Below are 53706 nucleotides of genomic sequence, written 5' to 3' on the forward strand. Positions count from 1 at the left end.
GAAAACGGGTGCTGCAAGAAGAATTCTCCTGCGAAGCAGCAGGGATTGATTGATCATAATTGGACTCTGCGTGAACTACTTACACACCCATATTATATAACATCAACCGGATAAACGGTCACCACCCGATTCTTCTCTTAACCGATGACCAATGGGGGTGGTTTACATTTGGGAGATCTCCCTAAAAACTTATCCCAGCTTCGAGGCGGAAGGCGCACCGGTCCGCCGCCGGAGCGAATGAGGCTTCCTGCTATAAATTGTTAAATATGCCTTTCATCAACTATTACTCACGATGAAGTACACAATCGTCCTCGAACCGCAGGAAGAGGGAGGCTATACCGTCCGGTGCCTCGAACTGCCTGGGGCCATAAGTCAGGGCGAGACGAAGGAGGAGGCCCTGATGAACATCAAGGAGGCGATCGGGCTCGTTCTTGAGGATCTCAGCCAGGAGCTTCTGGTTGAGAACGCCGAGGTCCTGAAAGTGGAGCTGGCGGATCTCTGTTAAGCTCCCGGTGATCTGGGGAGAACGGCTGATAAAGATACTCGTCAGAAAGGGCCTTTTCTACAAAAAGGCAGGTCGCAAGCCACGTTCTCCTCCAAAAGGGAGATCGTCTTTTCGGTCCCTCTTCACGATGAACTTAAGACAGGTACATTGAAAGCGATTTTGAGCCAGTCGGGCCTAGAGGTCGAAGATCTTCTGAAATGATGCCGCAATTCTGAGATCCAAAAGCAGCTTTGCATATGTGAGGTGGAGAGGTCCGATCACAATCTTCTGGATGGAACCCTTAGCCGCAGGTAAAAAGGAGGATGGAGGGGGAGGGGGAGATTTCCCCTCTACACCACCTCCTCGCCGGTCCTCACCCGCACAGACCTCGCCACCGGGATGACGAAGATCCTCCCGTCGCCGGGCCGTCCGGTCCTGGCGGCCGTGGATATCGTCTCGATCAGGCTGTCGACGGCCTCGTCCTTCACGATCAGCTCGATCCTGACCTTTGGGAGGAGGTCGACGTCCATCGTCCTGCCCCTGAACTGAAGCTTTATCCCCTTCTGCTCGCCCCGACCCGTCACCTCGCCGACGGTCATGCCCACAAAGCCCTTCTCCTCCAGAGCCTTTTTGACCTGCTCAAGCCGTTCGGGCCTGATTATGGCTTCAACTTTCATCATCGCCAATCACCACCTTCTGCCACCTATGCGTAAGCCTTCTCTCCGTGCTGGGATATGTCAAGCCCTACGTACTCTTCATCTTCGGTTACCCGTAGACCCATCGTCGCATCGACGACCTTTGCCAGGATGTAGGTAACAACGAAGGCATAGATTACCGCAGCACCGGCTCCGATAACCTGGGCAACGAACTGGTCGACGTTTCCCTGGAGAAGGCCGGAGTAGCCGCCGACAGCCTCGACGGCGAAGATCCCCGTCGCAATGGCACCCCAGAGGCCGCCCATGCCGTGGACAGCCCAAGCGTCCAGGCTCTCGTCAAGCCCCTTGCCGACCCTGAAGAGGAGCGCCATGTAGCAGAGGATCCCGGCGACCGCGCCGATCACCAGGGCCGCCATGGCGTCGACGAACCCCGCCGCCGGGGTTATGGCTACGAGGCCGGCGATCCCGCCGCTCACCATGCCAAGAGCGCTCGGCTTTCCCTTGACCCAGGAGGCGAAGAGCCACGCCAGGGCCCCCGCCGAGGCGGAGACGTTCGTCACCACGAAGGCGTTCGCTGCAAGGCCGTCGGCGGCGAGGGCGGAGCCTGCGTTGAACCCGAACCACCCGAACCAGAGGAGGGCGGCGCCGAGCATCGTCATGGGGATGCTGTGGGGCTCCATGTCGTGGTCACCGAACCCGATCCTCTTGCCGATGACCAAGGCTAGGGCGAGGGCGCCGAAGCCGGAGCTGATGTGGACGACCGTCCCCCCGGCGAAGTCGAGGGCCCCAAGCTCCCCCGCCCAGCCGCCTCCCCAGGCCCAGTGGGCGAGAGGGTCGTAGACGAGGGTCGTCCAGAGGAGGCCGAATACTATGAACGATCCGATCCTCACCCTCTCGGCGACGGCAGAGGTTATTATAGCGAGGGTTATCCCGGCGAAGACGAGCTGGAAGACCATGAAGAGGAGGTCGGGTATCGTTCCGTCGCCGGTGTCCATGCCCACTCCCCGGAGGCCCAGAAAGTCGAGGCCGCCTACGAATCCGCCCACTGAGGTCCCGAAGGAGAGGCTGTAGCCGACCAGCACCCACTGGACGCTGACCAGGGCCAGGGCCAGGAAGGATAGGCCGATCATGGAGACGACGTCCTTCTTTCGGACGAGGCCTCCGTAGAAGAGCCCGACCCCCGGTATCATCAGCATCACCATCGCCGTGGCCACCAGGACCCAGGCCGTATCACCGCTGTCTAAAACCATAATTCACCACCAATTGATCTTCACGGGTTATAGTCCCTTCGAGCCGTCAACGGATGTGGCTCGTCTGAAGGGCGGAATACCGCCGGGGATTTATAAAGAGATTTGATAAGGTTTCATATGGGGTATGAAAAGAGCTTACCCTATATGTTCCGGTCTGATAAAAGAAGGACCAAAACCCCTTGCCGTATCAATCTGGCGATGGCCGATTGAAATCTCGGCCGATCTGAGGAATCGAGCTTTTCAGATCAATCGAGCTTTTTTTGGTATAATAGAGCTGGAGGATAGAGCGCGGAGGGGATGGGTTGGGAGAAGGAGGGCGGGACCGAATCCGACAGCACAAGGAGTGGCGTGAACCGGTGGGGTTTGTATCCGGGATCCCCATCGGTGAGCGGGCGGGGCCTTGGGGCGGTCGCCGGGATGCCAGGTCGAGACCATTTCGCCGCACCTGGCAGGGGTCCTCTCCACCTCTCTCGATGGGATACCTCGCCTTTTGTCATTCATTTCGCAGGCAGGATCTTGACCCTGATCTTCGACAGGCCCTCTCTTATCTCCGCCCGACTTCCCATCCTGGAGAAGATGTCTTCAATTTCAGTCCTGATAAACTTCTTAGGAACGTCGTATCCCAGGATCAGGGTGAAGTCCGTCTCGGAAGTCCTGATTAACTTAAAGAGGTTGCAGGCCTCCAGCCGCCGGAATACGGCCTCAATATCGTGGTTCTTATGGATGAACTCCTCGGCATGGGACTGGGATACTCTCTGATGCATCTCCCAGAACTTCTCTTTATCAGGATGCGACTCGATGAATTTCAAAAATATTATCCAGTGATCGACATCCAGTATGACGTGCTCGCCGTCGGAGAGCATCTGCGTATACGCGTAGATCCGATCACCGTCGAGGGATTCGAAGAGGGCTTTGTGTCTGCTGTAAAACCTCAGCGCCGTTCTCAATAGCTCGCTTTGAGATCCCACCAGATCCTTCTTCAGATCTCTGAATATGCCAGCAGATTCCTCGTCGAAGGAGATGGTGACGACGAATTTATCCGATCCTTTCGCCAGATCGCCCTCCTTTTCGCTCATGATCGCATCCTCCGATCGAGCTCGCCGCCGCGATCGAGGGAGGGGAGAACGACGATCTCCGCGCTCCGGCGAGGTGCATCCTCCCGGATCTTGCTGCCTTGGGCCTGGATCGCCCATGTAGAAATATTCACCTTCCCCCCACCTCGCTGCATTTTTGAACCCCTCCATATATGGAGATATTTGAGATTTTTAAATACAAATTATTACAGATTATGAATCCTCATTATAACATCATAATTTTTGATCAATTTCATTTATGGCCAATAAAATGCATCATATCTTCTCAAATAGCTCCTTATATGCCGGTAGAATAACCAACGTGCTGGAGGTGGTAAATAGGTGCGACAGATAGCAATCTACGGAAAAGGCGGGATCGGCAAGTCTACGACGACTCAGAACCTGACCGCAGCCCTATCAACGATGAATAAGAAGATAATGCAGATCGGATGCGACCCCAAGGCGGACTCCGTCAAGATGCTGATCGGGGGAAGAAGGCAGCCTACGGTTTTGGACACCCTCCGAAAGGAGGGCGAGGTGACCCTGGAAGACGTCATGTTGGATGGATTCGGCGGCATAAAATGCGTCGAGTCCGGAGGTCCGGAGCCTGGAGTCGGCTGTGCGGGCCGGGGCATCATCACTTCCATCGGCCTCTTGGAGAACCTGGGAGCCTATTCCGACGACCTGGACTACGTCTTCTACGACGTCCTGGGAGATGTCGTCTGCGGAGGCTTTGCCATGCCGATCAGAGAGGGGAAGGCTAAGGAGATCTACATCGTGGCCTCGGGGGAGATGATGGCCCTTTACGCTGCGAACAACATCTGCAAGGGAATTAAAAAGTTTGCCGAATCCGGCGGCATCAGGCTCGGCGGCATAATTTGCAACTCCCGAAAGGTCGACCGGGAAGAGGAGCTCGTCTCTGCCTTCGCCGAAAAGCTCGGAAGCCAGATGATCCAGTTCGTGCCGAGGGACAACGTCGTCCACCAGTCGGAGATCCACAAGCAGACGGTGATACAGTACGCGCCGGACTCCGACCAGGCGAGGGCGTACCTGAGCCTCGCCAAGAAGATCGACGAGAACGAGATGTTCGTCATCCCCAAACCGATGGAGTACGAAGAGCTGGAAGAGGTAATGGCAGAATGGGGCGTTGCAGCATGAAGATGATAAGGGCCATCGTAAGGCCCGAGAAGGTAGACAGAGTTGCGGACGCCCTGGAGGAGGCCGGATTTGTGGCCCTGACCAAGCTGGACGTCTTCGGCAGGGGAAAGCAGAAGGGGATCAGGGTGGGCGAGATGGTCTACGACAGCCTCTCAAAGACGATGCTGATGATCGTCGTCGACGACGATAGGCTGCAGGAGGCGGTGAGAGTGATCGAGGAGAGCGCCAGGACCGGAAATATCGGCGACGGCAAGATCTTCGTCACCCCTGTCGAGGAGGCCCACACCATCAGGACCGGTGCCAGGGGGCTATAGATGAAAGAGGTGGTAGCCATCATCCAGATGAAGAAGATGGAGGAGACGAAGAACGCTCTGGACACCGTCGGCTTTCCCGCCTTCACAGCCTACAAGGCCCAGGGGCGGGGCAAGCAACGAGGCCTGGAGATCGTATACCCCTCAGATCTAGAGGAGCTACGAGAGGGGTCGGTGAAGTTTCTGCCCAAGAGGATGATATCCGTGGTGGTGGAAGACGAGTTCGTGCCAGCGGTGGTGGCCGTGATCACCAGGGTCAACAGGACCGGCAACATCGGCGACGGCAGGATCTTCGTCTCTCCGATCGAAGAGTCCGTCAGAATAAGGACGGGCGAGCGTGGCAGTGAGGCCGTCTCATGACCTCGAAAACCGATGAAAAAAGGCCGGTAAGCGTTGCTGAGAGCCAAAGAATAGTAGAAGAGATCTACGAGGACTTCCCGGAGAAGACCGCGAAGGATCGGAGAAAGCACCTCGTCGTCAAGGACTCGTGCAAGGTCGAGCAGAAGATCGAGGCCAACTCCAGGACGGTTCCGGGGATTTTGACCAACAGGGGCTGCGCTTTTGCCGGCGCCAAGGGCGTTGTCTTCGGTCCCATCAAGGACATCCTCCACATAATCCATGGCCCCATAGGCTGTGCCTACTTCACGTGGGGGATGAGAAGGAACCTCGCCAAGGCCGAGGAGGGCCAGGACAACTTCGGGGCCTACTGCTTCAGCACCGACGTCAAGGAGACGGACATAGTCTTCGGCTCTGAAAAGAAGCTGGCCAAGGCGATAAGGGAGGCCTACTCCATCTTCAAGCCCGGATGCATCGCGGTCTTTGCCACCTGCCCCATCGGCCTCATCGGAGACGACATCGAGTCCGTCTGCAGGAAGGCCGAAGAGGACCTCAAGATCAAGGTGATACCGCTCCGGTGCGAGGGGTACAGGGGCGTGAGCCAGTCCGCTGGCCACCACATAGCCTCCAACGCCTTGATGGAGCACCTGGTGGGGACCGAAGATATGGAGGACCCTGGACCCTTCGCTGTCAACGTCTTCGGCGAGTACAACATCGGCGGCGACTACTGGGTGGTCAAAGACCTCCTGGAAAGGATCGGCTACAACCCGATCAGCTCCTTCACCGGAGACGCCTCCTTCCATGAGATAGCAAGAGCCCACCATGCCAAGCTGAACATCCTCCTCTGCCACCGGTCGATCAACTACACCAACCGGATGATGGAAGAGAAGTACGGGACACCCTGGCTGAAGGTCAACTACCTCGGCGTGAAGGATACGATCGACACCCTGAGGGACATGGCAGCCTTCTTCGACGACCCCGGTCTGAAGGCAAAAACCGAGGAGGTGATCGCCGAGGAGATGGCGAAGATCGAGCCGATCATAGAGATGTACAGAAGAAGGCTTGCCGGAAAGAGGGTGATGCTCCTGGTGGGAGGGTCTCGCGCCCACCACATCAGGAACATGTTCGAGACCCTGGGGATGGAGGTGGTGGTCGCAGGCTACGAGTTCGCCCACCGAGACGACTACGAGGGAAGAGGTGCCCTCTCCGACATCGTCCATACCGGCAGGTCGAAGATCCTGGAAGATATCCACTACGAGCGCGACCCGAACGTCGTCTCTCCTTACGACGACGAGATGATCCAGAAGAAAAAGGAGAAGATACCTAGGCTGATGGACTACGAGGGGCTCTTGCCCCATATGAAAGACGGCCAGATAATGATAGACGACTACAGCCACCAGGAGTGCGAAAGGTTGGTCAAAGAGCTGGAGATCGACATCTTCTGCTCTGGTATCAAGGACAAGTACGTCTTTCAGAAGATGCACATCCCCTCGCGCCAGATGCACTCCTACGACTACAGCGGCCCTTACACCGGCTTTGAGGGTTTCGTGAACTTTGCAAGAGATATGGACATGGCCATCAACAGCCCGACCTGGAAGTTCGTAACTCCACCATGGATGGGTGATACCGGTGCTTGATTACACTCCAAAGGATATCGTGGAAAGAGATACTCTGGCGATAAACCCCGCCAAGATCTGCCAGCCCATCGGAGCGGAGCTTGCCTACAAGGGCATCCATAATTGCATGCCTCTCACCCACGGCTCGCAGGGGTGCTCCTCGTACCTTCGGATGCTCCTCTCCCGCCACTACAGGGAGCCTTCGATCGCCGCCACCACCTCCTTCACCGAGGACTCAGTCGTCTTCGGAGGCAGAAACAACCTGAAAGAGGCGGTGGAGAACATCACCAAGCTCTACCGTCCGGAGGTTCTGGCCATCAACACGACCTGCTCATCGGAGACTATAGGCGACGACGTCGTCTCCTTCATGGAGGAGATCAAGTACGAGCCCTTCTTCGATCCCGAGATGAAGGTCGTCATCGCCAGCACTCCAAGCTACGTCGGGTCCCACATAACTGGTTACGACAACGCAGTCAAGGCGATCGCCCTGACCTTCGCCAAAAAGGGGGAGCCGAACGGGAAGTTGAACATAATACCTGGCTTTTTCGAGCCCGGAGACATACGGGAGATCAAGAGGCTCCTCTCGATCATGGGAGTTTCCTTCATAGTATTTCCCGACATCACGGGTGTCTTCGATGCGCCGCTCCTGCCCGAGTCCGGCGACCTCTACCCTCCTGGAGGGACGACGATCCCCGACCTCGAGGACACCGCAAACTCCACGGGAACGATAGCCCTTGGAAGGTGCGCGGGAGCTTCAGGGGCCATGGTCCTGAAGGGCAAGTTCGGGATCCCGGCAGTTGTCGGCCCGATGCCGATCGGGATTAGGAACACCGACACCTTCGTCATGGAGGTCTCAGAGCTGATGGGGGTTCCGATACCTCCCGAGCTTGAAGACGAGAGAGGAAGGCTCGTGGACATGATGACCGACGCCCATCCCCACTTCCACGGCAAAAGGATCGCAGTCTACGGCGACCCCGACACGGTGATCGGCATCGTGGGGATGCTGGCGGACCTGGGGGCAGAGCCGGTCTACGCCCTCACCGGAACTTTCGACAAGCTCTTCGAAAAGGAGATCCAAAGCGTCGCCCCCGCTTGCGAGGCGATCACTGGCGACCTATTCCTTCTCCACCAGAAGATCAAGAACAAGCCAGTGGATATGTTGATCGGAAACTCCTTTGGAAAGTACATCGCCCGGGCTGAAGACATACCTCTCGTGCGGGTCGGCTTTCCGATCATCGACAGGGCCAATTTGCACTACTTCCCGACCCTCGGATACTGGGGTGCTGCAAGGCTCGTCGAGATGATAGGAAACGCCTTCCTGGAGAGGATGGACCGAGACGCTGACGAGGCCCACTTCGAGCTGGTACTCTAGGAGGAATGATCATGGGAATCATCAAGACTTTCGACGAGAGGGCGGATCACATCAAGCAGAAGAGCGGGACCGACCCGGTTCCCCTCGCCTGTAGCAACGAGAGCCTGGCGGGAGCCGTCAGCCAGAGAGCCTGCGTCTACTCCGGCGCCCGCGTGGTCTTAAACCCCATAACCGATGCTCTCCATCTCGTTCACGGACCGATAGGATGCGCCAGCTACACCTGGGACATAAGGGGGAGCAGCACCAGCGGGCCGACCCTGTACAAAAAGAGCTTCTCGACGGATATGAAGGTGGCCGACGTCATCTTCGGCGGGGAGAAGAAGCTGGCGGGAGCGATTAGAGAGCTTGCGGCCCGGTACAGGCCGCCAGCGGCTTTCGTCTACTCGACCTGCATAGTCGGCGTGATCGGAGACGATCTGAAAGCCGTCTGCAAATCCGCATCGTACGACCTGGGCATACCTGTCATACCGGTCATGTCGGAGGGGTTTCGGGGCAACAAGAACGAGGGGTACAAGGCGGCATGCAACGCCCTCTTCGAGCTCTTAGGAACCCGGGATTACGTGCCAAAGAGCCCCTATGCCATAAACCTCCTCGGCGAGTACAACGTCGCAGGCGACCTCTGGAATGTTTTGCCCCTCTTCGAGGAGATGGGGGTCGAGGTAATCGCATCTTTCACCGGCGACTCCAGGGTCGAAGAGATCCAGCGTGCCCACAAAGCGAAGCTGAACCTGGTCCAGTGCAGCGGCTCCATGACGTATCTAGCAAAGAAGATGGAAGAAAAATACGGCATCTCTTACAGGCGTGTGAGCTTCTTTGGGATCGGTGACATCTCCTCGGCCCTCAGGACGACGGCCGAATTCTTCGAAGATCCGGGGATGATGGAGCGGGCCGAGGAGATCATCGCAAGGGAGACGGCGAGGATCGCGCCCGAGATCGAGCGGCACAAGAGCAGGGTTGCCGGAAAGAAGGCCGCCATATACATGGGAGGCGCCGCCAAAGCCGTCTCTTTAGTGAGGGCTTTTGGAGAGATAGGGATGGACGTCGTGATCATAGGAACCCAGACCGGCAGCAGAGACGACTACAAAAAGATCAGCTACATCGTCAAGGAGGGGACGGTCATCATCGACGACGCAAACCCCCTGGAGCTGAAGGAGCTTCTGGTTAAGCAGGGGGCCGACCTCCTGGTCGCGGGGGTGAAGGAGCGGTTTCTCGCCTACAAGCTGGGGGTCGCCTTCTGCGACTTCAACCACGACAGGACCACCACCTTCGAGGGGTTCGACGGCATCGTCAACTTTGCAAGAGAGGTGGACATCACCATCAACAGCCCCGTCTGGAATCTCCCAGTGGAGAGGGTCGGTGGAGCGCTGATGAGAAGTGAGGTTGAAACAGAAATCGGAGTGGATCAGACAGAGATAAGAACGGAGATCGGGACGGAGATGAGACGAGAGGTGAGCGGCGTTATCGATGCAGGAGGCGAGACGGTTGTCTGAGAACTATGCGACTGTCAACCCCTGTTCGATGTGCATGCCGATGGGCAGCGTCATGGCCTTCAAGGGGATCGAGGGCTGCATGCCCATATTCCACGGGTCCCAGGGGTGCAGCACCTACATGCGCCTCCACCTAGCCCACCACTTCAGAGAGCCGGTGGACATAGCCTCGTCGGCTTTGAGCGAGAAGGGCGCCGTCTACGGCGGAGCCGCTAACCTCAAAAAGGGGCTCTTGAACGTGATCCAGGGCTACAGTCCCAGGGTCATAGGCATCGCCACCACCTGTCTAGCAGAGACGATCGGAGACGACGTCGTCCAGATCGCAAAGGAGTTTCAGCGAGAAGAGCCTCATGCAAGGGACGTCGCCATAATCCCGGCATCGACCTCCAGCTACTCGGGATCTCACGAGGAGGGCTACAACGAGGCCCTGAAGGCGATCGTCAAGACCCTGGCGAAGAGGAGTCGGTCGAACGCCAGGTTTAACCTGGTGATCGGGTCGATCATCTCCCCGGCGGAGGTCAGATACATAAAGTCGATGCTGGAGGACTGGGGATGCGGCTTTGACTACACCCTCCTTCCTGACATCTCTGAGACCTTCGATGCTCCTCTCGCCGCCACCTATCTCAAGATCCCCGAGGGCGGTACGCCCCTGGCCGAGATAAATGAGATGGCAAACTCCAGAGAGACCCTGACCGTCGGGGGATCGGTCTGGGGCGGAGGCGCTGGAGATTACCTCGAAAAGGAGTTCGGCGTGCATCACACCGTACTGCCTCTGCCCATCGGGGTCGAGCAGACGGACAGGTTCGTCGGAAAGCTCGAAGAGATCACGGATCTGGGCCTTCCCGAGAAGTACGAGAGGGACCGGGGCCGTCTCCTGGACGCCATCGTCGACTGCCACAAGCTGGTCGCAGGGGTCAGAACCGCGGTTTTTGGAGACACCGAGATGGCGCTGGGAGTGGCAAAGCTCCTCTGCGAGATGGGGATGGACCCGAGGGTGATCGCCACCGGGTCGAAGAACGCGGAGTTCGTCAGGAGGGGCGAGGGTCTGACCCCCGGATCTGAGGTTCTGAGCGGGGTGGACTTTTCCGAGATTCACGAGGCGGTGGCAAGAAACGATATCGAGCTATTGATCGGCCCCTTCACCGGCAGGCAGATCTCGAAGGCCGAGAATATACCCCTGCTGAGGGTGGGTCTTCCCAATCATGATCGGTTCGGAGCGTCCCGTCAGATGGTCCTCGGGTACGAGGGGACGACGGGACTTGTGGACGAAATAGCCAACACCATCGTGGAGATGAACGAGAGGGATCGTTGACAAGGTAACCAGAAGGCTGAGATGAACAATCTAGCTTTCTGACGGTTGCAGGTCCCGACAACTTCATATACTTCATGCCATAGTTGGACTCAACCGGCCTAGGTAAACATATATGTTTACCTTCCTGGAGTTATGTTTATTATTATGTTTACAACAAGGTGTCCCAATGAAATACAGCGCTTTATCAATCATGATCGGACTGATCCTCGCTGCAAACCTCGCAGTCGCGGGGCTTGCTGCCGAGGATTCCCTCCTCGTTTATTGTGGCGCAGGATTGAAAGAGCCGATGGAGGAGATCGCCGCCCTCTTCGAGGAGCAGGAGGGGATAAAGATTGAGTACACCTTCGGCGGAGCAGCCCAGCTCCTCATCCAGATCGAGCTCTACCAGACCGGGGACCTCTACATGCCCGGGGCTCGATCTTACATCGACTCGACGATCGAGAAGGGGTTCGTCGACGAGACTGCAAACGTCGTCTATCACGTCCCCTGCATCATCGTCCCGAAGGGAAACCCTGCAGGGGTACAGTCTCTTGAAGACCTGGCAGAGCCCGGCGTTAGGGTCGCCCTCGGCGATCCCCAGGGTCCTCCCATCGGAAAGGTCTCAAAGAAGATGCTGGAGGATCTTGGGATCTGGGAAGAGGTCGAAGAGAACGTCGTCACCTTTTCAGTAACTGTAACCGAGCTTTTGGTCTACATATCGATGGAAGAGGCCGATGCTGCCATCGTCTGGAAAGACCTCTATGATCCCGAGACGATGGAGAAGGTCGAGATAACCCAGGAGATGAACGGGATCAAGGTCGTTCCCATCGGAACTCTCGTCTTCTCCGAAAAGAAGGAGATGGCTGAGAAGTTCATGAACTTCGTCGCCTCGGAAGAAGGAAAAGCGGTCTTTGCCGATCACGGGTTCGCCACCTATCCGGACCCGAAGTATGAGGTGTGAGGATCCTACTATTCAAATTGTCCGTTTAACGGGTTCGGGTTGGGATATACTTGATTAAGAAATTAGTTGCACCGATCTTGGCGATCTTCGTGATCGCATCTCTCGCCGGAGGGAGCAGCTCAGAGGAGCTCGTCGTCTTCTGTGCGGCCTCCCTCACCGGGGCTTTCGGCGAGATGGGCCAGATCTACGAGGATGAGAACGGCGTTGACGTGATGCTGAACTTCGACGGGACTCAGGCGATACGAACCCAGGTAGAACAGGGAGCCATCGCCGACGTCTTCATCTCCGCCAACAAAAAGCACATGGACGCCCTGATGGCGGAGGGGTTCATGGACAACGATACCGTCTCCATCTTCACCGAGAACAGGATGGTGGTGATAGTTCCGGCAGATAACCCCGCCGATATCCAGAGCTTCTCGGATCTCGCAGAGCCTGGGGTGATGATCATCACAGGGGTCAAGGATGCGCCTTTTGGTAGCTACACCCTTCAGGTATTGGATAAACTCGCAAACGATTCAACCTACGGTCCGAAGTATCGAGAGGCCGTCATGAGTAACGTCATCAGTCAGGAGACGTCGGTAAGCCACCTGGTATCAAAAATCGCCCTGGGAGAAGCGGATGCGGGATTTGCCTACCAGTCCGACATATCACCCGAGCTATCCGAGCAGGTCTCAAAGGTGGAGATCCCAGACCAGTACAGCGTGGTGGCCGAGTACCCCCTCGGAAGGCTGAAGGAGTCGGAAAACCCCGACCAGGCCGCAAGATTCATCGAGTTCGTAAGGTCGACAGAGGGCAGGGCGGTCCTGGAGAAGTATGGTTTCCAGCCAGTTTGAGCGGCGCTTTGGTTGGCGCAGGATCAAAGAAGAGGGGATCTCAGGGGTCAGGAGAAGGGCCCTCAAGGTCGGGCTTGCCCTCCTCCTGGTCCTGGCAGCCGCCTTCATAGCCCTCCCGGTGGCTTCCCTCTTCATCAAAAGCGCTTCGGGGATGGCGTTCCAGTCTCTTCGGGACCCGGTGGTGACGGACGCTCTGACCTTGAGCCTCTTCACCGCCACCATCACGGTGGTAATAGTGATCATTCTGGGAACGCCTCTCTCCTACCTGAACGCCCGGTTCGATTACCCTGGAAAGGAGATCGCAGACTCCCTGATCGAACTTCCGGTGATCATGCCGCCGATGGTGGGTGGGATCGCCCTGCTCATGGCCTTCGGCAGGATGGGGGTTCTTGGCCAGCATCTGCACGCCGGGGGCGTGAACATCGCCTTCACCACGGTGGCGGTGGTGGTGGCCCAGGTATTCGTCTCGATGCCCTTCTACCTGCGCCAGGCGAGGATCAGCTTCGAGGACGTGGACCTGGTATTCGAGAACGCCGCCCGGACTCTCGGAGCCAGCCGGACCCGCGTCTTCTTCACCGTGACGCTTCCCATAGCCACAAACGGCCTGATCTCAGGGGCGATCATGGCCTTCGCCCGGGCTCTTGGCGAGTTCGGGGCGACGATAATGTTCGCCGGAAACTTCCAGGGCAGGACCCAGACGATGCCTCTTGCGATCTACACGGCGATGCAGGGCGATCTTAAGATCTCTTTATGTCTCGCACTGATACTGGTGGCCTTCTCCTTTGCAATCATAGCCCTTGTCAAGATATTGACCCGCAGGATGTACAAGAACGATGTTAGAAATTGATGTTAAAAAGAAGCTGAGGGACTTCGACCTGGACGTCTCCTTGAACGTTCCAGAGGGCGAGATCCTGATGCTGGTGGGAGAGAACGGCTGCGGCAAGAGTACCCTTCTCAACATGGTGGCGGGGCTCCTCTCTCCGGACTCAGGCGAGATCACCCTTGCGGGCGAGCCCCTCTTCGACTCCAGCCTCCGCATAAACCTCTCCCCGGAAATGAGGAACATCGGGTACGTCTTCCAGAACTACGCCCTCTTCCCTCACCTGAGCGTCTACGAGAACGTGGCCTTTGGCCTGCGCACCCGTCGCCTCTCCAGGCAAAAGATTGAGGTGAAGGTGAAAGAACAGCTGGAGGTCTTCGACCTGTGGGGGATGAGAGACGCAAAGGCCGTGAACATCTCTGGAGGGCAGAAGCAGCGTACGGCTCTTGCAAGGGCTCTTGCGATCGAGCCTCGCCTTCTTTTGCTGGACGAGCCGTTGTCAGCTCTCGACATAAGGAGGCAGGCGGAGATGAGAAAGGAGCTGAGGATTCTGATCAGAAACTTCGGCGTTCCGAGCATAGTCGTCACCCACGACCTCCGAGATGTGGTCAGCATCGGCGACAGAGTGTTCCTCCTGGAGGAGGGAAAGGTGATCCACTCGGGTCCCGCAGAGAAGGTCTTCAATGCGAAACCCCTCACCGGTGCGGTGATGCCCACACGAACTCGTACTACTCGTCTCGCTCGTCCAGCAACGCCGAGAAGTTCATGAATCATGCATGAAGAGTGGACAATATGACAAAGGAAACGGGAAAAATGGAAACAAGGACGATGGATATCCGATATCGACCCATCGGAATCATCCATTCTGAGTATACGAATCATGAGGAGACCCCCATCCAGGGGATTTTCAACAGTTCCTCCAAAGGCGAGGTGGAGCTTTTTCCCGAGTACGTCCCAGGGCTGAACGACCTGGAGTCCTTCTCCCACATCATCCTCCTCTATCACTTCCATCGGGCGACGGGCTGCACCCTCCTCCAGAAGCCCTTTCTTGATGGGGAGAAGGAGCGCGGGATCTTCGCCATACGCCACTTCAACCGACCAAATCCCATAGGAATCTCCATTGTGGGGCTGTTGGCGGTCAGGGGCAACGTTCTGGAGGTCTCCGGAATAGACGTCCTGGACGGAACGCCCCTCCTAGACATCAAGCCCTACGTGCGCCAGTTCGACCATCGAGAAGAGGCGAAGAGCGGGTGGGTGGACGAGCAGCACATCCAGGATATCGGGGCCTGGAACAGCACACCAAAGGAGCTGAGGAAAAGGGAGAGGACGAACGTCTGAGCGATTTTTGGTGGATCATTTAGCAGAAGATAGACCGTCTTCATCCAATCGAATCGACTAGAAATGAACATATAGCGTGCGGGTCCATAACTTTTATCAGTCCATGAACGAGCCCGAAAAAACGTACAATTCAAACGCGATCCTTCACGAAATCTCAGGATCGATGGGAAATTTCGCAACGGTCCTTCCGATCGTCCTCGGTGCAGCCCTCGTATCGGAGGTGGACCTGGGGCCCGCCCTCCTCTTTTTCGGCGTCTGGTACATCGTTATGGGAATTCATTACGGGATTCCGATGTCTGTTGAGCCGATGAAGGCGATCGGCGCCATCGCCATCGCCGAAGAGCTGACATCTGGAGAGATCGCGGCCTCGGGGATGATCCTGGGGGCGGCGCTTTTAGCCCTGGGGCTTTTCCGGGGATTTAGGCGGCTGCAGGGTCTGATTCCGGAGAGCGTCGTTCGCGGGGTTCAGCTGGGGCTCGGCCTCATTCTCCTCAGGACGTCATTGGGTTTCATCAGTCAGGACTTATTCTTCTCATCGGTCTCTATCGGCATCGTCCTTCTCTTCCTCGTCGCCAAAAGTCGCTGGAACCTTCCCGACCTCTCCATCTTGGTCGTCTTCGCAATCGGCATCGGATACGGCATCTTCACAAAAGGAGCCCCCGAGATTCAGATGATCTCGATCGATCTTCTGCCCGTTCCCGGTTTTGTCGACTTTTTGTGGTCAGGGTGGCATCTCGTCCTGCCCCAGATCCCTCTCGCCCTAACCAACGCCACGGTGGCGGCTGCCCTCACCGCCCAGGACCTCTTCAAGAAACGAATCAAGCCCGACCAGCTCTGCGTCAGCATGGGCGTCATGAACCTCATCTCGGTCCCCTTCGGGGGCTTTCCGATGTGCCACGGGGCCGGCGGCCTTGCAGCCCACCGCCGTTTCGGAGCAAAGACGGGCCTTGCCACCGTCATCGGCGGGGTCATCCTCCTCGTTGTGGCATTCTTTTTTGCCGGTCCCGAGGCTCTCGCCCTTCTTCCGATTGGCTTATTCGGGGCGCTCCTCCTCTTCGTCGCCCTGGAGCTGGGAAGGTGCGGCCTGAGGACGGATGCGCCCCTCCTCACCGGCAGCATGGCTCTTCTGGCCTTGTTCACCAACGTCGGTGTGGCCTTCATCTTCGGGATCGTTCTCGCCGAGGTTATGAAGCGCTAGATCCGGGTTCCGTAAAACAAGCTCTTGTTTGGGAGATGGCGCCCTCATTCGCGGTACAACCTCACCGCCTCGTCCAGAAATCGTTCCATGAGCCCGTTCATCTCCGAGATGGCGTCAAAGCCGGCGAGGATCTCCACCGCGTCCTGGACGAACCTCCCGCCGCCTGCGAGCTCTTCAGAGCAGTTTCTGATGAGGTTCTCGATACCTTCCGCCGTCGCCTCCAGGTGGAACTGCAGCCCTATCGCCCTTCCGAGCTGGAATGCCTGATTTTCGCACGCTTCGCTCTTCGCCGTATGGATCGCGCCGGGCGGGATCTCGAAGGTGTCGCCGTGCCAGTGGAGAGCGACGAACTTCTCGGGAAGGACGCCGAATGTCTCAGATCTTTTTGCCTCCGGCGTCAGGCTGACGGGATGCCAGCCTATCTCTCGTTCTTTGTTTTTTAGCACCTTTCCGCCCAGGACGTCGGCGATGAGCTGGGCCCCCAGGCATATCCCCAGGACCACCTTCCCCTCATCGATCGCCCTTCGGATGAGGTCCTTCTCCTGGGCGAGCCAGGGGTACCTCTCCTCCTCGTAGACGTTCATGGGGCCGCCCATGACGACGAGCCAGTTGAACTCCGCAGGATCCGGGAGGGGTTCTCCCCGGAAGAGGAGGGTCCTGGAGATGGTGTAGCCCCTCGATATCGCCCAATCCTCGATCGTCGCGAGCCCCTCGAAGGGGACGTGCTGGAGGCTGTGGATCCTCATATAGACTGTTCAGATGGCATCGGCGGATTTATAGGCTGCTCACCGGTGTCGTCTGCGGACCCGGCGGCGATCCGGGGACGCTATCGGGTCCATCAGGGACGAGGAGACGCCCCCAGAGCTGGGGGGGTGTTTGCGACCTACCACCGGTTCGGGGCCAGGACCAGGCTATCGATGGCCGTAGGAGGGTCGAACCTCATCTTCATCGCCCTCCTCTATATCGCCTCTCCCGCTTCGATCCCCTCCCAGCCGCCGGGAGGCGCGTCGATGAGAACCTCCCCGTAGCTCCAGAGGTCGGATTGAGGGAGAGATCGGGTGCCTATCAGGGCGACGGCGTCGATCTCGTTCCAGCCGGAGACCCTCCTCGTATCCAGGATGATCCTGATCCGGTCTGAGGGGAAGTCGGCGTCGATATCGATGGTGGAGATCCGGGCCTTCGTCGCCGGTTCCATCCTGCCCTCCCAAGCGAGGTGGAGCTCGCCGTCCTGGTCGTAAATCTCGATTCCAGCGATCGCCCCGGGGTTATAGGTCTCGTAGATCTCAACCCTGGTTATCCAGACGGGGACCTCATACTCCAGGTCGAGCCACTGGATGCCCTCGTCTTCTTCCAGCGAAGCCCAGGCGGTCGTTATATCCCCGTGGTCGGGATAGGTGTCCGGCTCTCCCGTCGCCTGAAAGGCGGACCACCCGGTGGACGAATACTCGCTGCTGGCGGTGGCGGCTACCGCCCACTGGACGAATTCTTGGGCCTCGGCCCCAGTCGCTCCGTCCCCGTCCTCCGGATCTCTGGTGGAAGGCTCGATGGCGGGTTCATCCAGGGCGCTTGGATCTTCCGCCACGTAAACCCCCCGAACGACGCTGATCCCTCTGCCCTCCGACGCCAGGTTCTGCGACCAGGTCTCCGGATCGCTGTCGATGATCGTATAGCTCCCCGGCTTGATGAAGGCGTACGGCCAGACTTCCCAGTAAGCGTTATTCACGCCCCCCTGGCCCTCTCTACCGACCGCATCCCAGGGACCGTAGACGGTCCCATCGTCATGGCGCAGCGCTATCGTCCCCGGAGGTTTACCCTGGTTTTGATAGTGATAGTCCATAACGAAGGTCACCAAGAGAGGCGAGTCTATCGAGAAGGTGGCGAGCGCCGTGGGGTTGCTGGAGACGGCGTAGATGTTGCTGCTGCTGAAGATCTCCTCGTCTTCGATATCGATTTCATACTCTGGAGGAGCGACTATCTCGGGCTTGGAGTCTAGCCAGGACCGGTCTATCGTCTCGATCTCTTCCGGATTGATCGATCCGCTGCTGGAGGAGTAGAGGATGCCTCCCCTATAATCGGGCAGAGCCGCAAATATCTCGCCCGAAGAGACGTCCATCTGGTACCTGTAAACGGATCGAGCCTCCGAGACGCCCATCCCGTAGACCATGAAGATGTCGGCTTTCCCCTCATCGGTGCCTTCCGCCATCAGATAATAAGATCTGTTCTGAGGGCATTCCAGCTCCGTCCAGTACGTCCCGTCGCCAAGTGGGAACCTTCTCATGGAGATCTCTTCTATCTCCGCTGTGGGAACGCCTCCGGGAAATCCGGTGATCTTCCCGTCTTCGTCCTCCAGATAGAGGTTCACCGGAGAGAAGCCTACTGCTCTCCCATTCTTGTTCTCTTCTGCCATCTTCGTCTTGATCCAGACCCGTCTCTGGTGTTCTGTCAGCCGATTCAACTTATCTTTCGTCTCCTCTGGAAGATTCCTACCATAATTCATCTCGGCTTTGGTGAGCTTCTTATCCTTCGGATCGACGTAGTCACCGCCGACGGTTGGATATTCAGGAGTGCCTTCGTAAACGCTGCTACCTCCGATCCCGTAGAATGAACCCGCTTCCAAAGGACCCGATATAGGTCCCCCTGCATAACCACTTATTGAAGTGCCCACATTTTCCGGGCTGAAGATCCCCGACCATTGGTGTATACCATACGTTTTTGGCTCCTGATCTATCCATGGGTCGAGGACTATCCCCGAATCGGTCCAGTCGGTGCCCTTTGGATAGATCACCACAGCCTGGTGACCTCCCCAGAGGGCTTCTATGGGCCCATAATCCCACTCGTCGAGGAGAGCCCTCTCCTCGGGATCATCGCTGAACCTCAACGAATCCAATAAGTGGAGGACCTTGCCCTGGTATCCGCCGCATTTGAATTCGTCGTACTCATCTCCGTAATATGGCAAAACGGAAAGGAGGTTGTTCTTATTGCCCGAACTCGTTATCCCCTTCGGTATCCTCTGCTCATAGAGCTGGAGTATTTTGTAGAGCTTCAGTTCTTTTGAGGGCCTGGGCTTGAACCTCGGATCTGGGATCCCAGCCTCGACGGCCTCATATCCGTCTTGAGGGTCTGATTGCGGGGCCGATCTATCAAGAGTCCCCTCGACGACCACGCCCCGGTGACCGGCGTTGAAGCTTCCCGCCAATCTGATGGAGAAGCTGGCCGACTCGGCATCAGCGGGGATGGGAACCGTCACGGTGAAGGGCTGGCTCATGGGATCAGCGACTTTGCCACGAGGCAATAAACCCCCCTCGGGGAACTTCTCTTCGTGAAACGTCTCCGCCTCCTTTCCGTCGACCATGACGCTGACGTCAATCGTCGCGCCCCAGCCGTACATCGCCGTCGCCACCCCTGAGATCGTCAGCTCACTACCTGTGAGAGTGCCACCGACCGATCGTGATAGGGTGAAGCCCTCCGAATCTTCGGGAGTGGTCAGAGTTGCTCCCGAGACGGAGTAGCTCACCTGGAGTCCGTTGAAGGGAGCTGCGGGAAAGACGTCGGCGATAGCCACCGGGGCGCTCAGCGTCAATAGCACCATGGAGAACGCTGCAATCCATGCAGAATGGATCGAAATTTTTTTGATTCTCATATTAGCTGCCTCATATCCTTCTAAATTTTGATCTCTTGCCAATCTCCGACAGCATTCTAATCCCCCAATATTCATCCTGGAATCTTTCGGTTTTCCATCTCAGAAAGCCTCGGCAAATCCTCGGCAAATATTGGATAGGCCGAGATCCTGTAAAGGTGGCGTATATCTCGATCGCAGAGATCCGAGAGAGTCTCATATCTCCATCTCCCCGAACCCGATCCTCTCCAGCGCCCTTCCCGCCGCCTCTCGAACTCCCCTCTCCCCGTCCTCTGATGCCAGATGGGCCAGGGGATCGAGGGCCCTTCTGTCACCGATCTCGCCGAGAGCTCTTGCGGCCTCCCACCGGACCCATGGGTCTTCATCCTTCAGAGCCTCGATGAGGGGATCGACGGCCCTGGGATCACGAATCTCCCCGAGAGACCTCGCTGCCTCCGATCTGACCCTCGGCTCCTCATCCTTCAGAGCCTCGATGAGGAGATCGACGGCCCCCGGACCGCCGATCCTTACGAGAGCGCCCATCGCCTCCTTGCGAAGATACCTGTCCTCTCCCCTAAGGGCCAGGGTCAACCGGTCCAGATATTCGTCTCTTCCCAGTTTCACAAGAGAGCTGGCAAAGCAGAGCTGTACGACACAATGATCGCAGAGATCGGGGATGCAGGGGCAGCCGACGGACCCTTCGGGCTTTTGAGGGACCGTTTCCGGGGAGACGGCCCTTCCATATCCCCGATCCCCTAGTGCTTCGCCGGATACGATCGAGGCGACCTCGTCCTCCTCCAGGAGGGCCTCTTTGAGGGGACCTATGGCCCTCTCATCCCCGATCTTGCCGAGGGCGATCGCGACGACACACCGGACCTCCCTGACCTGATCGTTTAGGGCGACGACGAGGGGATCGATCGCCCTCTCATCCCCGGTCTCCCCGAGGGCCCAGGCGGCGTTCAGCCTCACCTCGCGGACATCGTCTTTGAGGGCTTCGACGAGGGGATCTACCGCCCTCTCGTCGCCGATCTCTCCGAGGGCCATGGCCGCCTCCGCCCGGATCTGCCAGTCCCCGTCATCGAGATCTCCGATGAGTTCGTCCACCCTGTCGGCGGCCCCCGGCGAAGCCAGGGCCGCCAGAGCGAGTAAGGACAGAACCTGGTTTATTCGAATATTCTCCACTCTCCTGGAGATGGTGGCGGTCATCATCAAAGAAAGATCTATCGATCCTGAAGGAAACCCCGAGAGGCCCCTATCTCCGTCCTCCTCCGACCCCCCGTCCCCTCGCCCTTCCTGAAATGAAGGGTGGGGGGCTGGATCACGTTCATCATGGGAGTGAGGATCGGACCGTCCCCTCGCCCTTCCTGAAATGAAGGGTGGGGGGGTGGAGATAACTCCGGTGAAGAGGTTCACCGGACCCTCACAAACGGCACCCCCCTCCTCTGGGCGTCCCTCAACTGCTCGCCGAAGGTGAAGTAGTAGTCGTATCTGTAAGTTCTCCCGTCTGTCGTCGTCACGGTGATGGGCATGTTGAACGCCCCCCAGGTCCACAGCTCCAGCTCGAAGTTGTTATACGGGTTTCTGCTGGTTTGCTCCGACGGGCTGAAGGTCGGGTGGAGCTGGTAGTGGACGGACCTGATCCTGTAGAGGTCGGGGCCCGTCACCAGGACCTTGATCCTGAAGATCTGTCTTCCCTGTAGGTTGGTGGAGTAGTAGACCCTGTTCGTCGCCGGGTCCACCGCCTGGGTTATGATCTGGATGTTGGGCCTGACGCCGGGCTGGGTCGGTGGAAGAACGGGGGTCGTCCCTCCTACGTGGAACGTCAGGATATCGCTGTAGGGACCGTTTCCTATCTGGTACCTGGCCTGGTAAGTCCCCGGAGAGTCGGCATAAAACCAGATTCTGTATTGATTGCCAGCCCAGACGTTTCCGAAGTTGTAGGTCCGAACTTGGCCTGTGGGATAGCGTTCCTCCAGGATCAGCGGCCCCGAGCTGGCGGGGATAAGGAGGAGCCTCGCGTAACGGTAGAGGGGTATGTTTACGCTCCGCCAGTACCGCGTCCCATCGCTGGAGACGATCCAGAAGAGGTTCTGGCTCCCTCCAGGAATGAGCGCGAAAGCGCCCGCAGAAGCTGTTGGAGATGATGCCCGGCTATATTGTAGAGACGTCCCCTCCTCGATCAGGGCTCCTGAGCTCTCCGCGATGCTGCTGGGGAAGTAGGCTTCAGAGGCATCGGAGGTCTCAGCAGGCGGCGGCTGGATCCAGCCAGAGGATGTCGTTTCCATCTCTCCAGAAGCGGGTCCCCAATCTGCTGATCCCTCCCAGCCTCCACTTTGGGCAAAAGACGGGGGGCAGAGCAAAATTACAGCCCATATCAGGACCGTCACCTTGATGATGGATGCATTAATCATAAGATACAATTGAATATAGCTGGATAAAAACTTTTCATTCAGATCGGACCCGCGCCGAAAGGATAGATCCCAGATTGAATCCCATCACCAATAGCGGGTTTCCCATGGGCATGCCCCTGGAGGGTCCATAATCTCATGCGCCCATGCTCAAGCTCAGCCTCAGAAATCTTCTGATGGGGAAGCCGGCGCCCTGTATTCTCTATGCCTCCAGCTCCTCCGCCCTGGCGGACGCCGCCTCGGCCTCGGCGTCTCTTCCCAGGGCATGGAGGACGGCGGCTCTGTTCCACCAGGCCTCGGGATCTTCTGGGTCGAGGCCTATCACTTCGTCATAAGCGAGGAGGGCTTCGTCATACTTTTTCAGGCTCTTGAGGGCCAGAGCCTTGTTGTTCCAGGGGTGGGCGTATTCTGGATCGAGGCCTATGGCGAGATCGTACGCCTCTATCGCCTCTTCCTCCTTTCCGAGATCGTAGAGGGCGACGCCTTTGTTGTTCCAGCCCTGGGTGTATCCCGGGTCGAGGCGGACCGCTTCTTCGTAGGCCGCGACCGCCTCCTCATATCTGCCCATGAGGTAGAGGATCACGCCCTTGTTGTTCCATGCGCTGGCGTCTTCGGGGTCGAGGCGGATCGCCTCCTCGTAGGCGATAACCGCCTCATGGTGGCGCCCCAGCTCTCCCAGGGCGATCCCCTTGTTGTACCAGGCGTGGGCGTAAGCGGGATCGAGGTTTATGGCCGCATCATACGCCTCGATCGCCTCGATGTACCTGCCCATGTCCCTGAGGGCGACGCCCCTGTTGTTCCAGGGGTAGGGGTCGAGGGGGTTGAGGGTGATGGCGATCTCGTAAGCCCGGATCGCCTCTTCGCACCTCCCCTGATCGTAGAGGGCAAGCCCCCTGCCGACCCAGACGAGGGCCGACTCCGGGTCGAGGGCGATCGTCTCCTCCAAGAGGTGGGCCTCTATGAGGGGTCCCGCCGCCCCCAGGTCGCCGATCTCAGCGAGAGCAGCGGCTGCCCTCGCCCGGACGATGGGATCGTCGTCCTTCAGAGCCTCCATGAGGGAATAAGCCGCGGGTTCGCCGATCTTGACGAGGGCCTTGCCTGCCTTCCCTCCAACCTCGGGGTCGGAGTCCCTCAAAGCTCTTATGAGGGGATCGACAGAACCGGGATCGCCGATCTTGCCGAGGGCGTCGACGGCGCCCCCCCTAACCCCGGCGTCCCCATCTCTGAGGGCGAGGTAGGCGAGGGGCTCGAGGGCTGCCGGGTCGCCTATGGTCCCGAGGGATATGACGGCTTTGAGTCGGACCGACGGCTCGGCGTCTTTTACGGCATCGATGAGGGGAGCGACGGCCCGATGGTCGCCGATCTTGCCGAGGGCCTCTGCGGCTTCGCCCCGGACGTCCCCATCTGCGTCCCTGAGAGCGGCGATGATGGGGTCGACGGCTCCGGGGTCGCCGATCTCTCCCAGGGCCCAGATGGCGGAAGATCGGACCTTTGCCGCGTCGTCGTTTATTGCTGTGATGAGGGGATCGACGGCTTCAGGGTCGGCGACCGCGCCCAGGGATCGAGCTGCCTTCTCCCGGAGGTCGGCCTGGCCGTACTTCAGGTCCAAGATGAGGTCCGCCGCCCCGTCGGCTGTTGCGGCGGAGGCCGCGGCGGAGGCAGAGGTGGCGAGAAGGGCCGCCAGCAGCAGTGCCGCGCCCGTCACCGCCACCACTGCCATCACCGCCGAGATCCCCGGTCCCAAAATGATCTCTCTATTCGTAATAACCCCCTCATGGTAACCGATAGTCGCAACCCTCTAAAAATGTACCGGTGCCCTTCCCCTCCTGCCGGGAAGACCTGCCCCGGGGCCGAAAGCATCCGAAGTATTCTGGTCTCCTGGTCCATCCGCCTGCACCTTATGCCAGTCATCCAGGAGCGCCTCCAGCTCCTCCGCCGTCCGGGCCTGGAGTCTCTTGAGTCCGTCGACATGGGCCTGGAGCTCATCCCCCGTCCGGAAGAGGGTCCCCCGGATAGCCTCGTCGTTACATCGGCTGGAAGGGGCCTGCAGATGCAATAGATTACGAGAACTGCTCATCCCCGTCGGAGGAGGACGCTGCGGCTGAACCTGATCTTCGGCTCGTCGGTCGGCGCAAGCCCCGCCCCCTCTGCCGCCTCCTTCATCCGTCTGAAAGAGGATTCTGAGACGTGAAACTTCGGCTCGGAGATCAGGAGGCAGGCATCCTCCTTCAGAAGGGAGGCGACCTCCTCGAAGAATCGCCCTTGATCGGCGACCTCGTGGACCATGTAGAAGGCGAGGGCGAAATCGACCTCGTCGCAGACGCCGATCCTATCCGGCTTGCTCTGGTGGGTGGTTATTCGGGACGATAGCCCCTCCTTCGCCGCCTTATTCCTCAGGAGATCCAGCATTCGGTCCTGCAGATCCACGGCAATGACCCGCCCGTCTTCGCCCACCATCTTCGCCATGGCGATGGTGAAGGTCCCCGAGCCGCACCCGAGATCCAGGACGGTATCTCCCTCTTCTATGAGCCGCCCGAGGATCTTCTCCGGGTTGTGGACGAGCCTTCGAATAGGATTATCCAGAGTCGGCGCCAGCCACCACGGACAGATGCGGGATAATTCGGCCATGTAAATCTCACTCCCGTCGACGAGATGGCGCTAGGAGTCTATAGAGCTATGCGATTCGCGGATCCGCAAGGGCCGGAGGATCATCCGAATAACCACCGCCGCAGCGACCCCCCGCCCCGGATCTGGTTGGCTCTCTCCCTCGCCTCTTCGCTCTCCCTTGAGAGGGATACGGCGACGGTGGCGACTATCATGCATACGAGCATCAGGAGCCATACGCTCTGGTAGGCCTCCGGAGACCTCGAGGTGAGGATCAGCCCTGAGACCTGCTGGAGGACCGCCCCTCCGGCGAAGGGGAATATGTTGAGGGCTGCCGTCACCGTCCCGACGATCGCCATGGGGAAGAGCTCCTTGATCTGGGCGTAGCTGACGACGAAGAACCCGCCGAAGAAGCCGAAGAAGAAGTTTATGGCCATGTAGGCCTGGGGGCTTGATATCGATCCTGCGGTGGACCATATAACAGCCCAGATTACGGTATAGGCGACGGACCCCGCCACGAGGACCTTCTTTCGAGACCCCAGGACCTTGTCGGAGATGTAGCCGGCGGTGGTGCAGCCGAAGATCATCCCGATCCCGATGAAGGTGAGGACTATGCCGTAGGTCGTCTTCACCCACCCCAGGACGTCGCTATAGAACGGTCCTGCCCAGAGCCCCTGATAGACCATGACGCTCCCGTACATGAAGAAGAACCAGACCGCCATGGGCCAGAACTTCCTCCCAGACCCGAAGGTCATCTTCAGCGCCGCCCCCATGGGGATCCTCTCCGGCCCTCCGTCGTCGAGCTCCGATCCGCCGCCCTCGTACGCCTCGATCTCGGATATGGCGGGAAGTCCCACATCCTGGGGCCGGTCCCGGGCAATCGCCCAGGCGCCGACGGCGATGGCGAGGGTGATCGCCCCCAGGATGAGAAAGACCTGCTGCCAGCCCAGGGCTGCAGAGAAGAAGGCGAGGGGTCCTGCGGCGCCGAGGGCGCCCAGGTTTCCCACCGCCAGGAGGATCCCCGAGAGGGTGGCGAACTCGTTGGTCCTGTACCAGGTCGAGATGATCTTCATGGTGGGGATGTAGACCATCGCGACCCCCAGTCCGATCATCACCCGTCCGACGACCACCAGCTCGAAGGAAGAGGCGATCCCCGTGAGGATCGCTCCGGCCGCGGCCAGGAGGGTGAAGGCGCTGACGGTCTTCCTGGGCCCCCAGCTGTCGGTCAATAGCCCCGCTGGAAGCTGCATGACGGTGTAGGCGTAGAAGTAGGCGGAGCTGAGGAGGGCGATGGAGGCGGCCGATACGGCGAAGGTCGCCTCCAGGTCCGTCGCCACCGCTGCGGTGGAGACCCGGTGGAAGTAGACGAAGAAGTAGGCAGAGGCGAGGATGCCGAAGACCGCCCACCGACGGCTCATCACCCTGTCAACATCGCTCTTCTCTAACGGCGTTGTAGAAACCCTCCTCTACATGAGACGGGACGAATCGAATCTTGCCCTTCGTCGGCCAGCTCTCGGAAGGTCGGGACGGCTATATATCACCATGGGCTGATCTGCAGATGAATCCTCTCGGAAAAGTTTTTCATAAATCGTATTATATAATTAGCTTTAAATGTTATTTGATCCCTCAACTCTAATTGTGGCCGTAATACATATCGTTCCTATAATATCGTTCCTCTGAAGGCAGCAAAATCGATATAACGGATTAACATGGCGAGGATAGGATTATGTCAATGACATACATACGGATCACCTTTTCGCTCCTCCTGGCCTTCGGCCTTGTCGCCAGCCCTGGGGCATCTGTCGTCCCCGATGAGCCTCCAGGCCCCAATCTGGCGGCGATGGAAGGCCGGACTTCCGGCGAGGAGATGGCATCCATCCTGGACGAGGCGAGAGATCGCCTTCTGGAGAACGGCAAGATCGAAGGGCTGAAGGCCATCAGCGACCCCCATGGCGAGTTTGTCAGGGGCGAGCTCTACATCTTCGCCTACGACTTCAACGGGACGCTCCTCGCCCACCCCTATCTTCCGGAGCTGGTGGGCAGAAACAACCTCGACCTCGTCGACCCCAATGGCGTTCCCATGATCAAGAACCTGATGGAAGTGGCAGGGCGGGGCGGAGGCCTCATCTACAACGTCTACCCCAACCCCGCCGCCGATAACGTCGATGAGCTGAAGCTCGTCGGCGTCGTAAAGGTCGACGACGACCTCTGGATAGGCTCCGGGATCTACATCTCAGCCGAGCCTCCCCGGTTCAGCCTTCAGGATCGGGAATCTCTGAGAAACTTCGTCGATGAGGCGGTGAACTATTCCATCGAGAACGGCAGGCAGAAGGCTCTTGCGGCCTTCAACGATCCTGCCGGGGAGTTCGTCCGGGGTGGCCTCTACATCTTCGCCTACGACTTCAACGGCACCGCCCTCGCCCTACCCTTCCAGCCCGATATCGTCGGCGATGATCGGATCGATATCGAAGACGCCAACGGCGTCGCCTTCGTCCGGGATTTCATATCCCTGGCCAGGGGAGGCGAAGGGGAGTCGTACTATATCTATCCAAACCCCGAAAATGAGATGGCTGAGGAGCTGAAGCTCAGCCGCGTCGCCAAGGTCGACGAGACCTGGTTTTTGGGGGCTGGTATCTACAGCTCGCGCTCCAAAGATGATAACCTCTCAGAAAAGAAGCCGGCAAATAGGATAGAGCTCCAGGGCTTCGTCCGGGAGGCGGCGAGCCACGCCCTGGTGGCAGGAAGGGAGAGGGCCGCGGCCGATTTCATGGATACCGAAGGTCCCTGGGTCCGGGGAGACGTCTACATCTTCGCCCAGGACTTCAACGGCACCGCCCTCGTCCTCCCCTACCTCCCCTCGGAGGTGGGGACCTACCGCCTTGACGTCCAAGACGAGGAAGGCGCCTTCATCAACCGGGATATGCGCTCCATCGCCCTCAAAGACGGCGGTTTCTACGAATACCGGTGGAGAAACCCCGCCACCAGCGAGACCGAAGATAAGGTTAGCTACGTCATGAAGGTCGACGAGACCTGGTGGCTCGGTGCCGGGATATACGAGCAGTAGGGAAAAGCGGCCGCTGCCGGGGCTGACCCGGCCATCTTTTTTCATAGAGGATCAAAGCGCGTTTATCTTTCTCCTGGAAGATCGCAACCGGTTTATCTCCGGTCGAAGATACCGGTTACCGCCCGAAAAACATCGGCCCATTGAAGGGCCGGGAGGAAGAATCTCATGATCGAACTGCTGCGCAAGAGAAGAAGCATCAGAAGGTACAGGGACGAGGATATCGACCCCGGGATCGTGGAGCTACTCAAGGAGGCGGCTCTCCGGTCGCCGACCTCCAGAAACTTCAGGCCCTGGAGGTTCGTCTTCGTCGAAGATCGGGAAAAGCTCGCGGCGCTCTCGAAGGCGAAGCCCTCGGGCTCTTCATTTCTCGCAGGAGCGCGCCTGGGGGTCGTCGTCTGCGCCTATGATGACGAGTCGGACGTCTGGATAGAGGACTGCTCGATAGCATCGATAATCCTGCAGCTTGCGGGCCAGAGCCTAGGCCTCGGCTCCTGCTGGATCCAGATAAGGCTGCGGATGCACGACGGATCGCAGACGAGCGAGGAGTACGTCCGGTCGGTCCTCGGCCTTCCCGCGGGGTTGAAGGTCGAGTCGATCATCGCCTTCGGATATCCCGATGAGGAGAGGGAGCCAGTGCCGGCAGAGGAACTGCAGCAGGAGAAGATCATATCGGCCTGAGGATCGGTAATCATCATCTCCCTTCATCTCCCACCGAAAGGGAGATCTTCAGACCCGACGATCCAAGACCCATGAAAATCGGAAGAAAGGCGAAGCCCGACTCCCCCGATGAGATGGCCCTCGTCCATCACGCCCTGGAAAACCCCATCAGAAGGAGGATGATCATCCTGATGGTAGAGGGGTGCCTCTCGGTCGAGGGGATCGGCTTGGCTGTAGGTCCGAAGATGCTCGACTACCACCTCCACCGGCTGGAGCTGGCGGGGCTCATCTATCTCGCCGGCGGGAAGATTGCCCTTACGGAGTCGGGAGAGGCCTACGGCGGACTCGTCAAGTCCCAGGCGGAGAGAGGGGGCGCATGGTGAGATCCGTCCCGGTATCGGGAGGTTCTCGCATCAGAGAGAGCGAGGGTGGGGGTTATGCCCGCCACCCGGCGGACCGTCGCCCCCCGCCCCCCCCATCCTCCTGGATCAGCCCCAGGAGTTCAGGGACGCGCCGATCCCACGCCACTCCGCCAACTCATCTTCAGGGGGTTTAGGTGGCTACTTGTACCATGTTGCTTCTTGCGATCTCGCTAAACCCGCCGCCCCCCGCCCAGTTCTCAAACATCCGAAACTCGTACTCCCCAGCCTCCCCCGGGGCGGTGAAGGTGAGGGTACCACTCGTCTCGCCGCGGAGGTAATGCCACTGGCCGTACTCTTCGTTTGCCGCTCCTGCCTTGTAGATGGCGATCCAGTCGGTCTCAAACCCCGGCGCTCCCGAATAATCGACGGATATCTCCCCGCCTGGGGCCACCCGCAGAGGGGACGCCGTGATATTCGTAAGGTTTAAAGCTTCGATCTCGACGGTGACGAGGTTGCTTCTTGCGATATCGTTATAGCCGCCCCCACCGGCCCAGTTCTCAAACATCCGTAACTCGTAGGCTCCCCCTTCGCCGGGGGCGGTGAAGGTCAGATTCCCTCTCGGCTCGCCGTAGAGGTAATACCACTCGCCGTACTCTTCGTTCGGATCGTCCACCTTGAAGATGGCTATCCAGTCACTTTCAAACCCTGGTGCTCCCGAATATGAGACTACGATCTCGTCCTCGGGGTTCGCCAGGCTCGGCGATGCATAAATCGTCGCCTCCTCTCCCATCGCCTGCAAGGAAGCGGCGATGAGCAGAACCGCGATCGCCACCAGGGGTCGGACGATCTCAGAATAGGCAATTCCCTTCGATCTCAATCGAGTTACCTCCACAAATCTGTCGGCTTCCGCCTCAAGAGAGGCGTGGGCTGGAGTAGGATCTACGCCCCTTAAGTTGAAATAGGTTCTTCAAGGATGGCGGGGACCTTCCGAACCCATCTCCTTTTGAGCCCTCTTTCTGATCCTCCGCTTGTAGGCCTCATGGCTCGCGAAGAGGAGGATCGGGAAGGGGATGAGGATCCAGAGATGATCGATGGGGACGTGAGAGGTGTTGAAGACGAGCTGGACCGCCCCGACGTTCAGGAGGGCGTATATCCAGAGCAGCTCCAGGAGGATGGCGACGATGAGAAGCCTGTTTTTGAAGAGCCCCCTCTCGAAGGCGGAAGACCCCCAGGACCGGAGCGTCCAGACGTTGAGGAGCTGGCAGCTGACGGCCCCCAGGAGGGTCATCGTCATGGCCTGCTTATGAAAGTCGGTGTTGGTTATGGAGAGGTCTCCGTAGCTCCAGCCGTTCAAAAAGAGGAAACCGAGGAAGGCGGTCATGGCGGCGGCCCCCTCGATGGGGCCCAAAAAGAAGTAGCCCCGCTTGAAGACCTCCCTGTCGAGGATCTTCTCGTCCTTTCCTACGGGGGGGCGTTCCATGATGTCCTTCTCCGGCGCCTCGTTGCCCAGGGCGAGGCCGGGGAGCATGTCGGACCCCAGGTCTATAGATAGGATCTGGATCACCGAGAGGGGGAGGGGGATTCTGAAGAAGAAATGGAGGATGTAGGGGACGATCTCCGGGACGTTCGAGGAGAGTATGTAGGTTACGAACTTTTTTATGTTGAAGTAGACGGTCCTCCCCTCCTCTACGGCGGCGACGATGGATGCGAAGTTGTCATCCAGAAGGATCATGTCCGCCGCCTCCTTGGCCACCTCCGTCCCCTTCATCCCCATGGAGATCCCGATGTCCGCCTTCCTGAGGGCGGGAGCGTCGTTGACGCCGTCGCCGGTCATCGCCACCACCTCCCCGTTCTCCTGGAGGATGGAGGCGATCCGCAGCTTCTGCTCAGACCTCATCCGGGCGAAGAGGACGTTATCTTCGGCGAGGATCTTCGCAAGATCCTCGTCCGGGATCTTCCTGATCTCATCTCCCGTAAGGACGACGTCGACCTCGAGCCCCACCATCTCGGCGATCGCCTTGGCTGTGAGGGGGTTGTCCCCGGTGAGGATCATGACCCTTATGGAGGCTCTCTGGCACTTTTTTATGGCGTCGCGTACCTCCTCTCTCGGAAGGTCCATGATCCCCAATAGCCCCAGAAATATGAGGTCCTTCTCCTCATCCCCCTCGTTGTAGGCGACGGCAATGAGCCTGTAGGCCTTCCGCTCCAGCTCCTGAGCCTCCGCCTCTATCCTCCTCCGTTCCTCCTCCCCCAGGGGGCGGACCCGCCCTCTTCCGTCGACGAGCCGGTCGGAGAGCGGGATCAGGACCTCCGGTGCCCCCTTGGAGAAGATCATCCTCCTGCCCCCCTTCTCACAGACCGTCGACATCATCTTCCGGTCGCTGGAGAAGGGAATCTCACCGGCCTTTTCGTAACCCTCGCCAGAAACTCCGGCCTTCCTGGCGGCGGCGACGATGGCCAGCTCCGTCGGGTCGCCGTAGACCGACCCCTCGCATATCTTCGCCCTGGAGTTCAGGGCAGACGCTTCAAGGAGGAAGTTCAGCCGATCGAGAGAACCCGGCGCCTCATCTTGGAAGGAGAACTCGCCGTCTTCGAAGTAGCCCTCGCCGGAGACCCTCGCCCCCTCGCCGCCGGCGAGGCGGACCTCCTTCACCGTCATCTCGTTTCGGGTGATCGTCCCGGTCTTGTCGGTGCATATCACCGTGGCGCTCCCCAGGGTCTGGGCTGATTCGAGGTTCTTTATCAGGGCGTTCCTCCGCGCCATGTTCCGGCTGGCCATCGATAAAGAGAGGGTTATGGTGGGGAGCATCCCCTCAGGAACGTTGGCCACTATGAGGGAGAGGGCGAAGATGGCGGCGATGGGCCACCCCTGGCCGGATAGGACCCCCAGGACGAAGAAGAGGCCGCCCACCAGGAGGGCGGCGAGGGTCAGGATCCTGGTGATCCAGATGATCTCAAGCTCCATCGGCGTAGGCCTCTTCTCTACATCTTTCGAGAGGGAGGCCATCTTTCCAAACTCCGTCTCCCCGCCGGTGGCAAAGATGACGGCGAGGCCGTTACCTGAGGTTACGGTCGTCCCGGCGAAGAGGACGTTCTTCGCGTCCAGGATCTCCTCGCTGGCGTCGGCCTCGGCGACCCTCCGCGCCGGCTCCGCCTCGCCGGTGAGAGCCGCCATGTTGACCCGGAGAGAGTTTCCCTCCAGGAGGACTCCGTCGGCCCCTATCCTGTCGCCCTCTTCGACGACCAAGATGTCTCCGGGGACTAGCTCTTTTGCCTCCACCTCCTGGACCTCGCCGCCCCTCCGGACGACCGCCTTCGATGGTACCAGCATTAGGAGCGCCTCCACCGTCTTGTCCGCCCTGTACTCCTGCCAGAAGGCGAAGGTGGCGTTGATGAAGACGGCTCCGAGGATGGCGAAGGAGAGGATGTCATACCCCTCGCCGGGAGAATGGTGGTCCGCCACGAAGGAGAGGACGGCCGCCACCTCCAGGAGGATGGCAAAGAAAGCGAGGTACTGCCGGAGGTACTCCTTCAGGTAGTTCTTCCTCCGCCTCCTCTCAAGCTCGTTGGGTCCGAACTCCTTCAGCCGTCTTCTCGCCTCTGAGATCTCCAGGCCGGAGAGGCTGCTGTTGAGGCGGGCCAGCACCACGTCGCTGGGGAAAGAGCGGAGGCTCTTCTGGTCGCTCATAAAATCTTCTTGAGGTTATCTCTCAAAGGTTTAAATAATTATCCAAAAAAAGGGCGCAGACTCCCTGGTGCTTGGGAGGAGATGGAAGAAGAGGAAGAAGAGGGGAGCTGCCCGGACCCCTCTTATCATGCTTTGGGGATCGTCCAAAAGACGGACGGCGACCGTTCTCGGGAGTCGTCCCGGCCGTCAGATCTCGGACTCCAGGGAGTGCTCGATCAGCGCCCAGAGAAGGTCGGAGTCCTTCAGCATCCCCGCCAGTTTCTGGTGAGCCGAAACCACCGGGAGCTGGTCGATCTTCTCTCTTTTCATAACCCGCGCACACTCGGAGACCTCGCTGCTCTTGATGGCGGTGACGGCGGGGACCATCGCCTGCTTGACGGGGATTTTGCGCAGCGCGATCCGGGAGACGCCGTAGTAGAAGTTGAGGGTGTCTCTGGTGCTCTCCCAAGTCCACTCGTCCTCGTCCGTCGCCGAAGACATGTCCGACATCTCGACGGAGTCCTCGATGACTGACGCGTTTATCAGATCTCTATCGGAGACTATCCCCACCAGGTTCAGATCGGAGTCTATCACCGGGGATGCCTGGACGTCGGCGTACTCCATCACGGCTCCCGCCACCGGGAGTGGCATCTCGTCCCAGATGGCGACGGCGGTCTTCTCAAAGTACCTCTCGATCGTCCTATTTATATCCAGGTCTGCGATCACCCGGATTATGTCGGCGACGCTGACGATCCCCGATAGGGTGGCGTCCTCCACCACGGGAAGACGCCTGATATCGTTCTCTGCCAGGAGCTTCGCCGCCTCGACGACGCTGTCTTCGGGCTTCACCACCAGCGGGTCCCGGGTCATCAGGAGGGCGGTCTGGTCCTCTTCGGGATTTCTAAGAAGGTCGGTCCTGGTGACCATCCCCACCAGCTCGCCGCCCTTGACCACAGGTACCCCTGAGACGTGCCTCTCCTTGAGAGCCTTCAATACCATGTCCCTGGAGCCGGGTATAGAGACGAAGGCGACGTCCTCCACCATCACATCCTTGATCAGAATTCCGTTCAAACCTTCTCCCCCGGCACTGTCAGGACCGGCAACTTGGAGTTACGGACGACCTTCTCGGCGACGGACCCCAAAAGGAACTTGTCGAGGCCGGTCCGCCCAACGCTCCCCATCACCACCACATCGAACCCGGACTCCGAGGAGAGCTTCAGAAGCTCCTCGCCGGGGTTCCCCTCGACGACCATCTTGGTTGAGGGGACCGCTGCCCTCTTGGCCATCTCGTCGATGTAAGAGGTGGCGTCCTCCCCCTCTCTGATCAGAAGGTCCCTGATGCTCGCAAGAGCCATATCCTCGGGCAGGTGGCTCAGCCTTCCAGTATCGGCGACGTAGACTATGGTGATGGCCCCTCCAGAAAGCCTGGCGAGCTCAATTCCCACCTCTGCCGCCCGCTCGCTATGCTTCGAGCCGTCGGTTGCTATCATTATCCTCTCAAACATGGAAAAACCTCTAATAGACCGCAAGAACGTCCGAGGGGGCGGCCCTCCTGACGACGCTCGCCAGGGGATCTCTCACCCCCCACATCTTATCCGACCGTCTATCGATGACCATGATTCTGCATCTCTTCCCGGGGCTGATGGCGCCAGCTTCATCGTCGGCGCCCAAGATCCGAGCACCGTTTAGAGTGCAGATCATAAATACCTGTCTATCGTTATGCAGCAGCGCCTTGGATAGAAACTCCATCTCGGAGAAGAGGTCTGGCGAGTTGAGCATGACGTTGTCGGTCCCCAGGCCCACGACCATACCCATCTGGAGCATCCGGCGGACGTCGGGAAGCCCCACCCCGGTGACGAGGTTAGACCGGGGGCAGACGACGACGGGAACCCCCGCCTCCGCCACCATCTTCAAGTCCCGCTCTTCGGCGCGGGTGAGGTGGACGAGGAGGTCGGGCGATAGGCTGAGGGCGTCCTCGATGTCCCCTCTCCCCGCCTCCCCGGCGTGGAGGGCGACCCGTTTTCCCTCTGACCTCGCCTTCTCCACCATCTCCTCGACGAGGGATCTCGGATGATCTCTGGTGCTGCTGATCCCCACCCCCCAGCACCTTTGATGGACCCGGACCGATCCGGGATCGGGCCTCCCAAAGATTCTTCCTATCATGCCGGAGCCCTCCATCGCCTCCAAGAGCATATCGACGCCTTCGATCCCCCCCTCCCGGAAGTCGGCGAAGGCGCAGGTCCCAGATCTGGCCATATAAGATAGGGACCTCTTCATCCCCTCCACCTGATCTCTCCGGGAGGCCCTTTCAAGGATCCGGTGCTTAAGCCCTCCCGGCCCCACCAGCTCCTCAAGGGGGAGGTACGGCGGGTCCTTGAGGACGGAGTCGCCGAGATGGACGTGGCCGTTCACAAGGGCCGGGCATATTATCCCCTCCAGATCCGAGTCGATCTTCTCTGATCCGACCTCCGCCACGACCCCCTTCCGGAGAGAGAGGTACCCCTCGAAGGGCTCAAAATCCTCGCCGAGGAGGATCGTTCCGGAGAGGAGGATCTCATCTATCGCCTTTTCCATCGAGCTGAGATGGGAGAGGTAAAATATTTAGCTTTCCACCCCTCCACGAGGAGATCATGGAAAGGCCCTTCGTCTTCATCAACGCCGCCATGAGCGCCGACGGAAAGATCAGCTCGTTTCACCGCGAACAGGTGAGGATATCCGGGCCCGAGGATATGGACCGGGTGAGCCTCTTGCGGGCTGGCAGTGACGCCGTCATGGTGGGGGTGGGGACGGTCCTCGCCGACGATCCCGGGCTGAGGATAAAATCTGCGGACCACAAAAAGATGAGGTCTGACCGGGGCCAATCCAACCAACCCCTCCGGGTCGTCGTCGACAGCCGGGCGAGGACCCCCCCCGGATCTGAGGTGCTGGGGGAGGGGTCCATCCTCGCCGTCTCCGAAGCTGCGCCGGAGGAGCGGCTCGCCTTCTTAAGGGAGAAGTGCGAGATCGTCGTCTCCGGCGAGGAAAAAGTCGACCTTGGGGAGCTTCTGTCGATTTTGAAGAAAAAAGGGGTCGAGAGGCTGATGGTGGAGGGGGGGGCCACCCTCAACTGGTCCCTCATCGAGGCGGGGCTCGTCGACGAGATCTCCGTCTACATCGGCCCGATGATCATCGGTGGGGAGGGGGCGCCGACCCTCGTCGACGGCCCCGGCTTCTCCGCCGATTACCCAAAGCTCTCCCTCATATCCGCCGACCTCCTGGACGGCGGCGTACTTCTGCGGTGGCGGGTCCTCCGGTGAAGATAAGGATCTAGCTTCAGGCCATCATATCAGGATCTCGTATCAAGATCTAACATCAAGATCTCATCCAGTCGTCCCAGACCTTCCCCTTCTCTGCCAGAATCGGTGCGATCTTCTCCGCCATGTCGAAGGGGATCCCCACCACCACGAAGTCGTCCTCCAATCCGGCGTTCTTCGCGGCGCCGTCGCAGCCGAGGGAGACGTTCACGTCCCCTTTCAGGATCGGGGAGGAGGTGGCGTCGACGCAGAAGGACTGGATCCCGGAGGTGTCGAAGTTCACCCTCCCTCCCTCCTGGTAGAGGGCGGCCTGGACTATCCTCCTCGCCTGGAAGGGCTTTCCGACGAAGATGACGACGTCCGGCTTCACCAACATCTTCTCCAGGGGTCCGACGAGGGTGGCGACGGTCCTCCCCGGCTCCTGGGCCGGGAAGGAGGAGACGATATTGGATCCCGCCTCCTTCGTCACCACCTTGTTCAGCTTTGAGAAGTAGAGGTTTCCGGAGGAGATGTTCTCGGGAAACTCCATCAGCCCTAATCCCGCAGCGCCTCCCTTGCAGGAGTGCATATCGACCTTCGCCAGGGTCGTCTCGCCCCGGAGCCTAGCCGCCTGGACCATCTCGCAGTAGCGCAGCGGCTCGGGGATCATCTTCGTGTTCTTGGGGATATCTTCTTCCTTTTTGATCAGCTTCACGCCCACAGGGTTAGTTTCCAGGTGGAGTGTCTCGACCAGGGTCTTTGCCATCTCATCAAGTTCCATGGAGAATACCTCGCTAGTTTATGCCTGGAGACGGGTTTGCTCCGGGCCTACATCTCTCTTGCGCTCAAGAGCACGATCGATTTGGGTATTTCAGGTCGGCGCTGCCCCGGAAAGAACAGTCATAAAAAGGATACTTCAGCCGGGCCAGCCTCGACAGGGCGGTAGCTTTCATATGGTATATCCCCCTATAGGCCGATATATGGCTGAGACCACGACGATCGTGATCCGCCGGGAGACGAAGGCGCGGTTAGACGAGCTGAAGCGGCACCCTCGGGAGAGTTACAACGATGTCGTCGATCGGCTTGCCACCATGGCAACGGACGATGAGCCCCTCAGCGAGGATACGCTCAAGAGCGATGAAGAGATCGAGGCCGAGCTGGGGCGGGGTTGATGCTAGACAGCAATCTCTTCAAAGACCGCCCAGATATTCGAAGATGCCGCAGAAGCCCTGAAAAGCTGGAACCTCATCACTTCTCCTCCAAAGCATCGCGATAGCACCCTTTTGCCCTCTCGCTGAAGCAGACCAAAAGCACCTTCTCGATCGTGCCGTTCTTCTCCAGAAAATCCCTGATCTCGGCGACGGCTATCCTTGATGCCCTCTCCATCGGAAACCCGTAGGCTCCGGCGCTGATGGCCGGAAAGGCGATCGTCTCGATCCCGTTCTCTTCGGCGAGCAAGAGAGAGCTCCGGTAGGCCTTCGCCAGAAGCTCCTCCTCGCCCCGGCCTCCGCCCCGCCAGATCGGCCCCACGGTGTGGATCACAAATTTTGCGGGAAGGCGGTACCCTCTCGTGATCCTCGCCTCGCCGGGAGGACAGCCGCCGAGGGTTCGGCACTCCTCCAGAAGGCCCGGGCCCGCCGCCCCATGTATCGCGCCGTCGACGCCCCCGCCGCCCAGAAGGGAGGGATTGGCGGCGTTGACGATGGCGTCGACCTCCAATTTTGTGATGTCGCCGAGGGCGACAGCGATCCGCTCGTTCATCTTTTTCATCCTATCTATCCGATGCCTTTCTCCTGCCCAGATGCTCTTCTCTCGTGATGTCGAAGAGGATGTCGTCGAGGCAGAGATCTCCCTGCCGAGAGCAGGCCCGCCTCGTCCCGATCCTCCGAAAGCCCGCTCCTTCAAGGGCCCTTACCGAGGACTGGTTCTCGACGGTGGCCGAGGCGAAGATCGATTTGAGCCCGAGGCGCAAAAAGCCGTGGTACAGGAGCGCCTCCACGATCTTTCTCCCCAGGCCCCTCCCCCTGTACTCGGGGTCTCCGATCAGGTACGAGATTTCGCCGGTGCAGGGGGTTCTCTCATAGAGGGAGGCAAAACCGATTGCTGCATCACCCCAATAAATCATGAAGTCCTCGTCCTTAGAGCAGAGGATGCTCACTTCGAGCTGGTCTATGGTCAGGGAAGAGGAGGGCTCCATGTAACGGGTCAGATCCTGGTCCTCAAACCAACCGAAGAGGAGGGGGGCGTCTTCTGCCCTCACCCGCCTGAAGTATATTTCGCCCGCCGAGAAGCCCTCTCCATCGCCTTCCCCGCCCTCCTTTCCTTCATCCCCCTCTCCCTCCGACCAGAGGTGACCCCTCCCGAAGCGGTCCAGGGCGGACCTCGCTATCCTCTCGACGAGCTTTGGGTAGTCCATCCCGGCGGCGGCGGCGGCCCGGGCAAAGCCGCTCCCCGAAGGGTTTATGCAGGGGTTGGGGTTCACCTCGATGACGAAGGGCTCGCCGTCCTCCTCCCGGATTCGGAAGTCGACCCGAGCGTACCCCTCGATCCCCAGGGCGGAGCAGGCCCCCTTTGCCAGGGCCTCTATTCGATCTTTAAGCTCCGGATCCAGGGGGGCGGGGCAGATGGGGACCGTCTTCTGGAAGAAGGGGCTATCCTCCAGCCACTTCGCCTCAAAGCCCAGGATCCTCGGCACGCCCTCAGGAAGGTTGAATACGATCTCCGAGATCGGAAGAACCTCGGAGCCGTCGGGTCCGATGAAGAGGGCGGCGTTCACCTCTCTGCCCTCGATGTACTCCTCGACCAGGGCGGGCTGGCTGTAGGTCTCTATAACTCTCGATACCTTGACCCTCAGATCCATCTCGTCCTTCGCGATGGAGTCGGCGGTGATCCCGATGGACGCATCCTCCAGGACGGGCTTTACGATCACGGGAAAGTCGAGGCTGAATTTGTCGTCGGAGGTCCGAAAGATCGAGAACCTGGGGGTGGGTATCCCCTCCCTCTCCAGGACGAGCTTGGAGAGCCCCTTGTCCCTCGCCACCTCCAGGGCTCCGGGAGGGGAGCCGGTGTAGGGGACGCCGAGAAGCTCGATGAAACCCGCCACCTTCGGCTCGGCCCGGAGGTCGTCGCCGAAGCCCTCGGCCAGGTTGAATATCAGGTCGAAGTTCTTGAGGGAAAAGAGCGCCTCCAGGCTGCACCGCAGGGTGACGGCTTCGTGGCCCGCGGCTTCGAGGCTCCGTTTCGCCTCCTCCACCGTCTCCAGGACTTCGATCTCCGCCTCCATCTCGATCTCGCTTCTGGACCCCTCGCCTGGGATGTTGTATAGGATCGCCGCCTTCATCTCGAAATTCCCTCGCGTCTGAGGGCTGCATTGAAGACCCTGCCTATAAGCTCTTCGTACGAGTATCCGGCAGCGTAGGCGGCCTTGGGGAAACGAGAGTTCTCGGCCGGGTCGGGGATGAGGCCGGGGAGGGCGTTGACGTCGAAGACCGACGGTTCGCCGTCGCCATCGAGGCGGAGGTCGAGCCTGCAGAGGTCCCTCACCTCCAGGGCCTCAAAGGTCCTCTTGGCCACGTCTTCGATCCGGGAACGGAGGTCGTCGTCCAGATGGGCCGGGCAGACGGTGGTGTCGTAACCGACGTCCAGGGAGTCGTAGATCCACTTCACCTCGTAGCAGTCGAACTTGGGGGCGCCCTCGGGGAGCGCCTCGAAGCCGACCTCGACGACGGGAAGGACCTCCGGCGGGTTTCCCAGAAGCCCCACGGTGAACTCCCTTCCGGTCAGGTACTCCTCGACTAGAACCGGCTGGCGGTACGTTGCCACCATCTCGGAGGCGACCTCCTCCAGCTCCTCTTTCGAGTTCACCAGAGATCTGGCGGTGATCCCCCGGCTAGACCCCTCGCAGTTGGGCTTCAAAAAGAGGGGAAATTTCAGGTCTATGGAGAGGTCCCCGCCTCGGGTCAGAAGCTGGAACCTCGGGGTCCTTATGCCGTTGGCCACCAGGACCTCCTTCGTCCTCCTCTTGTCCAGGGTGATGGCGAGGGTGGTGACCCCGGATCCGGAGTAGGGTATCCCCAGCATCTCCAGCATCGCCGGAATCTGGGCCTCCCTCGCCTCCCCTCGGATCCCCTCGGCGATATTGAAGGCGAGGTCGAAATTTCCCTTCTTCAGCTTCTCATAGGCGTCCTCGTCCGCCTCGACGACCTCGACGGAGTCGCAGTATCTGAGAAGGGCGGACCTGATCGCCAGAACCGTCGAAGGGGCGTCGAACTCGGCGAAGGTGTCGTCCCCCGACTCCTGGGAGTAGCCGGGGGGGAGGGTGTTGCAGGTGAGGGCGACCTTCATCTCAGAGCCTCGGGTTGGGGTACTCGTATACCTCGCCCTTGTAGTTGGATATGACCGCCTTCTCTTCATCCGAGGCAAGGAGGTAGTCCGGCGGGAGGATCGGGATCTTCCCCCCCCCCGGCGAGTCTATGATCAGGTGGGGGACACAGAGCCCCGAGGTGTGGCCCTGGAGGTGACCGATGACGTCGAAGCCCGCCTGGAGGGGGGTTCTGAAGTGCTCGACGCCCTTGACGAGGTCGCAGAGGTAGATGTAGTAGGGCCTCACCCGATTTTTGACGAGCTTTCGCATCAGCTCCTTCATCACCTCGGGGTCGTCGTTGACGCCCCGGAGGAGGACCGTCTGGCTCCCCAGGGGGATGCCGGCGTCGGCGAGGAGCTTCAGCGCCCGCTCGCTCTCGGGGTTTATCTCCCTCGGGTGCTCGAAGTGGATGTTCATGTAGAGGGGATGGTACTTCTTGAGGACCTTGACGAGCCGCGGAGTGACCCTTTCGGGCATCACCGAGGGTACCCGAGTCCCTATCCTGATGATCTCGACGGAGGGTATCGACCGTAGCTCCCGGAGGATTATATCCAGCTCCCGGTTGGACCGGAGGAGCGGATCGCCGCCGCTGAGGAGGACGTCTCTGACTTCGGGATGGCTTCTGATGTACTCTATCCCGGCGAAGATCTGCTGCATCGGGGTCTGCTCGACCCTGCCTACGGATCGTTTCCGGGTACAGAACCTGCAGTACATGGCGCACTTGGAGCTGACCATCAGGAGGACCCGGTCGGGGTACCGGTGGATTAGCCCGGGCACCTTCGTATCCCTCCCCTCTGATAGCGGGTCGGCGACGTTGCGTAAGTCCGAGAGCTCCTCGGCGGACGGCACCGCCTGTCTCCAGATGGGGTCGCCCTTCTCCTGGATGAGGGAGAGGAAGTGGCTGCTGATCTTCATGGGGTAGACCCTCTTTACCCGCTCGATCTCTGCCATGTCGGCGCCGAGGCGGGCCAGAAGCTCGTGGACGGTTTCGGCCGTTTGTGGAGGCTTATCGTCGGAGGATTCGGCTATAAAATCGGTTTCGCCGCTGGAGGCGCACGCTGAATCAAACAATGCCCTCACCTCTCTGATAGAGAGGTGTAATTCTCATGATGGCAGACTCCATCATCTTAAATGCTCCGAAAGATCCTTTAACGTGACTATGGCTCCTTAAATCTGGTTTAGATAGTTCCAATCCAGATAAAACCCTTGAAATATAACCCTCAAGGTGGTTTGCGAAGTTATTCGCGGTCATGTGTTTACCAAGCCGCCATTATCCATATCAGGTAAATAAACCTGTTGATCCAAGAGTTTAATCCCCCAAAAACGCCTTATCATCATCAGTTATCTTATCAAAATCCGTATTATTCTGTTTATTGGTATAATGGAAAAATAATCTCGGAAATTCGGTTTTCAATCCCTATACTCCTATGAAATAGGATTTGATGCGCCTATGATCCGTTATATTCGGACTAAATCCCGGATAGTCCCTCAAACCGGATTATCCGCCCCCCGGCCCCCAACCTCGATCCTCTACCCCGGTGGTGAGAACATCCGCGAAATAACCGCTCTGAGACAGAAGCAGACGAGATCGACCTGCCACCGACGCCCCCCATACTTCTCAAACCTCATCTACAACCTCCTCGTGATAGAGCCGATGGCCGCATCGCTTGCAGTAAGTCGCGTCAATATCGTGCTCCAAGAGGCCGCACTGAGGGCAGAGAACGCTCGTCTTCCTGGTGATCAGGACCCACTCCTTGACGATCTTGCTCGCCTCCCAAGGTATGAGGACGATCCCCGAGAGGATCATCAGGATCGTCACCAATTTTCCGCCCTCGGTCACTGGAGTGATGTCGCCGAAGCCGACAGTGGTGAGGGCCACCACAGTGAAGTAAAAGGCATCTCCAAAGTTTCTGACCCCGTCGTTTGCAGGGCTTTCTACGTAGTAGAAGAGGCCAGATCCGATGAAGAATATGATCAAAATCGTCGTCACGAGCCTTGCCACTTTGAGAAGCTCTAGAGATATGCTGCCGAAGAAGAAGTGGGGGTCGGCGAGGAACCGGAGAAACCTGAATATCCTGAATACCTTGAATACCCTGATAGTCTTAACGAAGGCTATATTGAGGGTGAGGCCGACTAGGGGGAGAACTGCTTGAAAGAGCGTCGGCAGTATCGCCACAAGGTCGATTATGCTGTAGACGTCCGAGATCTGTCTTCTCCTATCCGGCGCGGCATATAGGCGAGCTATATATTCGATGACGAATAAGCCGACGACGAAGACCTCCATCCACCATAGAAAGGCTCTGAGCTCTTCAGATATGTCGTAGGTGTCGATGACGAAGATGGCGCAGACTAAAAGGTTCAGGGAGATTATCGCGATGTCGATGGCTTTACCGAGGGACGTCCTGTAATCGATGAGGTAGAATTCGACCAACTCTCTGAACTTCTCAGGGGGAACGGATCCATTTTCCATCATCTCCGGGGACTATCATCCTTCGAAGATAAACAACCTTCGAAATAGGATCAAAATTGAGCAAAGTTCATATATGGAGGATCGGCCTTTGCGAATCTCGCCGGGGTCTCGATTGATATGACCGAAGATGGAAAACCAAGTCTGAAGCGAGAGCTAGGGCTCTTCGAGGTGACCCTCTCCGGCATCGGGATAATCCTGGGGGCCGGGATCTACGCTCTGATCGGGAAGGCCGCGGGGATGGCCGGGAACGCCGTCTGGATCTCCTTTGGATTGGCAGCTCTCATCGCCGTCTTCACCGGCCTCAGCTACGCCGAGCTCTCGTCGATCTTTCCCCGGGCCAGCGCCGAGCACGAGTACACCCGCCGCGCCTTCGGCGAGAGGCTCGCCTTCGTCGTCGGGTGGATGATCATATTCAGCGGGATCATAGGGGCGGCGACGGTCGCCCTCGCCTTCGGCGGCTACTTCGAGGCCCTGACGGGGCTTTCGATCCTCGGATCGGCGATCGTCCTCCTCCTGGCCCTCTCCCTCGTCCTCCTCTGGGGGATCAAGATCTCGGCCTGGTTTGCCATCGTCTTCACCCTCGTCGAAACGGCGGGGCTTTTGATGGTGATCTACATAGGCCTCCCCCATTTGGGGAGCGTCGACTACTTGGAGATGCCTGGCGGCTTCGACGGGATCTTCGGGGCCGCGGCCCTCATCTTCTTCGCCTACATGGGCTTTGAAGAGATGGTGAAGCTCTCGGAGGAGACCAGAGACCCCGAGAGGAACATACCCCTCGCCCTGGTTGTTGCCCTGGCCACCACCATCGTCCTCTACATGCTGGTGGCTGTGAGCGTCGTCTCCGTCGTCCCCTGGGAGGCCCTCGCCGCCTCCGACGCCCCCTTCGCCGAGGTGGCGGCCGAGGCCCTGGGGCCGGAGGCCTTCGTCGTCATCTCGGCTATAGCCTTATTCGCCACCGCCAACACAGTCCTTCTGATGCTCCTCGCCGCGTCCAGGATCGCCTACGGGATGGCCGAGTCCTCAGCCATGCCCGATTTCCTGGCGCGGGTCCACCCGAAGAGGAGGACGCCCTGGACGGCGATCATCGTCGTCATGCTCCTTTCGATGGGATTCGTCTTCTCCGGCGACATAGCCTTTGTCGCCAGCGCCAACGACTTCATCCTCTTTTCTACCTTCGTCGTCATCAACGCGAGCCTCATCTATCTGAGGTACAAAGATCCTGATCGTCCTCGCCCCTTCAGGGTTCCGTTGAGGATCGGCACCCTCCCCATCCTCCCGATGCTGGGGATCGTCACATCCATCTTCCTCATCTTTCACCTCGACGAGGGGGCGGTCCTCCTGGGGTCGGCGATAGCCCTCGTCGGCGGGGTCTTCGCCCTGGTGCTCCGCAAAAAGGCCGGCGAGGTTTGACAGATCAGCCCCGGCCCGGGGATCTTCGACGCCGATCTTCGCGGCGGCGGGGACGAGGACGCACCTCGCCCACTTCGGGCCGACGGGCTTGCCGCATCTCCCCTCGAAGATGTGGGTTTTGCCGGGGTTGGCGTCGATGTAACCCACCACCGCCCTGAGGAGCTCCGGCGAGAGGGGGATCTCCTCGACCCCGGAGGATCCATCTTCGGCCTCTTCATACTCTCCTCTCAACCGGAGGACCCCCCGATCTCGATCAAGGTCGCAGCTCTTCGCTCCCCGGAGGTCTTCCAGGCTCCGGCCCGTCTCCAAAAGGAGCCTGAGCATAATCTTATCCCCCTCGGAGTTGAGGGCGGAGAGGAGGCGGTTCTGCTCCTCTGCGCCGAGGGGGCGAAGGTATGGGGTCATCGTCCCTCCGTCCTGACCGATCCCGGATCGATGGAGAGGCCCCTATCCGGGCAGAGGCAGGAGAACTGCAGGGACGTATCGTAGCCGATCCCATAAAACCGATCATCTGCAAAGACCACCTCTCCGAGGCCCCGATGGCCCCCCGCGGCCGGGTCGACGGCCACGTACCCTCCCTCTGGATCCCGGACCGCGACCCACATCCGCGGGTGGAGGGGGTGGCCCTCGTAACCCTCCATCAGAAGGGCGTCGTACCCCTCCCCCTCGAGGAGCGCCCAGGATACCTGAGTCCGATGGGTGGAGTCCGGATCATCCTCCTCCCCGGCGTAGGTGTAACGGTCCAACAGGTCTCTGAGCCCCAATATCCATCTCGGATCCACCGCTTCGGCAGGGGGGAGGTCCACCATCCGCGGCGGGTCGCAGTCCTTCTCGATGGAGGCGCCGCCCAAGGAGCCGTCTTCTCCGGCGAGCCCTCTCACCACGTTGACCCCGTCCACCACCATCCCACGGTACCAATCCCCCTCCTCGGGCCGCACCAGGGACCCTACCCCCCTGACAGCTCCGTCCGCGGCCGGAGATATCGGCTGCCAATTTCCTTCCGGCCCCTGGACCGCCACCCAGAAGGCTCCCCCCCTCCGGAGGAGGATCGCCCCGTATCCCCCGTCCAAAAGGAGCTTTTGGAGCGCCACCTCTCCGGCCGGAGCCTCCGCCCTACGGCGGAGGGAGACTATCTCCTCGCAGGCCACATCGTCGATCCGCCCTCCCTCTCGGCGGCTCTTGATGACCACCTTCACCCCCACCTCGGGGTTTTGGGTTGGAGGACGGCTCGAAAAATGATAAGACAGAAGCGTAAGAGATAGGACCGTACCCCAGCCGTCGAGGACGGGGGACCGGGGCTGCAGCACCGCGTACCGTTCGGACCCCTCGTCCCTGAAGCTCTCGATGACCCCCTCGAACCTTTCGAGGTTCTCATCCCAGGACTCAGGACAGGACCAGAAGGAGGCGAAGAAGAACCTCCCTGAGACGGGAGACGACCAGGCGACGAGCCTCTTTGAAGACTCGTGGCCACCACGCCGATAGTAGACGTTCAGCGTCGATCCCCTCTGGCCGTCCACCTCGACGGGATGGGACTGCTCCGCCGTCAGGACCGAGAAGCCCAACGGCTCGCTCCTGTAGCCCCTCACCACCTGCCTGAGGACGCCGTCGGGGTCGACGCCGAAGTCCTCAAACCAGCCGATGGAGGCGAGGGCGCAGGGGCCCTCCAGGACGAGCCGCCCTTCGTTCCTCCCCCCTTCCACCGACCCCCTCCATCCCGGCGGAAGGACCAGGGAGAAGTTCGCCCAGCGGCTCCGATCTCCGTCGTCTTCACCATCCTTCGGATCTAGGAGGCTGAAATTGATGCCGCCCATCGTCAGCCCCATCTTTGGGCGCGTTTCCGCCACCGTCGGTTGGAAACCCGGTTTCGTCTCCCCTGGACCGCCCGTCCCGGACCCGAAGTCTGGGATGGGGGCGATCTCGAAGAGGTCCGTAAAATTATCTTCCCAGCCGAAACCTCCAGCGGCTGCTGCAGCCGGAACTATGAATATGGTGGCGAAGGATAAGGTCGCGAGCAAGGGCAGACCCCCCCCCAAAGGACGAAAACTCCCCATGCCCCTCTTTTGCGCCGATGCAAAAATAAACAACTTTCGTTCAGAGCTCAACCATCTTTCACAGCTCCATCGTCATCATGTCGAACCCGAGGGGCCACCTCTTGATGGCTACGTCGTGGGGGGGGAATAGGTGGCTTATGTGGGTCAATACCACCTCTTTCGCCGAAAGGCGGCGGCCGAGGCCGACGGCCTCCTCCGAGTCCATATGCTTGTTGAGGTTGTAACCGGGAGGGGTGATGGCGTCGGCGACCAAAAGGTCTGCTCCTCTCATCATCTCCAGGCTAGCCTCGGGGATCGAAAGGTTGGTGTCTCCCGTCACCACCAGCTTCTTGGACCCCACCCTGACGAGTACCCCCGCCGCCTCGCAGATGGGGGGGTGGTTCACCTCGAAGAGGGTGAACTCCATCCCAGCCAGGTCGAAGGGCACCCCCGTCTCGACGACGTTCCGTTTCGGCCTCATGAAGTATAGGTAGTTCAAGATGTAGTCCATCGTCTCTTGGAGGCCGTAGACGGGAACCCGGTTCTGGACCCTGTGAAAGTCGCCGAAGCCGGCGTAATGGTCGTAATGGGCATGGGTCCAGATGACGCCGTCGACCCGGCTGATCCCGGTCCTGATCAGCTGCCACCGGAGGTCGGGGCTGGTATCGATGAGCACCTTCCCTCCGGCATTCTCCACAAGGATCGAGAACCGCAGCCTTCTGCTCCTCCCGCCGCAGAGGGCGTCGGCGCAGGCGGGACACCTGCATCCGATCTTCGGGGTGCCTATGGCGTCGCCGGTCCCCAGGAGGGTCACTTTCATGTCGCGGCGCTCCCTCGATGATCTCGTATCCTCCGATCGAACTCCTGGATTCCCTTCTCCATATCCTCCTGGTCGATCACCCTCCTCTCCTCCAGGAGGGCGTTCAAGACCGCCTCCCTCACCACCAGCCTGATGTCGGAGCCGGAGTAACCCTCGGTCCTCTCCGCCAGGACCTGGGAGTCGACCTGCCCTTGGATCTTCGCCAGGACCTTCTTGAAGATCTCCCGCCTCATCTCCTGGTCCGGGAGCGGGAAGTTGACGATCTTGTCAAACCGCCTCCATGCGGCATAGTCCAGGAGCTGGGGGTGGTTTGTAGCGGCGATGAGCAGGACGCCGTCCTCCACGAGGCTGATGTCGTCGATCGCCTTCAGGAGGGTGTTGACAGCCCTCTTGATGGCGCCGTGCTCTTCGGAGGTCCTGGTCTTGGCGACGAAGTCGAACTCGTCTATGAACAGTATGCATGGGCTGAGATTTTTTGCGAGATCGAAGACCTTGTCGATGTTCTTGCTCGTCTCGCCCAGGTACTGGCTCGTCACCATCGAGAGCCGGACCTCGACGACGGGGAGGCCGAACTTTCCGGAGAGGGCCATGGCGGTGGAGGTCTTCCCGGTTCCCGGCGGCCCCACGAAGAGGAGCTTGCCTATGTCGTAGAGCCCCACGTCCCTCAGGTAGTCCCGGTGCTCCAGGGCTTTTGCAGCCTTATCTATCTCCTTGACCTGCTCACCGGTCAGGACCAGATCTTCCATCCTGTCGCGGACGTCCTCGGGGGCCTTGATCCGGACGAGCTTCAGGATGTCGTCGGCCTCTTCGACTTTTGCGGTCAGCTCCCGGATCTTGGCCTGGACCCACTCCCTGTCGGTGAGGAGGGGCTGGTTTCTCTTCTTCGCCTCGGCGTAGCTGACGTCCAGGGAGTCGTAGTTCTCGTAAAAGTAGGCGAGGGTGGGGTTGGACCTGATCCTCTCCAGGGTCTCGCGTTTTACAAACCACCGAGCACCCACGTCGAAGACGGTGAGCCGGAGCTGGTCTCTGAGCCCCTCGCGGTCGACGAAAGGAAGGGATCTCGCCGCCTCCCGGACGCTTCCCAGGCCGTAAATCTCCTGGACGTCCCCCTCGGTGACGTAGATCGGCCGCCGAACCTTCTTCGTCACGGGGTCGAAGTAGTGTTTTCTGATCCTGGGCGGCAGGTCGTCCTCGGTCAGGCTATCCGATCGGTTGTATATCTCCGCCGTCAAAAGCAGCTCCGCCGTCTCCAGCTCCCCTGACTTCCGCACGTCCGATAGCTCAGCATCAGATCCAGTCTTCGCCCTTGACCCCATTTTCGCACCTGACCTTCATCTTTGAAGCCTCATCTCTTCTCCAGCCTTCAGGCTGAAGGCGAGTAATGCCCCTCCGAGAGTGATAAATCTTTCCTTCATCCCAAGAGGGATCGGCCCTTCTGATCCCGTTGCAGTCGCCGGTTCCGTCGTCAGCTTTATCAACCATTAAAAACCCCATTGTTGAAGATCTGCCATAATCCGTATGGCATCTATTTGGTGATGGAAGATGAATGCGTGGGATCGCTTTATTTGGTAAAGTCCATTTCCTGGACACGACGCTTCGCGACGGTGAACAGACCCCCGGCGTCTCTTTGAGCCTTGAAGAGAAGGTGGAGATCGCCCAGAGGCTGGACGCTCTCGGGGTCGACGTGATAGAGGCGGGCTCGGCAGTCACCTCCGAAGGCGAGAGGAGGTCGATGAAGGCGGTGGCGGACGAGGGTCTCAGGGCTGAGGTTTGCAGCTACGTCCGGGCCAGGACTGATGACGTGGACCTGGCCCTGGAGTGCGATGTCGGCTCCATCCACCTGGTGGTGCCGGTCTCAGACCTTCATATAAGAAGCAAGCTCAGGTCGGACCGGGATTCTGTGATGGCCTCGGCGGTGGAGGTGACAGAGTACGCAAAAGACCACGGCCTGGTGGTGGAGCTCTCGGGCGAGGACGCAAGCCGAGCCGACGAGCCGTTCCTCAGATCCCTCTATAGGGAGGGGATCGACGCCGGGGCGGATAGGCTCTGCTACTGCGACACCGTGGGGGTTCTGGTGGCCGAGAGGGCCTTTGAGGTATTCAAGAGCCTCTCCGACCTCCCCGCCCCCGTCAGCGTCCACTGCCACGACGACTTCGGGATGGCCACCGCCAACACCGTCGCAGCCCTCCGGGGCGGGGCCTCCATGGCCCACGTCACCGTCAACGGGATCGGAGAGCGGGGGGGGAACACCAGCCTCGAAGAGGTGGTGATGACCCTAGAGTCCCTCTACGGATTGAAGACGGAGATAAAGTGTCTGGAGCTCTACTCCCTTTCGAGGCTCGTCTCCCGGCTGATGGGGGTGCCGGTAGCCCCCAACAAGGCGATCGTGGGGGAGAACGCCTTCACCCACGAGGCTGGGATTCACGTCCACGGCCTCATCGCCGACACCTCGACCTACGAGCCGATCCATCCCGAGACCGTCGGGAGGAAGAGGAGGATCGTCCTGGGCAAGCACGCGGGGAGGAGCTCCGTGGAGCTTGCCCTCCGGGAGCTGGGGATCGAGTGCGATAAGGGGGAGCTATCGGAGATCCTATCCCGGGTCAAGGACCTGGGAGACAAGGGAAAAAGGGTCACCGACGCCGACCTTCAGACGATCGCAGAGATCGTCCTGTCGATCCAGAAGGTGCCGAAGGTGAAGCTCGACGAGTTCACGGTGGTCAGCGGAAACCGGGCGACTCCGACGGCCAGCGTCAGGATCACCGTCAACGGGACGGAGATGCTGGAGGCGGGGACGGGGGTCGGCCCCGTCGACGCCGCCATCAACGCCATCCGCCGGGCGATCTCCGGGGTGAGAGATGTGAGGCTCGAGGAGTACCACGTCGACGCCATCACCGGAGGGACGAGCGCCCTCGTGGAGGTATGGGTGACGATGGCGATGGGCGACCGGTCCATCACGGCTCGGGGAGCGGGTGCAGACATAATCATGGCCTCTGTGGAGGCGGTTTTGGAAGGGATCAACAGGCTGATGCAACTTGAGGAGGACGGATAGATGGGTAAGATGACCGGGGCCCAGGCCATCCTGGAGTCCCTGAAGCTCGAAGGGGTCGAGACGATCTTCGGGCTTCCGGGCGGGGTGCTGTTGCCTCTATACGACGCCATTTACGAATCGGATATCAGGCACATCCTTGTGAGGCACGAACAGGCGGCAGCTCATGCCGCAGACGGATACGCCAGGGCGACGGGGCGCGTAGGCGTATGCCTAGCGACCTCGGGTCCCGGCGCCACCAACCTGGTGACGGGGATCGCCACCGCCTACATGGACTCGGTGCCGATGGTGGCGATGACCGGCCAGGTTCCCACCAGCCTCATAGGAAAGGACGCCTTCCAGGAGGCGGACATCACAGGGATAACGATCCCGGTGACCAAGCACAGCTACCTCGTCAAGGATGCGAAGGATATCCCCCGGATCTTCAGAGAGGCGTTCTACATAGCGAGGACCGGAAGGCCCGGCCCCGTTCTCATCGATCTTCCCAGGGACGTCACCGTCGACGAGCTGGAGTTCGATTATCCCGAGATCCACCTTCCCGGCTACAACCCCAACCTCAAGGTCCACAGCCTCCAGATCAAGAGGGCGGCAGCGGCCCTGATGGAGGCGGAACGGCCGGTCATCTACGTCGGCGGCGGCGTCAAGTACTCCGACGGCCATCGGGAGCTCCTCCAGCTTGCGGAGAGGATCAAGGCCCCTGTGACGACGACTCTGATGGGGATCGGCTGCTTCCCCGAAGACCATCCTCTATCCCTGGGGATGCTGGGGATGCACGGGACGAAGTACGCGAACTACGCCATCCAGGAGGCGGACCTGATCCTGGCGGTGGGGGCGAGATTCGACGACAGGGTGACGGGAAAGGTGGCAAGCTTCGCGCCTCAGGCCAAGATAATCCACGTAGACGTCGACCCCGCCGAGATCGGAAAGAACGTCCGGGTGGATATACCGGTCGTAGGAGACGCGAAATCCGCCCTGGCGGAGCTGGCGAAGGCCGTCGGCGAGAAGCCCTGGGGAACCTGGTACGAGAAGGTCGCCGACTGGAAGGGGAACTATCCCCTATGCTATTCGACCGAGGGCGAGACGATCAAGCCCCAGTGCGTCCTGGAGACGATATGCAGGCTCTGCCCCGACGCCGTCATCGTGACGGAGGTGGGGCAGAACCAGATGTGGGCAGCCCAGTTCTTCACCCACAAGGACCCTAGGCATTTCATATCCTCGGGGGGGCTCGGGACGATGGGGTACGGTTTTCCCGCCGCCATCGGAGCCAAGCTCGGCTGTCCGGAGAAGGAGGTCTTCGACATAGCCGGGGATGGGTCCTTCCAGATGAACATCCAGGAGCTGGCGACGGCCGTCGTCAACGATGTAGCCGTCAAGGTGATCATCTTGAACAACGGCGTCCTGGGGATGGTCCGGCAGTGGCAGGACCTCTTCTACGAGAAGAGGTTCTCGAATACCACTTTATACCGGGTCCCAGACTTCGTGAAGGTCGCCGAGGCGTACGGTGCCCTGGGCCTTCGGGCTACCAAGCCCTCGGAGCTGGAGGGCGTCCTTCTGGAGGCGATCGAGTCTGAGGTGATGACCGTCGTCGATGTGGTAATATCCCCGGACGAGAAGGTATCGCCGATGGTCCCGGCGGGGGCCTCCTTGAGCGAGATCCTGGAGCTGGAGTCGGCTGACCCGGCGGCCCAGACCCCAAGATCGTACGCCGGACCTTCCGCGAGCGAGATCCTGGAGCTGGAGGGGTGAGATCTTTGCATACTATAGCCCTCATCGTCGAGAACAGGCCTGGAGTCCTGGTGAGGATAGCCGGGCTCTTCAGCAGGCGGGGTTTCAACATCGACAGCCTCACCGTGGGGTCGACGGACAACCCCGACTACGCCAGGATGACGATCACCGTCGACGGTGACGAGGTCGTATTAGAGCAGGTGACAAAGCAGCTGAACAAGCTCGTCAACGTCATCAGGGTGAGCGAGCTCCTCTCTTCCGAGTCAGTGGAGCGGGAGCTTGCGATAATCAAGGTGGCGGCCCGCAAGGAGGACCGAAGCGAGATCATGCAGATCGTCAGCGTCTTTCGGGCTAAGATCATCGACGTATCCCCCCGGTCTCTCATCGTGGAGGTGACAGGAAGCAACGACAAGGTGGAGGCGATGGTCCGGCTCCTCCGCCAGTTCGGGATCAAGGAGATGGCGAGGACGGGGAAGGTTTCCATGGTCAGGGGCACCAAGGCGATGGTCCCCTGATCTATTTTTGCCCGAAACACCTGACGATCTCCATCAAGCCTCCCTCCCCGACGGCCCGCCTCCAAGCCGGCGGGATACCCCGTCGAAGGGGCCTGCGATGCGATCTCGGGGGGGGGGTCGGGCCTCACCAGATCAAGTTTATATTAAATGCGTGATGGACTCATAGATCAGAACTTCTCAAAATAGGGAGGACTAAAGGAAATGGCCAAGATATACCATGACAAAGACGCCGACCTCGGCGTTCTGAAGGGAAAGACGATCGCCATCATCGGATACGGAAGCCAGGGGCACGCCCAGGCCCAGAACCTCCGGGACTCAGGGCTGGACGTGGTGGCGGCAGACGTTCCCGGCTCCAAGGCCTGGAAGAGGGCGGAGGCGGACGGAGTGAGGGTGGCTACGACCCCCGAGGCGGCGAAGGAGGCAGACCTGATCCACATCCTCCTCCCCGACGAGCTCCACCCCATAATATACCGAAAAGATATCGAGCCTTACCTCGAAGAGGGCAACGCCCTGGGGTTCTCCCACGGCTTCAACATCCACTTCTCTCAGATCATACCCCCCGAGAACGTCGACGTCTACATGGTGGCGCCTAAGGGGCCCGGGGATCTCGTCCGGAGGACCTATCTCGAGGGGATAGGGACCCCCTGCCTCGTCGCCATCCAGCAGGACTTCACCGGCGCCGCCTTCGAGAAGGCGATGGCCTACGCCCGGGGGATCGGCGGGACCCGCGCCGGGGTTCTGGAGACGACCTTCGAGGAGGAGACGGAGACCGACCTCTTCGGCGAGCAGGTGAACCTGTGCGGCGGGGTGACGGAGCTGATCAAGGCCTCCTTCGAGACGCTGGTCAGGGCCGGATACCAGCCGGAGGTCGCCTACTTCGAGACCTGCCACGAGCTGAAGCTGATCGTCGACCTGATCCACGAGGGGGGCCTTTTGAGGATGTGGGAGAACGTCTCCAACACCGCCGAGTACGGCGGCCTCACCCGGGGCGACAGGATCATCAACGATCAGTCGAGGGAGGCGATGTGGGAGATCCTGACGGAGATCCGGACCGGCCAGTTCGCCCGGGAGTGGATCCTGGAGAGCCAGGCGGGTCTTCCCGTCAAGAGGGCCCTGGAGAGGATGGAGTCCGAGCACCTCATCGAAGAGGTGGGCGGGGAGCTTCGGTCGATGATGCCGTGGCTTAAGAAAGATTGAAGATCATCTCTTAAAGGAGGGATGCTAAGCCATCGGGAGGGCGGGGCCCCAAGGGGCGTCCGCCCGTCCGGAGGGCCAGAGAGGGCGTTTTTATCTCAAGCGGTTTTATTTCTGGCGACATTGAGGAAGGTCTTCCCCACTACTTCGCCCTTCTCGCGCCTGATTACTTCTAGTGCTCCTTAACATTAATTTTGCAACTTAAGGTAATGCCTTTTGAGTTTTTCTCTAGCGTCGCTTTTATTGAATTTCCATCGAACGGTCGCTTTGATATCATTCCTTACTCGCTGCCAAGCATC

The 53706-nt window shown here is 59.7% G+C and carries 54 protein-coding genes; 27 read left to right on the forward strand and 27 right to left on the reverse strand.

From position 1 onward, the window contains the following. Window positions 1–292: 292 nt before the first annotated feature. Together P0O24_RS06415 and P0O24_RS12535 are read left to right on the forward strand one after the other, a co-directional pair. Window positions 293–505, forward strand: a complete 213-nt coding sequence (locus P0O24_RS06415) for a type II toxin-antitoxin system HicB family antitoxin (RefSeq protein ID WP_316968916.1) — start codon at window positions 293–295, stop codon at window positions 503–505. Window positions 506–607: 102 nt separating this feature from the next. Next, on the forward strand, window positions 608–706 hold the full coding sequence (locus tag P0O24_RS12535; protein WP_394356729.1) for a type II toxin-antitoxin system HicA family toxin: 99 nt from the start codon (window positions 608–610) through the stop codon (window positions 704–706). A 128-nt stretch (window positions 707–834) separates the two neighbouring features. Here P0O24_RS12535 and P0O24_RS06420 read toward each other — a convergent pair whose 3' ends face one another. The 4 genes from P0O24_RS06420 to P0O24_RS06435 all read right to left on the reverse strand — a co-directional run bounded on the left by P0O24_RS06420 (window position 835) and on the right by P0O24_RS06435 (window position 3618). Beyond that, window positions 835–1164 carry a P-II family nitrogen regulator gene (locus P0O24_RS06420; RefSeq protein WP_316968917.1) on the reverse strand — a complete coding sequence of 110 codons (330 nt, stop codon included), beginning with the start codon at window positions 1162–1164 and terminating at the stop codon, window positions 835–837. A 23-nt stretch (window positions 1165–1187) separates the two neighbouring features. Further along, window positions 1188–2390, reverse strand: a complete 1203-nt coding sequence (locus tag P0O24_RS06425; RefSeq protein ID WP_316968918.1) for an ammonium transporter — start codon at window positions 2388–2390, stop codon at window positions 1188–1190. Between the two features lie 497 nt (window positions 2391–2887). Further along, window positions 2888–3466, reverse strand: a complete 579-nt coding sequence (locus P0O24_RS06430; protein ID WP_316968919.1) for a ribbon-helix-helix domain-containing protein — start codon at window positions 3464–3466, stop codon at window positions 2888–2890. Then, window positions 3463–3618, reverse strand: a complete 156-nt coding sequence (locus P0O24_RS06435; protein ID WP_316968920.1) for a hypothetical protein — start codon at window positions 3616–3618, stop codon at window positions 3463–3465. The genes P0O24_RS06430 and P0O24_RS06435 overlap by 4 nt, the downstream gene beginning before the upstream one ends. Before the next feature lie 187 nt (window positions 3619–3805). On the opposite strand from P0O24_RS06435, the gene cfbC reads away from it, so the two are divergent. The 13 genes from cfbC to P0O24_RS06500 all read left to right on the forward strand — a co-directional run bounded on the left by cfbC (window position 3806) and on the right by P0O24_RS06500 (window position 16184). Further along, window positions 3806–4621, forward strand: a complete 816-nt coding sequence (cfbC, locus tag P0O24_RS06440; RefSeq protein ID WP_316968921.1) for a Ni-sirohydrochlorin a,c-diamide reductive cyclase ATP-dependent reductase subunit — start codon at window positions 3806–3808, stop codon at window positions 4619–4621. Then, entirely contained in the window at window positions 4618–4935 is a 318-nt protein-coding gene (locus tag P0O24_RS06445; RefSeq protein ID WP_316968922.1) for a P-II family nitrogen regulator, read from the forward strand. The genes cfbC and P0O24_RS06445 overlap by 4 nt, the downstream gene beginning before the upstream one ends. Then, window positions 4936–5292, forward strand: coding sequence for a P-II family nitrogen regulator (locus tag P0O24_RS06450; protein ID WP_316968923.1), 357 nt, complete (start codon window positions 4936–4938; stop codon window positions 5290–5292). Further along, a complete protein-coding gene (gene nifD / locus P0O24_RS06455) occupies window positions 5289–6905 on the forward strand; it encodes a nitrogenase molybdenum-iron protein alpha chain (protein WP_316968924.1) in 1617 nt (538 codons plus the stop codon). The genes P0O24_RS06450 and nifD overlap by 4 nt, the downstream gene beginning before the upstream one ends. Next, window positions 6898–8256: a nitrogenase molybdenum-iron protein subunit beta gene (nifK, locus tag P0O24_RS06460; RefSeq protein WP_316968925.1), complete on the forward strand. Its 1359-nt coding sequence runs from the start codon at window positions 6898–6900 to the stop codon at window positions 8254–8256. Before nifD ends, nifK begins: the two co-directional genes overlap by 8 nt. Before the next feature lie 11 nt (window positions 8257–8267). After that, window positions 8268–9746: a nitrogenase iron-molybdenum cofactor biosynthesis protein NifE gene (nifE, locus tag P0O24_RS06465; RefSeq protein WP_316968926.1), complete on the forward strand. Its 1479-nt coding sequence runs from the start codon at window positions 8268–8270 to the stop codon at window positions 9744–9746. After that, window positions 9739–11055: a nitrogenase component 1 gene (locus P0O24_RS06470; RefSeq protein WP_316968927.1), complete on the forward strand. Its 1317-nt coding sequence runs from the start codon at window positions 9739–9741 to the stop codon at window positions 11053–11055. The genes nifE and P0O24_RS06470 overlap by 8 nt, the downstream gene beginning before the upstream one ends. 190 nt (window positions 11056–11245) lie before the next feature. Continuing rightward, window positions 11246–11995: a molybdate ABC transporter substrate-binding protein gene (gene modA, locus P0O24_RS06475; RefSeq protein ID WP_316968928.1), complete on the forward strand. Its 750-nt coding sequence runs from the start codon at window positions 11246–11248 to the stop codon at window positions 11993–11995. Window positions 11996–12072: 77 nt separating this feature from the next. Then, window positions 12073–12828, forward strand: a complete 756-nt coding sequence (gene modA / locus P0O24_RS06480; protein ID WP_316968929.1) for a molybdate ABC transporter substrate-binding protein — start codon at window positions 12073–12075, stop codon at window positions 12826–12828. Beyond that, entirely contained in the window at window positions 12809–13675 is an 867-nt protein-coding gene (locus tag P0O24_RS06485) for an ABC transporter permease (protein ID WP_316968930.1), read from the forward strand. The genes modA (P0O24_RS06480) and P0O24_RS06485 overlap by 20 nt, the downstream gene beginning before the upstream one ends. After that, entirely contained in the window at window positions 13662–14417 is a 756-nt protein-coding gene (locus P0O24_RS06490; protein WP_316968931.1) for a sulfate/molybdate ABC transporter ATP-binding protein, read from the forward strand. The genes P0O24_RS06485 and P0O24_RS06490 overlap by 14 nt, the downstream gene beginning before the upstream one ends. A 59-nt stretch (window positions 14418–14476) precedes the next feature. Next, window positions 14477–14986: a tRNA (N6-threonylcarbamoyladenosine(37)-N6)-methyltransferase TrmO gene (gene tsaA, locus P0O24_RS06495; protein WP_316968968.1), complete on the forward strand. Its 510-nt coding sequence runs from the start codon at window positions 14477–14479 to the stop codon at window positions 14984–14986. A 103-nt stretch (window positions 14987–15089) separates the two neighbouring features. Next, window positions 15090–16184, forward strand: coding sequence for a putative sulfate/molybdate transporter (locus tag P0O24_RS06500; RefSeq protein WP_316968932.1), 1095 nt, complete (start codon window positions 15090–15092; stop codon window positions 16182–16184). Between the two features lie 44 nt (window positions 16185–16228). On the opposite strand, the gene P0O24_RS06505 is transcribed toward P0O24_RS06500, so the two are convergent. After that, window positions 16229–16930: a type 1 glutamine amidotransferase gene (locus P0O24_RS06505; protein WP_316968933.1), complete on the reverse strand. Its 702-nt coding sequence runs from the start codon at window positions 16928–16930 to the stop codon at window positions 16229–16231. Window positions 16931–16975: 45 nt separating this feature from the next. Between P0O24_RS06505 and P0O24_RS06510 the strand changes: the two genes are divergently transcribed. Then, the gene (locus P0O24_RS06510; protein WP_316968934.1) at window positions 16976–17212 is read left to right on the forward strand and encodes a hypothetical protein; all 237 of its coding nucleotides are present in this window, start codon (window positions 16976–16978) and stop codon (window positions 17210–17212) included. On the opposite strand, the gene P0O24_RS06515 is transcribed toward P0O24_RS06510, so the two are convergent. From P0O24_RS06515 to P0O24_RS06545, 7 genes are all read right to left on the reverse strand, one after another. Continuing rightward, window positions 17143–19773, reverse strand: coding sequence for a hypothetical protein (locus tag P0O24_RS06515; protein ID WP_316968935.1), 2631 nt, complete (start codon window positions 19771–19773; stop codon window positions 17143–17145). The two genes, P0O24_RS06510 and P0O24_RS06515, sit on opposite strands and share 70 nt — an antisense overlap. 243 nt (window positions 19774–20016) lie before the next feature. Then, entirely contained in the window at window positions 20017–21213 is a 1197-nt protein-coding gene (locus P0O24_RS06520; protein WP_316968936.1) for a HEAT repeat domain-containing protein, read from the reverse strand. Further along, a complete protein-coding gene (locus tag P0O24_RS06525; RefSeq protein ID WP_316968937.1) occupies window positions 21210–22211 on the reverse strand; it encodes a pYEATS domain-containing protein in 1002 nt (333 codons plus the stop codon). The genes P0O24_RS06520 and P0O24_RS06525 overlap by 4 nt, the downstream gene beginning before the upstream one ends. Before the next feature lie 199 nt (window positions 22212–22410). Next, entirely contained in the window at window positions 22411–23952 is a 1542-nt protein-coding gene (locus P0O24_RS06530) for a tetratricopeptide repeat protein (RefSeq protein WP_316968938.1), read from the reverse strand. Window positions 23953–24006: 54 nt separating this feature from the next. Continuing rightward, window positions 24007–24285 carry a hypothetical protein gene (locus tag P0O24_RS06535; protein WP_316968939.1) on the reverse strand — a complete coding sequence of 93 codons (279 nt, stop codon included), beginning with the start codon at window positions 24283–24285 and terminating at the stop codon, window positions 24007–24009. After that, complete coding sequence (locus P0O24_RS06540; protein ID WP_316968940.1) at window positions 24282–24836, reverse strand: class I SAM-dependent methyltransferase; 555 nt, start codon at window positions 24834–24836, stop codon at window positions 24282–24284. Before P0O24_RS06540 ends, P0O24_RS06535 begins: the two co-directional genes overlap by 4 nt. Window positions 24837–24916: 80 nt before the next feature. Next, window positions 24917–26230: an MFS transporter gene (locus tag P0O24_RS06545; protein WP_316968941.1), complete on the reverse strand. Its 1314-nt coding sequence runs from the start codon at window positions 26228–26230 to the stop codon at window positions 24917–24919. Between the two features lie 308 nt (window positions 26231–26538). Here P0O24_RS06545 and P0O24_RS06550 point away from each other — a divergent pair, with 308 nt between their 5' ends. The 3 genes from P0O24_RS06550 to P0O24_RS06560 all read left to right on the forward strand — a co-directional run bounded on the left by P0O24_RS06550 (window position 26539) and on the right by P0O24_RS06560 (window position 28916). Continuing rightward, window positions 26539–27876, forward strand: coding sequence for a cache domain-containing protein (locus P0O24_RS06550; RefSeq protein WP_316968942.1), 1338 nt, complete (start codon window positions 26539–26541; stop codon window positions 27874–27876). 165 nt (window positions 27877–28041) lie between these two features. Then, window positions 28042–28554 carry a nitroreductase family protein gene (locus P0O24_RS06555; protein ID WP_316968943.1) on the forward strand — a complete coding sequence of 171 codons (513 nt, stop codon included), beginning with the start codon at window positions 28042–28044 and terminating at the stop codon, window positions 28552–28554. A 71-nt stretch (window positions 28555–28625) separates the two neighbouring features. After that, window positions 28626–28916, forward strand: a complete 291-nt coding sequence (locus P0O24_RS06560; RefSeq protein ID WP_316968944.1) for a hypothetical protein — start codon at window positions 28626–28628, stop codon at window positions 28914–28916. 169 nt (window positions 28917–29085) lie between these two features. On the opposite strand, the gene P0O24_RS06565 is transcribed toward P0O24_RS06560, so the two are convergent. From P0O24_RS06565 to P0O24_RS06585, 5 genes are all read right to left on the reverse strand, one after another. Continuing rightward, entirely contained in the window at window positions 29086–29772 is a 687-nt protein-coding gene (locus P0O24_RS06565; RefSeq protein WP_316968945.1) for a hypothetical protein, read from the reverse strand. A 90-nt stretch (window positions 29773–29862) separates the two neighbouring features. Next, entirely contained in the window at window positions 29863–32583 is a 2721-nt protein-coding gene (locus P0O24_RS06570; RefSeq protein ID WP_316968946.1) for a cation-translocating P-type ATPase, read from the reverse strand. A 186-nt stretch (window positions 32584–32769) separates the two neighbouring features. After that, window positions 32770–33606, reverse strand: a complete 837-nt coding sequence (locus P0O24_RS06575) for a CBS domain-containing protein (protein ID WP_394356730.1) — start codon at window positions 33604–33606, stop codon at window positions 32770–32772. 23 nt (window positions 33607–33629) lie between these two features. Continuing rightward, on the reverse strand, window positions 33630–34067 hold the full coding sequence (locus P0O24_RS06580; protein ID WP_316968948.1) for a universal stress protein: 438 nt from the start codon (window positions 34065–34067) through the stop codon (window positions 33630–33632). Window positions 34068–34077: 10 nt separating this feature from the next. Next, window positions 34078–35136, reverse strand: coding sequence for an amidohydrolase family protein (locus tag P0O24_RS06585; RefSeq protein WP_316968949.1), 1059 nt, complete (start codon window positions 35134–35136; stop codon window positions 34078–34080). 56 nt (window positions 35137–35192) lie between these two features. On the opposite strand from P0O24_RS06585, the gene P0O24_RS06590 reads away from it, so the two are divergent. Continuing rightward, window positions 35193–35858: a 2,5-diamino-6-(ribosylamino)-4(3H)-pyrimidinone 5'-phosphate reductase gene (locus P0O24_RS06590; RefSeq protein ID WP_316968950.1), complete on the forward strand. Its 666-nt coding sequence runs from the start codon at window positions 35193–35195 to the stop codon at window positions 35856–35858. A 55-nt stretch (window positions 35859–35913) separates the two neighbouring features. Here the strand turns inward: P0O24_RS06590 and P0O24_RS06595 are convergent, their stop codons facing one another. Next, window positions 35914–36615 carry a DUF169 domain-containing protein gene (locus tag P0O24_RS06595; RefSeq protein WP_316968951.1) on the reverse strand — a complete coding sequence of 234 codons (702 nt, stop codon included), beginning with the start codon at window positions 36613–36615 and terminating at the stop codon, window positions 35914–35916. Between the two features lie 199 nt (window positions 36616–36814). Here P0O24_RS06595 and P0O24_RS06600 point away from each other — a divergent pair, with 199 nt between their 5' ends. Further along, window positions 36815–37006, forward strand: a complete 192-nt coding sequence (locus P0O24_RS06600; RefSeq protein WP_316968952.1) for a DUF7557 family protein — start codon at window positions 36815–36817, stop codon at window positions 37004–37006. A gap of 76 nt (window positions 37007–37082) precedes the next feature. Here the strand turns inward: P0O24_RS06600 and P0O24_RS06605 are convergent, their stop codons facing one another. The 5 genes from P0O24_RS06605 to P0O24_RS06625 all read right to left on the reverse strand — a co-directional run bounded on the left by P0O24_RS06605 (window position 37083) and on the right by P0O24_RS06625 (window position 42670). Next, entirely contained in the window at window positions 37083–37595 is a 513-nt protein-coding gene (locus P0O24_RS06605; protein WP_394356731.1) for an O-acetyl-ADP-ribose deacetylase, read from the reverse strand. 10 nt (window positions 37596–37605) lie between these two features. Next, complete coding sequence (locus P0O24_RS06610; RefSeq protein ID WP_316968954.1) at window positions 37606–39174, reverse strand: GNAT family N-acetyltransferase; 1569 nt, start codon at window positions 39172–39174, stop codon at window positions 37606–37608. Next, entirely contained in the window at window positions 39171–40178 is a 1008-nt protein-coding gene (locus P0O24_RS06615) for a D-alanine--D-alanine ligase family protein (protein ID WP_316968955.1), read from the reverse strand. The genes P0O24_RS06610 and P0O24_RS06615 overlap by 4 nt, the downstream gene beginning before the upstream one ends. Window position 40179: 1 nt before the next feature. Further along, the gene (locus P0O24_RS06620; RefSeq protein WP_316968956.1) at window positions 40180–41268 is read right to left on the reverse strand and encodes a KamA family radical SAM protein; all 1089 of its coding nucleotides are present in this window, start codon (window positions 41266–41268) and stop codon (window positions 40180–40182) included. A 547-nt stretch (window positions 41269–41815) separates the two neighbouring features. Beyond that, the gene (locus P0O24_RS06625) at window positions 41816–42670 is read right to left on the reverse strand and encodes an ion transporter (RefSeq protein ID WP_316968957.1); all 855 of its coding nucleotides are present in this window, start codon (window positions 42668–42670) and stop codon (window positions 41816–41818) included. Between the two features lie 114 nt (window positions 42671–42784). Here P0O24_RS06625 and P0O24_RS06630 point away from each other — a divergent pair, with 114 nt between their 5' ends. Further along, a complete protein-coding gene (locus P0O24_RS06630) occupies window positions 42785–44077 on the forward strand; it encodes an APC family permease (protein WP_316968958.1) in 1293 nt (430 codons plus the stop codon). A gap of 111 nt (window positions 44078–44188) precedes the next feature. Next, complete coding sequence (locus P0O24_RS06635; protein ID WP_316968959.1) at window positions 44189–44566, forward strand: hypothetical protein; 378 nt, start codon at window positions 44189–44191, stop codon at window positions 44564–44566. Here the strand turns inward: P0O24_RS06635 and P0O24_RS06640 are convergent. The 4 genes from P0O24_RS06640 to P0O24_RS06655 all read right to left on the reverse strand — a co-directional run bounded on the left by P0O24_RS06640 (window position 44479) and on the right by P0O24_RS06655 (window position 48409). Continuing rightward, window positions 44479–46092: a hypothetical protein gene (locus tag P0O24_RS06640; protein WP_316968960.1), complete on the reverse strand. Its 1614-nt coding sequence runs from the start codon at window positions 46090–46092 to the stop codon at window positions 44479–44481. The genes P0O24_RS06635 and P0O24_RS06640 overlap by 88 nt on opposite strands. A gap of 94 nt (window positions 46093–46186) precedes the next feature. Continuing rightward, on the reverse strand, window positions 46187–46927 hold the full coding sequence (locus tag P0O24_RS06645; protein WP_316968961.1) for an MBL fold metallo-hydrolase: 741 nt from the start codon (window positions 46925–46927) through the stop codon (window positions 46187–46189). Further along, window positions 46924–48243 (reverse strand): ATP-binding protein, encoded by a 1320-nt coding sequence (locus P0O24_RS06650; protein WP_316968962.1) that lies wholly within the window; start codon window positions 48241–48243, stop codon window positions 46924–46926. The genes P0O24_RS06645 and P0O24_RS06650 overlap by 4 nt, the downstream gene beginning before the upstream one ends. After that, window positions 48215–48409 carry a hypothetical protein gene (locus tag P0O24_RS06655; protein WP_316968963.1) on the reverse strand — a complete coding sequence of 65 codons (195 nt, stop codon included), beginning with the start codon at window positions 48407–48409 and terminating at the stop codon, window positions 48215–48217. Before P0O24_RS06655 ends, P0O24_RS06650 begins: the two co-directional genes overlap by 29 nt. Before the next feature lie 64 nt (window positions 48410–48473). Between P0O24_RS06655 and P0O24_RS06660 the strand changes: the two genes are divergently transcribed. The 4 genes from P0O24_RS06660 (at window position 48474) to ilvC (ending at window position 53410) form a co-directional block, all read left to right on the forward strand. Continuing rightward, window positions 48474–49976 (forward strand): (R)-citramalate synthase, encoded by a 1503-nt coding sequence (locus tag P0O24_RS06660; RefSeq protein WP_316968964.1) that lies wholly within the window; start codon window positions 48474–48476, stop codon window positions 49974–49976. Beyond that, window positions 49977–51719: an acetolactate synthase large subunit gene (locus tag P0O24_RS06665; protein ID WP_316968965.1), complete on the forward strand. Its 1743-nt coding sequence runs from the start codon at window positions 49977–49979 to the stop codon at window positions 51717–51719. Further along, on the forward strand, window positions 51716–52213 hold the full coding sequence (gene ilvN / locus P0O24_RS06670; RefSeq protein ID WP_316968966.1) for an acetolactate synthase small subunit: 498 nt from the start codon (window positions 51716–51718) through the stop codon (window positions 52211–52213). Before P0O24_RS06665 ends, ilvN begins: the two co-directional genes overlap by 4 nt. A 201-nt stretch (window positions 52214–52414) precedes the next feature. After that, complete coding sequence (ilvC, locus tag P0O24_RS06675; RefSeq protein WP_316968967.1) at window positions 52415–53410, forward strand: ketol-acid reductoisomerase; 996 nt, start codon at window positions 52415–52417, stop codon at window positions 53408–53410. The last annotated feature ends 296 nt before the right edge of the window (window positions 53411–53706 follow it).

Source organism: Candidatus Methanocrinis alkalitolerans (genome assembly GCF_029167205.1).
Taxonomy (GTDB): Archaea; Halobacteriota; Methanosarcinia; order Methanotrichales; family Methanotrichaceae; genus Methanocrinis; species Methanocrinis alkalitolerans.

Excerpts from the sequence above, each read along its gene's own strand:
- P0O24_RS06585 (WP_316968949.1), bottom strand. The coding sequence starts at position 35,136 with ATGGAAAAGGCGATAGATGAGATCCTCCTCTCCGGAACGATCCTCCTC.
- P0O24_RS06450 (WP_316968923.1), top strand. The coding sequence starts at position 4,936 with ATGAAAGAGGTGGTAGCCATCATCCAGATGAAGAAGATGGAGGAGACG.
- modA (WP_316968928.1), top strand. The coding sequence starts at position 11,246 with ATGATCGGACTGATCCTCGCTGCAAACCTCGCAGTCGCGGGGCTTGCT.
- P0O24_RS06575 (WP_394356730.1), bottom strand. The coding sequence starts at position 33,606 with ATGGTGGAGGACGTCGCCTTCGTCTCTATACCCGGCTCCAGGGACATG.
- P0O24_RS06535 (WP_316968939.1), bottom strand. The coding sequence starts at position 24,285 with ATGAGCAGTTCTCGTAATCTATTGCATCTGCAGGCCCCTTCCAGCCGA.
- ilvC (WP_316968967.1), top strand. The coding sequence starts at position 52,415 with ATGGCCAAGATATACCATGACAAAGACGCCGACCTCGGCGTTCTGAAG.
- nifE (WP_316968926.1), top strand. The coding sequence starts at position 8,268 with ATGGGAATCATCAAGACTTTCGACGAGAGGGCGGATCACATCAAGCAG.
- P0O24_RS06600 (WP_316968952.1), top strand. The coding sequence starts at position 36,815 with ATGGCTGAGACCACGACGATCGTGATCCGCCGGGAGACGAAGGCGCGG.
- P0O24_RS06645 (WP_316968961.1), bottom strand. The coding sequence starts at position 46,927 with ATGAAAGTGACCCTCCTGGGGACCGGCGACGCCATAGGCACCCCGAAG.
- P0O24_RS06555 (WP_316968943.1), top strand. The coding sequence starts at position 28,042 with ATGATCGAACTGCTGCGCAAGAGAAGAAGCATCAGAAGGTACAGGGAC.
- P0O24_RS06590 (WP_316968950.1), top strand. The coding sequence starts at position 35,193 with ATGGAAAGGCCCTTCGTCTTCATCAACGCCGCCATGAGCGCCGACGGA.
- P0O24_RS06415 (WP_316968916.1), top strand. The coding sequence starts at position 293 with ATGAAGTACACAATCGTCCTCGAACCGCAGGAAGAGGGAGGCTATACC.
- P0O24_RS06570 (WP_316968946.1), bottom strand. The coding sequence starts at position 32,583 with ATGAGCGACCAGAAGAGCCTCCGCTCTTTCCCCAGCGACGTGGTGCTG.
- P0O24_RS06435 (WP_316968920.1), bottom strand. The coding sequence starts at position 3,618 with ATGCAGCGAGGTGGGGGGAAGGTGAATATTTCTACATGGGCGATCCAG.
- nifD (WP_316968924.1), top strand. The coding sequence starts at position 5,289 with ATGACCTCGAAAACCGATGAAAAAAGGCCGGTAAGCGTTGCTGAGAGC.
- P0O24_RS06595 (WP_316968951.1), bottom strand. The coding sequence starts at position 36,615 with ATGGAACTTGATGAGATGGCAAAGACCCTGGTCGAGACACTCCACCTG.
- P0O24_RS06615 (WP_316968955.1), bottom strand. The coding sequence starts at position 40,178 with ATGAAGGTCGCCCTCACCTGCAACACCCTCCCCCCCGGCTACTCCCAG.
- P0O24_RS06515 (WP_316968935.1), bottom strand. The coding sequence starts at position 19,773 with ATGGTGCTATTGACGCTGAGCGCCCCGGTGGCTATCGCCGACGTCTTT.
- P0O24_RS06630 (WP_316968958.1), top strand. The coding sequence starts at position 42,785 with ATGACCGAAGATGGAAAACCAAGTCTGAAGCGAGAGCTAGGGCTCTTC.
- P0O24_RS06605 (WP_394356731.1), bottom strand. The coding sequence starts at position 37,595 with ATGAACGAGCGGATCGCTGTCGCCCTCGGCGACATCACAAAATTGGAG.
- P0O24_RS06505 (WP_316968933.1), bottom strand. The coding sequence starts at position 16,930 with ATGAGGATCCACAGCCTCCAGCACGTCCCCTTCGAGGGGCTCGCGACG.
- P0O24_RS06550 (WP_316968942.1), top strand. The coding sequence starts at position 26,539 with ATGTCAATGACATACATACGGATCACCTTTTCGCTCCTCCTGGCCTTC.
- P0O24_RS06485 (WP_316968930.1), top strand. The coding sequence starts at position 12,809 with ATGGTTTCCAGCCAGTTTGAGCGGCGCTTTGGTTGGCGCAGGATCAAA.
- P0O24_RS06580 (WP_316968948.1), bottom strand. The coding sequence starts at position 34,067 with ATGTTTGAGAGGATAATGATAGCAACCGACGGCTCGAAGCATAGCGAG.
- P0O24_RS06560 (WP_316968944.1), top strand. The coding sequence starts at position 28,626 with ATGAAAATCGGAAGAAAGGCGAAGCCCGACTCCCCCGATGAGATGGCC.
- P0O24_RS06655 (WP_316968963.1), bottom strand. The coding sequence starts at position 48,409 with ATGGTTGATAAAGCTGACGACGGAACCGGCGACTGCAACGGGATCAGA.
- P0O24_RS06445 (WP_316968922.1), top strand. The coding sequence starts at position 4,618 with ATGAAGATGATAAGGGCCATCGTAAGGCCCGAGAAGGTAGACAGAGTT.
- P0O24_RS06430 (WP_316968919.1), bottom strand. The coding sequence starts at position 3,466 with ATGAGCGAAAAGGAGGGCGATCTGGCGAAAGGATCGGATAAATTCGTC.
- tsaA (WP_316968968.1), top strand. The coding sequence starts at position 14,477 with ATGGATATCCGATATCGACCCATCGGAATCATCCATTCTGAGTATACG.
- P0O24_RS06610 (WP_316968954.1), bottom strand. The coding sequence starts at position 39,174 with ATGAAGGCGGCGATCCTATACAACATCCCAGGCGAGGGGTCCAGAAGC.
- P0O24_RS06490 (WP_316968931.1), top strand. The coding sequence starts at position 13,662 with ATGTTAGAAATTGATGTTAAAAAGAAGCTGAGGGACTTCGACCTGGAC.
- P0O24_RS06425 (WP_316968918.1), bottom strand. The coding sequence starts at position 2,390 with ATGGTTTTAGACAGCGGTGATACGGCCTGGGTCCTGGTGGCCACGGCG.
- P0O24_RS06660 (WP_316968964.1), top strand. The coding sequence starts at position 48,474 with ATGCGTGGGATCGCTTTATTTGGTAAAGTCCATTTCCTGGACACGACG.
- P0O24_RS06625 (WP_316968957.1), bottom strand. The coding sequence starts at position 42,670 with ATGATGGAAAATGGATCCGTTCCCCCTGAGAAGTTCAGAGAGTTGGTC.
- P0O24_RS06540 (WP_316968940.1), bottom strand. The coding sequence starts at position 24,836 with ATGGCCGAATTATCCCGCATCTGTCCGTGGTGGCTGGCGCCGACTCTG.
- P0O24_RS06525 (WP_316968937.1), bottom strand. The coding sequence starts at position 22,211 with ATGATTAATGCATCCATCATCAAGGTGACGGTCCTGATATGGGCTGTA.
- P0O24_RS06420 (WP_316968917.1), bottom strand. The coding sequence starts at position 1,164 with ATGATGAAAGTTGAAGCCATAATCAGGCCCGAACGGCTTGAGCAGGTC.
- P0O24_RS06545 (WP_316968941.1), bottom strand. The coding sequence starts at position 26,230 with ATGAGCCGTCGGTGGGCGGTCTTCGGCATCCTCGCCTCTGCCTACTTC.
- P0O24_RS06665 (WP_316968965.1), top strand. The coding sequence starts at position 49,977 with ATGGGTAAGATGACCGGGGCCCAGGCCATCCTGGAGTCCCTGAAGCTC.
- P0O24_RS06500 (WP_316968932.1), top strand. The coding sequence starts at position 15,090 with ATGAACGAGCCCGAAAAAACGTACAATTCAAACGCGATCCTTCACGAA.
- P0O24_RS06650 (WP_316968962.1), bottom strand. The coding sequence starts at position 48,243 with ATGGGGTCAAGGGCGAAGACTGGATCTGATGCTGAGCTATCGGACGTG.